We start from the raw sequence: 57,671 nt of genomic DNA, 5'->3' as shown, positions 1-57,671 counted from the left end.
ATACTTTCATGGGGTCTTGCGCCATGCCCGCCGAGACCTTTAATTTTAATTTCAAATTTATCAACAGCTGCCATTTGAAACCCTGGGCCAACGCCAACCTTTCCTAGTGGGATCTCTGAAGCCAGGTGTGCACCAAATATATAATCCACGTCATCCAGAATTCCTTCTTCAATCATAAACTTAGCCCCGCCCGGTGGCCGTTCCTCTGCCGGTTGGAAAACAAAAATGACATTACCGTTTAATTTATCCCGATGTTCACTCAATACTGCGGCTGTTCCAAGTAATGCCGACGTATGGCCATCATGACCGCAAGCATGCATGATACCTGGCTTTGTCGATTTATACGGAACATCTTTTTCGTCATTGATTGGAAGCGCATCAAAATCTGCTCGGAGTGCAATTGTCTTCCCGGTTCTATCACCTTGTAAAATCCCGATGAGACCATTTTTTCCCCCGATTTGTGTTTTTACTTCGATGCCGAGTAAATTCAGTTGCTCTTCAATGTATTTCGCCGTATACACTTCCTCAAACGAGAGTTCCGGATTCATATGCATATGCCTTCTCCAGTCCCTCATTTGTTCGAAATTGCCCTCGATTTCATTGAAGATAGTTCTCAATTTTTCACTTTGTTTTGTAGCCAAAGTAACTCCCCCTTTAATCATTAGTTTAATCAGCTGAATTGTTACAGTAAATTATGTATATGTTCAAAAAATGGTGTTACGACACAACGATAGTTTACCAGTTTAATCCTAGTTGTCAAATGGGATTAATTAAGTTTGCATTTTATTTTAGCATAGAGATTTATTTTTAAAAAGGACTTTGCTTAAAAATAAAAAGCCAATCAGCAAAACATCCCTCTGATTGGCTCTTGTTGTGTCTATCAATTTACAATGTTTATTGCTTCGCCTTCCAAAAACTTCTCTAAATTATCTGCAGCGATATTTAATAATCGTCCTCGTGCCTCCAAGCTTGCCCAGGCGATATGCGGGGTGATAATACAATTTTTCGCTTGCAGTAATGGATTATCAGCACTAATCGGTTCTTTTGAAACAACATCAAGCCCTGCCCCGCCGACTTTTCCGTCATTTAAAGCATCCGCTAAGTCCCGCTCATTAATCAAGCCGCCTCTTGCCGTATTAATAAGGAGGACATTGTCTTTCATTTTGCCGATTGTTTCTTTATTAATGAAGCCTTTATTCTCTTCTGTTAATGGACTATGCAGCATGATGGCATCCGCCTCTTTATACAGTTCATCAAGTGTTGCGTAGCGAATAGTCTCTGTATGCGGAACTTTTTCCTTCGTCCGATTGTAAGCAAGGATCTTCATTCCGAACGCTTCTGCTATCCGGGACGTTACTTGACCAATTCTTCCGTACCCAATAATCCCCATTGTCTTCCCGGAAAGCTCAATGATCGGATGCTTCCAAAAGCAAAAATCCTCTTGATTTGTCCAATCGCCCCTTTTCACTGCATCACTATGTTCTCCCGTATAGTGACAGAGTTCAAGTAGGAGTGCAAAGGCTGCTTGAGCAACTGTATCGGTTCCATAGTCCGGAATATTCGTCACCGTGATATTTCTTTCCTTTGCTGCTTCCACATCAACAACATTAAATCCTGTCGCAAGCACCCCGATATATTTTAACTTCGGGAGTTCAGCAAGAATCTCCTTTGTCAGCGGTGTTTTATTCGTTAAAATAATTTCCGCATCTTTCGCTCTTTCGATGATGAGAGGTGCTTCGTCTACAGAGAAGGTGGTTCGATCGTATATTTTAAAATCTGCTAGTCTTTCAAGCGGTGCCCAGTCGAGATCTCCCGGATTTAATGTATAACCGTCTAAAATTACTGCTTTTGGCATATGTATTCCCCCTCATTTCTATCTTATGAAAGATTATAGGGGGAATTGTCAGTAAAAACAAGCCAGACTATCATACCTTGAGCGACCGACTCTCCTCCATTAACTGACTGATTTCCGCTAACTTTCCTTCATGGAGAAGCTGAACAATCTTACTGCCGACGATCACCCCGTCACTATGTTCGCCAAGCGCCCTTGCTTGTTCACCAGTTGATACACCAAACCCTGCGAGTACCGGAGTATTTGTATACGTCTTTAATTTTTGTAAAAATGTTGATACATACGCATCATGCTCTGTTCGCGCGCCCGTTGTCCCCGTAACAGCAACTGCGTAAAGGAATCCTTCCGTCCGCTCAGCAAGTTCCTGCAAACGCTCTGTCGGACTCGTCATCGCAGCAAGCCTTATAAAGGCGATGTGCCCTTTACTTAAAGCTTCTGCAATAAGACTCTCCTCCTCCATCGGCAAATCGGGAATAATCACCCCATCAACGCCTGCTTCCGCACATTTACGAGCAAAGTCCTCGATACCAAAGGTGATAATCGGATTAATATACGTCATGATAACAACAGGTATCGCCCGCTCTAATTTTGTCTTCTCTAAGACATCTAAAACTTTTGCAAGTGTTGTCCCGTTATCTAAAGCTCTGCTACCAGCCGCTTGAATTGTCGGACCATCCGCCACAGGGTCGGAAAAAGGAATGCCAAGTTCAATAACAGCGGCACCATTTTCCTCGAAAAATTTGATTCTTTCCGGCAAAATATCCAGCCCGCCATCACCAGCCGTAATGAATGGTGAGAAAATCTTTTCCTCTGCCGAAAGTTTTTCTTGCAATGCCTTTTCTAATTTTACCTTGCCCATTTATTTCTCCTCCTTCACATTCATATTTCCTTCTTGTCTAAGGTCCTTATCTCCTCGGCCTGAAAGGCAGACAACAATCGTTTCATCTTTAGACATTTGTCCTGCAACCTTCATTGCATGGGCTACTGCATGCGAACTTTCTAAAGCAGGTATGATCCCTTCTCTCCGTGATAAAAGTTCGAAAGCCTCCAGTGCCTCTTTATCCGTAACGGACGTATAATTTACTCGGTCGATACTCTGTAAATAGCTATGTTCCGGTCCAACGCCTGGATAATCCAGTCCTGCAGAAATCGAAAAAGCTTCTTCTATTTGTCCATTTTCATCTTGTAAAAGATGAGTCAATGTCCCGTGTAATACCCCAACTTTCCCTTTTGTTAAAGTTGCTGCATGTTTATTCGTTTCCAGGCCGCTTCCTCCAGCTTCGACACCGATTAAAGTAACATCCTTCTCCTCAACAAAGGGATAAAACATTCCCATCGCATTACTGCCGCCACCGACACAGGCAATAATCTTTTCCGGGAGCTCTCCATCTTGTTCTACGATTTGCCTTTTCGTCTCCTCACCGATCACCGCTTGAAAATCTCTCACAAGCATCGGGAATGGATGCGGACCGACGACGGAACCGATAATATAATGGGTATCTTCCACATAATTCACCCAGTAACGGAGTGCTTCATTCACCGCATCTTTCAGTGTCCCACTCCCGCCTTCCACACTTCTAACCTCAGCACCAAGCAGCTCCATCCGCTGGACATTCAGTGCTTGACGGCGGATATCTTCTTCCCCCATAAAGACAATGCAATCAAGACCAAGCAGCGCACAAACTGTTGCAGTTGCTACCCCGTGCTGACCAGCACCGGTTTCCGCGACCACTTTCCGTTTCCCCATTCTTACGGTAAGCAGCGCCTGCCCAATCGTGTTATTAATCTTATGTGCGCCGGTATGGTTCAGATCTTCCCGCTTTAAATATATTTTCGCTCCACCCGCTTTTTCTGTTAGTCGTTCCGCGAAATATAATGGGGTTTCTCTTCCAACATATTGCTTTAGATAGTAGTTCAGCTCTTCTAGAAAATGCTTATCTTGCTTTGCCTCTTCATACGCTTTTTCAAGTTCAAGAACTGCCGGCATTAATAATTCCGGGACGTATCTTCCACCAAAATTGCCAAATTTTCCACTTTGATCTGGTACGGTATATACACTCATTTTTTATTAGCCTCCCTATGTTTTGCCTGATTGATAAATGCTTTCATTTTTTCCGGATCCTTTTTTCCTTCCGTCTCGACTCCGCTTGAGACGTCAACAGCGAAGGGATTCACTGCCGCCACTGCTTCCTGCACGTTGTCTGGATGGAGCCCTCCTGCAAGCAGCAACTTTTCCCGGTCAATACCTGTTTCTTGCAGCAAGCTCCAGTCAAATGTCTTGCCGCTCCCGCCACGGTTGACGCTCGGTGTATCAATTAGAAAATAATCACATGGATAAGTGTGTACATTTTCTAACCTTTCTTTTTCAGCGGGGAATGCTTTAATGACCTTTCTAGAAAGAGAACTTGCTACACGAGGCGGTTCTTCCCCGTGCAGTTGAATAAAATCAAGGCCTACTTTGCTTGCAATCCGTTCCATCACAGCCGGTGCTTCATTAACAAAGACACCGACTGTTTGGACAGATGCAGGAAGGCGGCTGGCAATCGCTGCTGCCGCATCTGGCGAAATCTCCCGCTTGCTTTCCGTAAAAACAAATCCGATTAAATCCACTCCCGCTTCAGCTGCTGCTTGTGCTGCTTCCTCCGTTGTAACACCGCAAATTTTAACGAGCATGCAGCTTTTTCCTTTCTTCCAGCGGCACCTGCAGATCCGTAAATGTCCTTTGTAGATCTTCCGCAAGCATTAATGTTTCACCGACTAAAATTGCTTCCGCCCCAACGTCTCTCACCCGCTTCACATCTTCTTTTTCCCGCATTCCGCTTTCGCTGATAAGCAATGTGTCACGATCCATAACAAGAGATGCCAGTTTTTCCGTTGTTGCTAAGTCGACTTCAAATGTTTTCAAGTTTCGGTTGTTTATTCCGATTATTTCAGGTTCAAGTTTTAATGCCCGTTTCATTTCTTCCTCGTCATGCACTTCAACGAGCACTTCCAGCTCAAGGGATGTTGCATAATCGTATAATTTTTTTAAATCCGTATCTGAGAGAGCTGCAACAATTAATAGAATGATAGTTGCTCCGGCAGCTTTCGCATGATCGATCTGTAGCGTGTCGATCATAAAATCCTTACATAAGACAGGGACGTCGACTGCTTCACGGACCGCCCGCAAGTCTTCTAATGATCCATTAAAAAACTTTTCGTCGGTCAGCACGGAGATGGCTGCCGCACCATTTTTCTCATACATTTTCGCTTGCTCGATCGGGTCAACTTCAAGGTCAATTGCTCCTTTCGACGGGGAAGCACGCTTAATTTCCGCGATGATATTCATACTTTCTGAAGCAGCAGCACGCTCTTTAAAGGAGGGATTTGTTTTACCTACCGGCTCCATTAATTTCTTGTGAATCAGTTCTGTCAGTTCAATTCTTTTTTGCTTTAAAATGTTATCTAAAATAGTCATTTCAATACACCTCACTAGGAATTTTTTCACTAAAACTAACTAATCGTTCAAGTCGTTCTAAGGCTCTGCCGGATAAGATGCTTTCTCGTGCTAATTCAATCCCCGTCTGGATCGAATCTGTTTTTCTACTTGTATAAATACCAATTCCTGCATTAAGCAGCACTGTATCAAAGTAAGCACTGGGCTCACCCTTTAGAACAGACAAAAGAATTTCGGCATTACGCTTGGAGTCGCCTCCGCGAATTGCTTCGTTCGGGTAAACTGGCAATCCGACTTCTTCTGGGTGCAAGCTCATTGGTGTTAACTTACCATCTTCTACAACAATCAAGTTGTTTGCACCAGCTAATGAAGCTTCATCGAGTGAACCTGCCCCAGTCACGACGACCGCTCTCTTCCGGCCTAACTTATTCAGTGATTCCGCAACCTTTTCAAGCAAATCTTTCCGGTAAACACCAACAAGCTGTGTTTCAAGCTGAATTGGATTTGTCAGCGGGCCAATGACATTGAAAATCGTCGGTACACCAAGATGCTGGCGGACAATGGAAAAAGGCTTCAGCACCTCATGGACGTGAGGAGCGAATAGAAATGCAATATTATTCTCAGTGAGCATTTCCTGTACATGTTCTTTTGAAAAAGAGAGGGAAACACCTAAATGCTCAAGCACGTCTGCGCTACCCGTTTTACTGGAAATACTCCGGTTGCCGTGCTTCGCAATTTTAATCCCTGCCCCTGCCATGACAAAGGCGGCGGTTGTACTGATATTGAAACTGTTTGACCTATCTCCGCCGGTCCCACAATTGTCGATAACATTTAACGTATTTTCCGTCTGGAATGATGATTTTTCCCGAATCACCTCCGCAAGTCCAGTAATCTCATCAGCCGTTTCACCTTTTGCTTGGAGTGCAATAAGAAATGCGGCAATTTCAGATTCGGTCACGTCGCTTGTAAAACAATAACTTGCTGCTGCTTTCATTTCTTCCCGGCTTAAATTTTCCTTATTGATCAATTTTTGTAGGTATGTTTTCATTTGTTCGTTCCCCTTTCTTTCCGAATGTTTGGTTAATTGAATGTGTAGGCGGCTTCTACTAGTGACCGCGCTTTATGCAACGTTTCTTCGTATTCCGTCTTCGCTACCGAATCACGGACGATTCCTGCTCCAGCTTGGAGATATGCGATTTTTTCCTTGATAATCAATGTGCGGATTGTAAGTGCGATATTCAAATCTCGGTTGAAACTGATATAACCAACTCCACCGCCATATGGTCCACGCATTTTTTCTTCAAGTTCATTAATAATCTCCATCGCACGTTGTTTTGGCATGCCAGAAACCGTTCCAGCTGGCAGCAAAGAAATTAAAGCATCAATACTTGAAACACTTTCCTGCAACTCACCATTTAGTTCGGAGACGATATGCATCACATGCTGGTATTTTTCAATGACCATGTCGGTTGTAAGTTCGATTGTCCGTTGATTACACACCTTTGCAAGATCTTCTTTACTGAGATCAACAAGCATCCGATGTTCGGAAAGTTCTTTTTCGTCTTCAAGTAGGTCTGTCTCAAGCTTGGCATCTTCAGCTTGCGTCGCGCCTCTCGGTCTTGTGCCAGCAATCGGGTTCGTAATCACCTCGTTACCGGTTACTTGCAACAAGCTTTCCGGTGAAGCACCAAGCAAAATATAGTCGGAAAAATCGATATGAAACATATACGGTGACGGATTCGACCTTCGTAAATTTTCATAAAAGGCAAAATGGAAATCCGGATTCCGGCTAATATCCGCCTGCATTCGCTGCGACAGTACGACTTGTAAAACTTCTCCTCGGTTGATGTATTCTTTCGCCTGTAACAATTTCTCTTTAAAGCTAGCTTCCGTTTCCTGCGGTTCAAAATCTACATTTGGAAAAGCTGTATTTCTTTCTTCTTGATTATGGTGGAGCATTTTTTTTAAAGACTTAAGTTCCTCTTCCAGGTTCACGTCTTGGTTTTGCTCCGGGTTGATTGCAATCAAATATAAGCAATCCTTCGTATGATCGAATGCGATAATATTTCTAAAAAGCATGAAATGAACATCTGGCATCTCTAACTCATCTTCACTAGGAAGCGGAATTCCTTCCAAGTTACAAATGAAGTCATATCCAACATAACCGACCGCTCCGCCGAAGAATGGAATCGGCAAATGTATTTCCATATCGGGCAGCTGTTTTTGCAAATAGTCCAGAGCCTGTTCATGGAATTGTCTTATCGCATTTGTTTTAATATCAACCACCGTCGTTTTTCCTTGTTTGCCAATTACTTCTTCGTACGGATTGATTCCCAGATACGTGAATTTTCCTTTTTGCTCGTGGTAACTCGTACTCTCAAGCAAAAACTTTTTTGGCGTTTTTACGTTTTTGTAAATTTCCAAGGCGGATATTCCAGCCGCCGGTATTTTTTCATATCGATACGTCAAGCTCATTTGTCTTTCACTCCTTTTTTTAAATTCAAAGGCGCAAGCGCCTGTCTAGCAACGTACAAACTGTGCCTCCCAGGATGGGGTGAACTTAATCGAACTTCCATTCTTCTCTTTGAGATAAAGGAAACACGGCGAACGTAGAGAGCCGATGTTTACTTTCACTACTTGGGTATAAGGGCGACTAAGCCTTACAAAGACCAAACGGCTAAGTCTTCTTTATCGATTGAAGGAGTGTAAAGTTTGGGACTGCGCACTGCTCGCCCCACCAAAAGATCTGCTAGTTGCTGGGCGCTGGAACCAAACATGGCTATTGCTAGCAACTATAATGGATCACAACTTCTTCATTTTAAAGTTTCCGTATAAATAAAAAAGTCCTCTATAAACACAACTTGTATGTTTATAGAGGACGTATGGGACCGCGGTGCCACCTCACTTGGAAAAGAACATTCTTTTCATCTCTTTTGGATACGGAAGGCTTATATTTCACCTCTTCGATACCCTATCCGTGTAACGGCGGAAATCCGTGCTTTCCTACTCAAGCAACAATTGCTTTTTCAGAAAACCTCTCGTAAGTCCATTCAACAGTCCGGGCGCGCTGGAATCTCACCATCACCAGCTCTCTGGAACGCTTGAAGCGACTGTTTACTACTCTTACTTTGCGATTTTTTATTTTTTAGTTTTTGACTATCCTTTATACGAAAACAAAAAAGCCCCTCATCCGAAAAAGGACGAGGGACCGTGGTACCACCTTTATTAGCTGTAAAAGCTCACTCAATATGTCGGGCAATATATGCCTAACATTTGTCTCAGATAACGATGAGACGTATTCGCCAAAGCCTACTTCAGTATCTGGTTCGGTTTGGGACTCAGAAGTCCATTCATTTATCAGATGCACACTGGTTCACACCAACCACCAGCTCTCTTCAGTGTCTGCATAAATTACTACTCTTCATCAACGCCGATTAATTAAATTATTAAAGATAAGATTAAGATAATTCCGAGAAGAAGTCAAGGGTTTTTTGAAATTATTTTATTTTTTTTGAAGCTTTTCCATTCGCTTCAACATACACAAAGTAATGTGATCGTTCCATCTTGATTATTTTGTAAGTTTGCAACACACTAGCTTTATATCTTTTTATGATAAAGTGTAAGTTCATTCAGCAGGGGTATTACAGACCGTTAATGCGTGATAAAATATAGAAGATGCTTTGTAAGTATGTGATTCGACAATTTGGATAGAATAGATGCTATGATACTGGTATAAGGTGCTCTCGGCTTAGTCCTAATAGATTGGAGTGAGAGTTTGGCTTTTTTACGAAGATTGATTGTTTTACTCGTAGTTGTAGGATTGTTTTGGTATTTTTATGGAGATAGTTTTAAAGAGTCAGGAGTAAGCGGTGTTTTCCAAGATATTCAATCTGATATTTATCGAATCAGCGAACATCCTGTTGTCAGTAATACGGTCAGCTGGATTGATCAGGAGATCCGATTCCTTTCTGGTAAAGTTTCAGAATCCTTGCGAGATCAAGATACATCCTCCCCTTTGAAACAACCTGATTTATCAGCTCCTTCCGATCATTTATTTTCCATTCATAATATTGAACTTGGGGATACACGCGCTGATGTGGAAGCCCAGATTGGTGAACCTGAAAGAGCAACACGAAATGAATACGGTGTGGATTGGGTTACCTATCATAACAATTACCAGCATTTCATGATGGTAGCTTATGATGATCATGACCTGGTCAGTGGTTTGTATACCAATCAGGACTTACTTACATCAAGCAATGGAATTACATTCGAAAGCACGAGAGATGAGGTACTTTCCGTTTTACCTAAACCCCTTGAAACGATCAGAAAAGGGTTGCTAAACTACGAGATTCAGAACAATGGTGAGTTCCATACTTTCGATATTGATGAAAGTTATACGACAATATTTTATGATGTGCATCAGGAAAATAAAGTGACTGCCATCCTGATGATAGATAAACAATTGGAAAAACAGAAGAAAAATTACTTTGGAATGCCGAGCGATGAATTAAGAGAGGGATTCGAATATCAGTTATTCGATCTTACCAATGCTTCCCGGGTAAAGCATGGACTTTCCCTTCTCGCTTGGGAGGATTCGGCTCTCGAAACGGTTCGCGCTCATAGCCAAGATATGGCCGCAAATAATTATTTCAGCCATACAAACTTGGAAGGCATGTCCCCGTTTGACCGGTTGACAGAGGATGCGATTGCCTACAGAAGAGCTGGAGAAAATCTCGCTGCCGGTCAACAAAGTAGTATCTTCGCCCATGAAGGATTAATGAATTCACTCGGCCACCGTGAAAATAAATTACAGAACAGCTACCAAACACTTGCAGTCGGCGTCGCTTTTAACGAGGATTCACATCCTTTTTATACGGAAAATTATATAGCTAAGAACTAAGGCGTAAGCGCTCGGTTAGCAACGTACAAACCGTTCCTCCCAGGATGGAGGTAGTTCGATGTTGTCCCATACGTGAGCGAACTTAATCGAACTTCTACTCTTCTCTTTGAAATAAAGGAAACTCAGGCGACGATAGTAAGTTGATGTTGACTTTCACTACTTGGGTATAAGGGCGACTAAGCCTCACAAAGACCGAACGGCCGAGTCTACTTTATCGATTGGAGGAGTGTGAAGTTTGATAGTTGCTGGGCGCAGAACGGACGTGGCTAGTGTTCGTAACTTTAGTTATCAACATAAATTTTATATATTCACTTATATGCAACTAAACGGGGCGTTCATTATTCACTTGCTAATGCCCTTTTCTCCTGATGTTAATCATTCTAGTTATATTCAAGATAGTATGATAGGATAAAATTTAAAATAAAAGAGTTTTCACTAATTTTAATGAATTTCATAATACATATTTAATGCTTCACCATCACCATATGTAGTTGAGTTGGTTCGTTCTCAACTACATATGGTGATGGAATAGCCGACTTTGGTAATTATGAAACTCATTCATTTATCAAAAAATGGAACGTTATAGTGATAAGCGATTGAAAGGAGTACTTGCTTATGAAACATCCAGCGATTCAAATCATTTTCCGCATCCTATTTCTAGCTTTCGTTACCGTAATTGGGTTGTTTTTACTTTATCATTTTCTTAGGCTCACCTACCCTTTTCTCATCGCTGCTTTACTTGCCTTTCTCATTAACCCGATTGTCAATAGCATCGAAAGATATTTACGTTTTCCAAGACCACTTGCCGTATTAGCCGGTATTCTTTTTCTTATTGGAATTATTGGGAGCATCGTGACTGTCCTTGTCAAAAAAACAATTGATGGATTCTTATATTTGTCGGATTATATCCCGGATCAAATTGAATTGATTTCCATAAATATCCAACTATATTTCAATGAAGTCATTTTGCCATTATGGGACCAGGGGATTGGCTTTGTGGACACACTCGATTCTTCTCAGAAGCAAGCCCTTCAAGAAGGTATTCAGATTATTGGAAGTAATGTCGCTGCCCTGCTTGGCAGAATAGGCCAAGCGGTTGCAAATGGACTCTCCACCTTTATCGGTGCACTTCCGATTACTTTTACGGTTATTATCTTTTCTATTTTGGCGATCTATTTCATCAGCAAAGATTCCCATAAATATGCGAGGCTTTACAAAGAAAAGCTGCCACTTATTTTTCGGAAAAAGACTTGGAATGTACTGCATGACCTAAGACGAAAAATATTTGGTTTTTTAAAATCGCAAATCATTCTTATGATTCTCACCGCTCTCGTCAGTTTCATTGGTTTATTAATATTACAAGTAGAGCAATCACTTACGATTGCTGTGATTCTTGGATTTATCGATTTATTACCATACTTCGGTCCGGGATTCATTTTGATTCCTTGGAGTATTTATAACTTCTTCACCGGAGATATATTTATGGGAATCGGCCTACTAATTCTATATGGTTCCACTGTAACCGTCCGGCAAATTGCAGAACCGAAAGTATTATCATCCAGTATGAAATTAAATCCGCTTGCGATACTCGTATCTCTATTTGCGGGGTTACAATTGTTTGGCTTAATCGGACTTATTATCGGACCAATTAGTCTTGTACTCGTGATTTCCTTGTATGATGCAAAAGTATTTGATGGGTTATGGGAATTTATTAAAGGAGAAGCTCCAACTCTATGATAAAATGAAACTTCATTCAGTGAGGGATTCTTTACTTCCCCACTGAATGTTAGTTGAACAGAATCAGGCATTTACGGACTTGTTTATCCCGCACCTTCACATTTTGGGTTTCCCTCCTGTTTAAGGGTGGGGGTATTACAGACCGTTAATGCGTGAGAAAAAACCCGCTTTTGTCGATATTTCCCGGGAAATATCAACAAAAGCGGATAACTTGCGTACTCCTTCACAAACTCTGTGGACTAGTCGACACCAACCCATGACTGAAGTCACGAAGCTTCTCGACCAGAACCTAAACTAATTATAATTATCTAGTACAGCAGGCAATATTATTTCATCATGCCTCAACAATTGCATGATGAGTGTCAGCCTTCACAACGCCTTAACAAGTCCTCCATCCACAACTAGACTCTGGCCTGTCACATAAGTGTTCGTCCCAGACGCCAGGAAAACAACCATATTTGCAAATTCTTCTGGCTCTCCGTATCTCCCAATAGGAATGGAGCTTTCCGCTTTGTTCCGGATTTGTTCATAACTCGTATTTTGCTTATCTGCTTGAATCTCATCCAATTCTTGTACGCGATCAGTTGCAATTCGTCCAGGTCCAACCGTATTGATAAGAATATTATCTTCCGCAACTTCTTGAGATAGACTCTTCGATAACCCAACAATCCCTGCACGGAACGTATTCGATAAAATCAAATTATCCAATGTCTGTTTAATGGACGAGGAAGCAATATTGACAATCCTTCCCGCTCCCGATTCCTTCATGGAAGGTAATACCTCACGCGTAAGACGAATGAAGCTTAACAAATTCAATTCAAAAGCCGCCTGCCAGTCATGATCTGAGAATTTATCAAATGTACCTGCAGGCGGGCCGCCAGCATTATTAATCAGTACATCCACTTTTCCATTCCTCTCAATAGCTGTTTCGACAAATCGTTTAATTTGAGATGCATCGGTGATATCACATGTTTCATAACGAACATTTTCATTACCTGATTTCTGCTTGATCTCGGCTACGGTCTGTTTCAGTTCTTCTTCATTCCGACTTGAAAGCAGGACATGCGCCCCTTCTTCTGCAAATTTTAATGCAATCGCTTTACCCAATCCTTTACTGCTTGCTGCAACAATGACGGACTTCCCTTTTAATTTCAGATCCATTCTTTCTCCTCCTTTAATGTATTTGATTAACAGTTAACTCGCATTTTTCAAAAACTGACTTCAATAACAGCATAACATAAGTTTTGTCAGAGGAAATCGATCAGCTATTAAACAAAACCACCATTGATTAGGCGCCTAATCCATGGTGGTTTTGTTTAATCAATTTAATGAAATTCATTCAATTACTATTTTCTTTTTGTCCCGTTGTAACCCAGCCTCTTCGAATAGAGAAAAATACAATAAGAATAGATATTCCAACCGTTATCGTGACGAACAACCACGGGCGTCCATGCAGAATAAACATCGGTGAGAAGGTAATGAGCATAATTTCAACCGGTGCGATTGGTATATATGCTAAACCATATTCATCGAGCGTCTTACTCTCCATCTTCGGATCGACAATCCGCAGTAAAGCAATTGCCATCGCTACTGCACCAGTAATCCAGCCCCACGTAAAGATACCTTTTTCAAACCAATTTTCCTGGAAATAATTTTTAGAAACCACTTTATAGAAAAAGTAAGAAAAAAGGATACCGAATATAATCAGGATTGAAAATGGTACAATGTTCTCTGCTACAACTGTTAAGTTTATCGATGCGATTCCAAAAGCTACCAAGATATCTGTCGCACTGCCGCTTACTTTTCCTACAACGTTTTTGTCAATATAATGATCCACTCCAGCTTTTTGAATCATAATATTTAAAAATAGACCGACTAAGAACGCTAGAGAAAACGCTGGAATCGTAAGTTGCGGAAAGAGTCGCTCACCGAATTGACTTAAAAAATAACCCCCGGTTGCTACAAGCAACACGAGCGCCAGGTGAAAGACAAGGGGATCGATGGAAATACTGGAAACCGTATCATTCCCCATGGAAGTTCTTTTCTCTTTTGGCAATAGACCAGTCCGATATTCTGTAGGCAGTTCCTCAAAGCGGCTTATATAATTCGCTTCCCCCTTATTTGCCGCAGAACGGATTAAGAGCAGGCCTACTCCGATAGCAACAATTGCACCAATCGTTGCAGATGTCATTGCAAGTGAAGTAGCCTCTTCCCAGCCTTGCTGGGCGAAAGCATCACCAAGAGCAGCAGCAGTACCATGTCCGCCAACAAAACCAGCAGCTAACAGTAAACCAAATCCATCATGCACATTAAAGGTAGGGACGAGGAAAATTAAGGCGAACATTAAACCAATTCCCCACATCAATAACATAATAATCTGCGAGTACGACCAAAAACCGCCAACTTTATCCATGACTTTCTGCCAGTTAAATTTCTCTGATGATAATGGGATGGAAGCGAATACGATAGCAATCAGTACACTCGGGTATGTTCCAATAAAATCAGAAAACGGGATGATCTGAAAACCATTCGACCCCAATATCAAGCCCAAAATTCCGGCAATAATACTTGCCGGCATAAACGAACGTTGCAGGAATATTAACCTTGCACGTAAAACCATTCCTACTAACAGTAACAACGATAATAGTCCTAAATCCGTCAGGACATCCCATAAAGTAAACTCCATATATGTAACTCCCTTCTCGTGATGTAAGATAATATGGGTTAAAAAGAGGCACATGTAAACCATGTGTATTTTAAAAAAGTTTAAACGAAGGCAATCTAGCATAAGTTAACAAAATGAGGAAAACACGACTCGACTATTATAGCATAGTTTATCCAATCCTGTCTGTCACAACACGATTTTGGCAATATTTTGTCAAAGTTATAGAACATAAAAATCTCTTGTGTTTTTATAAAGTTGTTGGTAAACCGCTGTTTTATCGATTTGTTTTAAGCTTGCAATCATCTTAACTGATTCATGCATCATTTTTGGGTGGGTCTGTCTATTTTCGAATGGTCCGGAGAAAGGCCAAGGTCCGTCTGTTTCCACCATCAATTGTTCAAGCGGATATTGCATGACGATATGCTGAATTTTAGGCTTATAAACGATGTCTGGCGTTACGGAAATAAAGTAGCCATTCGAAAGCATTCTTTCTATCATTTTATCCTCTCCTTTAAACCAATGAAAATGTGCTTTAACAATAGAGTGTTTCTCAAGTAAGGAACATACAATAGGCGCATCTTCATAAACAGCATGGAGTATGATTGGTTTCCGCGTTCGCTTTGCAAGCATGATAAAATGCTCGAGCAGGTCGATATATTTTTCTTGTTCAAGATTTGTCTCCTGTCTTAAGTAATATGGCAGTCCAACCTCACCAATTGCGATCATTTCATGTTCATTTGCTAATATAAATTCCGTTAGCTGTGCGATTTCCTTTTCTGAAGGAAGCGTTTGTTCTGGATGAAAACCGAATGCTGGATGAATAAAATTATATGTATTAGACAAAGCGAGATTAGATTTTGCTGATTCAAGATTTTCCGAAACGGTGATAAGACAATCAATCTGAAACTTGTCCATTGACTTGATTATTTGCTTTTGTTCTTCAGGGGTATAGAGGTCAAAATGGATATGGGAGTCAATCAGTTTGGTATGCATGTTTCGAACACTCCTTTCTGAAAGAGAGTTGCAAAATGAAGTGGAAAAATTAAATCTTTCCACTTCTTTTTGTGTACTCCCTGCATTAGAATTTCATTGCGCTCTATAAATATATGCATCTTTTTATATTGATTATTGATCGCACGTCAGGTAAATCGTATTCCTTCTATACTTTTCCGACCTGTTTGAACTGCTGTACCGATATCTTTTATTAAGTTATCCGACGGGCCAACTACTGATAAATTATCGAGCGTGATATCAAATCGCGTGTTGTCTTTTTTTAATCTTATTTAACACGTCATAAATCGCTTCATAAGCTTTCAGCGGCTCATGCTCCTCCAACTTCCTCTGACGCGAATAAAAGGCGCCAACTATCCCTCTCTTCATCAAAGAGCCATAATGCTGAATGGACTGGAAAGTTAGATTGATCTAGCACAAGAATTAGCATATGACCTTTTTGAAGATCACTATCTACCAGTATTCTTTTATCCATTGAAATACCCCTAGTATACATTAATATATTTGAGAGTGGCAATGCACGGTATATACTTATTATGTTTTCATTGCAGAACATAAGCAAGTTAGTGAAGTTTAATAATGATGGGTAGAAAAGCTCTGGAAAACTTTAAATAGCTTAGGTGAAATGAAGATTTCGAAGCGTATGGAAAGAAGAAAGGGTTAATTAGAAGAAAAATAAGAGAAGCCGGAGAAACAAACTCTCCAACCTCTCTTCTCATGACTTGAAACTATCTATACTTCACGGCCACGTTTTTTAGGGTCGTATAGTTATCCAGCGCAGCCCAGCCTTTTTCTCTGCCGAAGCCGCTCTTTTTATAGCCGCCAAATGGCATCTGAACACCACCGCCAGCACCGTAGTTGTTGATGAATACCTGACCGGAATCGATTCTGCTTGCTAAATAATGGGCCCGGTTAATATCCTTCGTCCAAACACCGGCAACTAACCCATATTCCGTACTGTTGGCTAATTCCAACGCCTCTTCTGTGTCTTTAAACGTAAATACGGTAAGCACTGGACCAAATACTTCCTCTTGGGCAATTCTGCTATTTGTGCTCACTCCATCGACAATCGTTGGCTCGATATAAAATCCGCCCTCGTAGCCCTCAACCGTCACTGGATTGCCGCCAAAGAGAATCTCTCCCTCTTCCCGTGCAATATTGATCATACCCATCACGCGGTCAAATTGTCTTTCATTTAAAATCGGACCAATATCTTTATCCTCGATACCAGCACCAATTGACAATTTCCCGAACTGTTCCAATACTTTTTCCAAAAATTCTTCTTTAAACGATTCCTCAACGAGCAATCGTGCTCCTGCAGAACAGGTCTGGCCCGCATTTTGAACTATCGAGCGGACAACACCGGCAACCGTCGCTTCAACATCACAATCGGCAAACACGATATTCGGTGACTTCCCACCAAGCTCTAATGTGGCGGGGACGACATTCGCCATTGCGGCCTGACCAACGGAAATTCCAGTTGCAACCGAGCCAGTGAATGTTACCTGGTTTATAAGTGGGTGACCTGCTAAAGCTGCCCCCGCTTCATAACCGTAACCTGTCACATGGTTGAACACACCTCTAGGCAAATCCAACTCAGCAAAAAATTCGCTGAGACGGAGCGCCGTGAGTGGTGTATCCTCCGCACTTTTCACAACAACTGTATTCCCAGTCGCGATTGCCGCAGCAACACTTCGGGAAATAATCTGCAGCGGGTAATTCCACGGAATGATATGAGCAGTTACCCCGACCGGTTCGCGTACGACATAATCAAGCAACCCGTCTTGAATCGGAATTGTATCTCCCATTACTTTGTCAGCCGCTCCGCCATAAAAACGGAAATAGCGAATTGCTGCATCCACATCGGCATACCCTTGGGAAAGCGGCTTTCCAACATCTGTCGTTTCAAGCTCAGCTAATTCATCCCTATTCGCCTGTAGCTTCTCGGCAATAGCAAATAAAATATCTCCCCGGTCAAAGGCGGAATACGTTCGCCATTCCTCCGAGCGAAAAGCAGCTGTGGCAGCTTGAACAGCCCGGTCCACGTCTTCCTTTGTGCCTCGCGGTATCTCCCCGATTTTCTCACTGCTTGCAGGATTCAGCACATCAATTATTGCACTATCTGCACTTTTCACCCATTCTCCATTGATATACATCTCATATGTTTTCAAGCGAACTCTCCCCTTTTTGTTGTAAGTTAAATATTTCTTCCTCCGTCAACATGTAAAACAGCCCCGGTAATCATTTCAGCTGAATCAGACAGTAAATACTTCACCGATTTAGCAATATCTGCTGGCTGCAGCAATCTTCCAAGCGGTACACTACTTTCAAATACTTCCTTTTTCGTATCATCGACACTGCCGCCTTCAGCAGTGAATTCACCAAGCATCGATGTATCAGCTGGTCCTGGATGGAGTACATTCGCAGTCACATGGTGCGGCGCAAGCTCAAGTGCTAATGCTTTCGTAAAGGACTCTACAGCTCCCTTTGAAGCGACATAAGCCTGCAGACCAGGCCGTGGCCGCGTCACGGAAACAGAACCGATATTAACGATTTTTCCACTTCCTTGCCCCTTCATATATTTGGCAGCTTCCCGGCAAGTTAAAAAGATACTTGTCATATTCACATCGATAATTTTTCGGTATTCAGATAAGCTGCACTCCTCTATCGGTGTCGCACTCTGCGCAATCCCATGAACATTCGCAAGTCCATCAACAGAACCGAACTTACGCTTTGCCTCTTCAAAAATATGCTGTACAGCAGCTTCGTCTAACAAGTCTCCTGCAACCGCTTGAAAGCGAGGGTTGTCTTCCAGTTCAGATAAGGCTGCAACATTCAAATCACATCCGATGACATTCGCCCCTTCTTCGAGCAAGGATTCTACCGTCGCTTTTCCCATACCACCACCAGCACCTGTTACGATGATTGTTTTAGTTTTAAATGTCATTCAAGCCCTCCTGCTTCCAGTTTATCTATGATTGCATTACCGACAGCTTGCGTTGAGGCATTTCCGCCAATATCTGGAGTCAATACTTTTTTCTCTACTAAAACTTCTTCGATTGCTCGCAGAACTGCATCATGGAGATCCTTTCTTCCCAAATGCTCAAGCATTAAAGCGGCTGACCAGATTTGTGCGATTGGATTTGCGATGCCTTTCCCTGCAATATCCGGCGCTGAACCATGGACCGCTTCAAACATCGAAGGAAATTCACCCGACGGATTAATATTTCCAGATGGCGCAAGTCCGAGGCCACCGACAATTGCTGAGCCAAGATCAGATAAAATATCCCCAAAAAGGTTCGAAGCTAATACGACATCAAAAGTTTCCGGACGCTGGACAAAATAAGCAGCAAGCGCGTCGATATAATATCTTTCATAAGCGATATCTTTATTTTCTGCCGCCACCTCCTCAACAATCCGGTCCCAAAACGTCATTGTATGGAGCATAACATTCGATTTCGTTGCATTCGTCACCTTTTTCCTGCCATTTGCACGAGCATAATCATACGCAAATCTAGCAATCTGCTCGACGCCCTGCCGCGTCATCACCATATTTTGCAGAGCCATTTCCCGAGTTTCCCCATGAAACATTGCACCGCCAGAGTCCGTATATTCCCCTTCACTGTTCTCCCGGACAATAACGAAATCGATCGGCACTTCTTTTTTCAATGTACTTTCCAAACCACGCAGCAATTTAATCGGCCGGAAGTTAATAAACTGCTGGAAGTTTTTCCGAATTGGAAGAATCAATTCCCAAATCGATACGGGATCCGGTACGCGAGGATCTCCGATAGCACCGAATAAAATGGCATCGAATTCTTTCAGCTGTTCGAGTCCATCCTCAGGCATCATTTTCCCGTGCTCTAAATAATACTCGCTATTCCAATTGAATCTCTTCGTTTCAAAACGGAAACTAGAATCCATTTCCGCTAGCTGTTCTAATACTTTTACTGCTTCTCCTGTCACCTCAGGACCGATTCCGTCTCCAGGTAGCACCGCAATCTTGTATTCTTTCATCTCCATCATCCTCTTTTACCAAATCTATTTTAACTGCTGTTCATGTATTTTTGTTACGTGAATATCCGGCTTCCTGCCTTGGTTCCACTTCCCATCGAGCGCTCGTTCAATCTGGGCACCGAGCTGGAGCAATAGTCCATCCTGCCCTTGCTTGGCAAGTGCATGCATTCCAAATGGCAAACCATTCGGGAGTTTAGCCATCGGCAGAGAAATTCCCGGAATTCCACAAATATTTGCAATCGACGTATAGGAAAAAATACTCCAGAGATTGTGGAACCAGTCATAAACGGATGGATTATCACTCATCGTTAAATATTCTGTCGTTCCAACGAGTGGTGTCGGAAGCGCCATCGTTGGCGTAAGAATGATGTCCCACTCCTCAAAGTATGCAGCTGTTGTTCGCGATAGCTCATTAAAATGCGCTTGCATTTTTGCCCGTTCGCTATATGTTGCATGCCTGCCCTCTTCCCACACCCGGATGCACACCGGTTCCACTAAATGAGCAGGAGGCGTTTCTAAGTTTTGCCCTTCTAAAATTTCAGTAATTGTTTGGGAAAAATTCATAATGTACGCTTTCGTTTGTGCCTCGTATGCAAGATGAAAATCAATGTCTGGCACTGTCCATTCAACGTCATGTCCTAAGTTTTCTAAGAATTTTGCTGTCTTTTCGAGTTCAGCAACAATCTCCGGTGTCGCTTGATAGTCGCCCCATTCGTGGGAAACCGCTATCCGTAATTTACCTGGATCTTTTTTGATTAATTTGGTATAAGGCTCGTCCGGATACCAAAACGGCATGAATTCACCTGGAGCTCCACCTCGTGTATGTTCGACAAAAGCTGCCATATCACGAATCGTACGAGTCTGTCCTCCCTGACTCGACACAACACTCATTAAATCCGAACCATTCGGAGCTAAAGAAAAAATTCCGCGGGATGGCTTAAGTCCAATATTTCCATTCACTCCTGCCGGAATCCGAATCGAGCCGCCACCATCTGTTGCATGAGCAATCGGAACAATTCCAGCAGCGACAGATGCAGCCGAACCAGCGGAGGAACCACATGTCGTATACCTAAGATTCCACGGGTTCCTTGTCACATAGAGATCCGGATTTTCCGCAGAACTGCATAAACCAAATTCCGGAGTCGTTGTCCTTCCCATAATATTCAAACCTGCTCCGCGAAACTTCGTCGTAAGAAAACTATCTATCTCTGGACGATTGCCCTGCATGAGTAAAGAGCCCATCTCCTGAAGCCTGCCTTTTATTGTCGGTCCCAAGTCTTTCATTAAAAATGGCACACCCGCAAACACACCATCCGGATTCATTCCGTCTTGCAGCGGGTCTTCCACGACGTCTTCAAACACTTCAATAACAGCACTGATTTCAGAATTCAATGCCTCAATCCCTTTTTTCGCTTGATGTGCAACTTCCTCGGGGGCAGCTTCTTTTTTCCGTATCAACTCGGCCAATCCAGTCGCATCAAGCGCTGCCCATTCTTCCCAGCTCATCAATTCTTTCACAAGCCTTCACTCCCCTCTTCATTATCTCTAAGTTGCAAATCCCATCTCTTTCGGGGATCCAATCTATTCATAAGAGGCATGCCTGATTTAAACCTGAGCATGGCCTACCTATGCTCCTTTGTTCATATTTTGCGTTGGAAACTCGTACGCTTTTTCTTTAAAGATCAAACTGAAGACAACAAACACAATCAAGGATAGGAAAACCGGTACGGTAACCGTATGGACACCAAATAAATCCCCATATGCCTGGTTATAATAATGAATCGCAATATACGAACCAATTCCTGTAATCATCGATGCGATCGCTCCAGTCTTGTTCGCATATTTCCAATAAAGCCCCATAATGAGCGGCCACATGAAGGCCGATTCCAAACCGCCAAATGCAAAGAGATTTAGATAAATGAGTAATTCCGGCGGACTGATTGCAAGGACAAATGCAACAATTCCAATGACGGCTGTAACACCCATACTTACATTTTTGATTTGTCGGTCCGTTGCTTTTGGTTTCATATAGTTGATATACACGTCTTTTACAACGGATGAACTAACGAGTAATAGAAGCGAGTCTACCGTTGACATGATTGCTGCAAGTGGTGCAGATAAAATGATACCAGCGAGCCATGGTGGCAGCACTTCTAACGCAATGAGCGGAATCACTTGATCGGCCACTTCAACGCCAGGTAGGACTGGCCTGGCAAATACTCCAATCAGATGCATCCCAAGCATAAGTGTCCCTACAACAACTGTTCCAATGATAATAGCACGGTGCATCGCCTTCGAATCACGATAAGACATCGCACGAACTGCAATTTGCGGAAGAGCAACAACTCCGACTCCAACAAGAATCCAATAAGACGACACATAAGCGGCCGTCAACGAACCGTCATGACCGAACGGAGTAATCAAGTTTGGGTTGATCGCTGTTAAGTCAGCAAATATATTCGATAACCCGCCTCCAGCAATAATCACAGCGGCTAGAAGGAATAATGTACCAACGACCATAATGATTCCCTGCACCGCATCGGTGACAACAACTGCCCGGAAACCACCGATTGTAACATACACCAAAACTGAAACGGTGAAAATGAATAAGGAACCAATATAACTAATCCCGGTCAAGGATTGAATAAGATAGGCTCCCCCAACCCATTGGGCTGCCATCGCGGAGAATAAGAATACGATAATACTAAAAGCTGCAAGCAGAACAACCGCTTTACTCTGATATCTTTCTTTTAAAAAGTCAATCAACGTAACCGCATTATAGCGCCTTGCAACAATCGCAAATTTTTTCCCAAGGATAAGCAATACGAAATATCCGGTCGCAAGCTGAGACATGGCAAGCAGGACCCAGCCGAACCCAATCGTATAGGCAGCACCCGGACCGCCAAGGAAACTGGAGGCACTTCCATATGTAGCAACCATTGTCATGGCAAGAAGCAACCCACCGAATTCCCTGCTTCCAAGAAAGTAATCATTTAAAAATCCTTCAGCTTCTGACATCTTTCTGCTTGACCACATACCAATAATAAAAATCGTAATAAGAAAAATTAATAAAGGGGTAACAACCGTCCAATTCATCCTTTCGTCACCTCATCTTTCTCTGTTTCTTCTTCATCCACTAACGAAATATCTTTCAAGAAAAATTTAACGACTAGAGCAACAAGGACAAACATCACTAGTGTTCCTAAAATCAAACTATAAAAAATCCATGCAGGAAACCCCATGACATATGTATACTCCTCCGGCGGCTTCGAGCCAAGTCCATAAGCAAAGCCGAACCACCAGACAAAGTTGAACAAGGCAAGCCCACACCCTATGAGCGCCTCCCTATTCGCGATGGCAAAGCGCCATTCCTGTTTTCTCTCTTTCTGTTCCATCCCAACACTCCTCTCCGAATTAATTGTGAACAATTTTTGTTTAGAAAACTTGGCATTCGCCAAGCCTTTACGGCGAATTCCTTAGTTGCACTTATGCAGTAAGAAAGGATTTATACTTTCTTACTGCCAAAAGCGACAACTATAGTTCTATTATACTTATAATAATAACTATTTCCAGTATACTAATTGTTCAGACTTAATGCTTGACATGACAGAAATTTTCTGAATAAAAAAGAAGCAGGATGTTTGGATTACTGTCCCACTTCTAATTTTAAATCAACTCCCCATATATAAGGGAAATGATTGCTTTTTTATTGTCATTTGAGTTCAATTACTTAGTTCCTGCTTCTAACGAAATATTTTACTCGCCTTCTGTTGCATCTTTACCAAGATAAGCTTGCAGATTCCATAGCTGGAAGTCAAGGTTGCTCTTATATTCAATTAGCATATCCTCTGTAACCGTATCTCCCTCATTTCCTGCAAGTTCAATCCCTTTTACCGTATAATCACGAATCGCACGGTAATCATTTACAAGATCTTCCACCATCTTATCCGCATGAATTTCTTTCGTATAAACCTTCTCCTCAATAAATGCATGTTCGCTAAATTCCTGGAGCGTGGAATATGGTCGTTCACCGAGTTGAAGCAGCCGCTCTGCAAATGAGTCAAAATAGCCAGTCGCCTCATTGTACAACTCTTCAAATTTCGCATGCAACGTGAAGAAATGTGGTCCTTTCACATGCCAATGGTATTGATGAAGTTTTACATACAATACTCCAAGATTTGCTACAAGATGGTTTACGGTAATCACTGCTGTTTCTTCTTGATGTCTGTGTGAATGTGCACGTTCAATTGCCATACTATCTCTCCTTTTTATTCATGCTCCATGTCCATATTAACTATTCCCTCTTTAGCCTCTTTAGAAACATGAAAATTTATTTAAGAAAGCGCGTTGCCTTAATTCGGGATTACTGAGGGATCAAAAATCCCCTTATCCTTCTCCCACTTCCCAGATCACAGGCTTTTCGACACTAATGCTCGTTTCACTATTTCATTCGTTTCCGTAATTGAAATAATTCACTTCCTCACCACTTGTATACACCAAGCCTCAAATAACGGTTCCCAGCTCAATTGTAACATAATCCCTATCAAGGAATTCCCTCTTATAACAGCAATATTGGATTCCCTTTTTCATCATTTGTTTATACAGCTTCTGCCATCACTCCATCTGGTACTCCCGGTCTATTCCGCCTTTTCTCCCTGCGAACACAAGGATCTTGCGCGCCACGAGCCGTTCCAGAAATATACAAACAGGAGGAAATATTTTAAAATTTCCGCTTGTAAACCTGTCAGCTGGAGCATCATGATAACCTACGAGATAATGACAGATTTCGCTCGCTAAGAATTCTTTTCTGGTCAAATCTTCCAAATAGATTAGAATCCCAGCTTGTAAAGAGGGAGCCAGTTCCAAACTTCCCTCAATATAATCACTTTCCAGCATGTCTGTTCTACGTTTTGCCACTTCACGTTTTTTCCGTTTTTGCTGCATCGCAATCTCCTGACGTTCTTTTTCCAGACGCAGCTTCTCCTGCTCTCGGATAAATTGCCCGATTATCGTTCGTAACCGGCCGATTTGCCTATCGAGTAAAGGCACATCATAATCGAAGTGAAGCTGAATATCTTTCGGAACTTCCACTTCTTTCGGAATTACTTCAATTTGTTCGTCAACAAGTGACCAATGATCAGCGATTTTTATTAAAATTTCATCGCGTTCGTAATCGATCGTTTCAATACCTTTTATAATTTCTTTCACAAGCTGCGGCGAGATTCCTACATGTTCCTCAAAGTGAGTAATGCCAAACTTCTTCAATTCACTCGTTTCCGTGTTGAGAACGATATATTGATACCTTAAGGCCCGGCCACACTCACAGAACAGCTGTGGATTCTTATTCCAATCCGGGCCGGCATCCATATAATCCACCAGTTCCCATTCACTCGCAACTTTTTCGACCTCTGCTTCTGCAACACTTCCCGCTTTTCCTTTTGCAAGTACATTTGCAAATATTGTTTTTCTGCCCCGTTTCAAATGCGCATCGATAAAGTCTTTTTGTCTTTTATCCAGACTCTTTGTAATTGCATCACGTTCCTGCTGCGATAAATGATGGGCACGAATCATATTCCACATCCCCCTCCATTTAAGAATTGCCCGTCATACTCCTTTTTCATAAGGCTTAAGATATGACAGGCATTCATTATTACTCGATTACATCGATTATTCTTTTGCGGTTTTTGGAAATTGTTGTAGGACTTGTACCATAAATTTCGGCAAGTTCTTTTTGTGACTGGTTCGCTTGTCCAAGTACTTTTTGCTGGAGAACATAATCGAGGGCAGCTGCAAAACTCTCCGGCTTTCTGAATGTCGGATTTTCTTTATCCGTAAATGTCTTCCAGATTTTGAGTCCTTTCGTTATATGCTCTTCAGCCACTTCTCTTTCCTGCATTTGGCCTTCAAATATCGTGGCAACTTCCCCGTATAACGGGTTATCCCAAGTTTCTTCGTTAGAGTCCAAACTGGTATCTGACTCAGTATCTGAATCGGCAGTTTTCTCCATCGTTAATGCCATTGCTAAAACAGCGGGATATTCTCTTGTAAATGCTTCATCATTCAAAGCTTTCATCTCATCGATAAAGCCTTCATCCGCTCCGACTAACTCAAACATTGCTAGCAGGAATTCGTGCTTTTGCACAAACGGAAGCAGCATCCCGATTACAAAATCCCCTTCGTTCACACTACTCATTTCATATGCTCTCACCGTTGTTTCATCATTTGATCGGACATCACGTATATGAAACTTCTCATCTGTAATGGAAACAACCTCGTAAATGGATGGGGTAACTTCCTTCCATGCCATAAATGCCTGGTCCACTCGTGTGTCTTTCGCTTTATTTCGTTGAGTTTGATAGTAGATATCAAACACGGTCTCATCTTGTTCAATCGGTTCATGAATCATCGCCCAGGCAGTCAAACCTAGTCTATATAAATTCATTCGCCCCTCATCTTCAAGCGTAGCGAACTTCGGATGCTGTGAAATTATCTCTTCCAGTTCTACACGGTAGTTCTGCACCGCAAAACGATATAGTCCTTTATGAAGCTGGTCTAGTTGATTGTTAAACCTGGCTGGATCAATTGCCACGGCACGAGAAGCACCATGGCATCTCTTATATTTTTTCCCGCTCCCGCAAGGACACGGTTCATTTCTTCCAATCTTCCTCATTCATTGTCACCTCTAGTAAAGCTATAAAGCTTAGTTATCTCTTTATTATGGGCAATAATGATAAATAATTCAAGATTACTAGTAATTTAGAGTAAAAAAGTCATTATTTTTCCCAAAACTGGAAACAACGATACCCAATATGCGTCAAGGACACTGTCACAAATTTATCGAAAAAGATAAGCAGTTCACGCTTGACATCATCATTTAAATTGAAATATAGCCTTGTATCTCAATTCGTTACATGTTAAGGTTATATACGTTATTATTTTTTGTGATGCAGAACACAATAATTGTAACTTCTATGTGAAAATATGCACAGAATTGGAGATGATAGGTATGAGATCTGTTACTGCTACAGATCACAAAGTAGAGGAGAATAAAAGTGATGATTATTCATTAGGAAAAGTCCCTCGCGAGAAAAGAAATATGGGTTGGTTAAGCATTACCAATATCACTTTTGGTATTGCAACAGCAATTTTTTACTTCCAGATGGGAAGTGTAATGGCACTGCAATTTGGTGCAATCAACGCAATTATTTCTGCCGTATATGCGACAGTCGTAGCCGGGATATTAGGTACATTTATCGCTTACTTATCTGCAAAGTCAGGCATGAATGTGAATCTATTATCAAGAGGCGGCGGATTTGGATACATCGGTGCGTCATTAACCTCATTTATTTACGCCACAAACTTTATTATGTACTGTGCGTTAGAAGGCATGATTTTAGTCACTGCCGTCCACGAATTTTTTCCAGTAATCCCCGAGTGGGTATTAATTATCTTCTTTGGTTCTATTGTGATTCCACTTAACTGGTTCGGAATCAAGCAATTGGACAAATTGCAAAAGTGGTCCCTGCCACTATTCTTCCTGTTTCTAATTGCTGCAATTGTAATGACTGCATTAACTCCTTCAGCCTATGAAGGAAGCTTCTGGACGTATATGCCTGAAGGTGTTCAAATCGGCGGAACAGCGCTGCTTCTATGTATCGGAATGCAACATGGTATTATGGGGCTGACACCATTATTAGCGTCAGACTATGCCCGTTTCTTAAAACCGAAAGATACGAAAGTCGGTATCTTTGCAATTGGATTCATTCCTCAGATTTTCTGTTTCGGTGTAATGGGCGGTTTAGGTATTTGGTTTGGTGTTCGTCTAGGTGAACCGAATCCCGGTGTCTATATCGTAATGCTGCTAGGTATCGGTGGGGCCTTATTTACGATGTTGACCCAAATTAGAATTAATGTAACGAATATCTATAGTGGTTCACTATCCTTATCGAACTTCTTTGAAAACATATTCAACTTTAAGCCCGGCCGACGTTTCTGGGTTGTTGTAACAGGAGTAGCCTCCATCATCTTAATGCTCGGAGGAATTGTCGATCACCTTGAAACCGTCATGACATTCCAAGGTGTCTTCCTATTAACATGGGCAGCAATTTTAGTGACGGATGCCATTATTGTGAAACGCATGCTTAAAATTGGTCCAGGCTATTACGAGGCTAAACAGCGGTATCTTTATAGATGGAACCCGGTTGGCGTTGTCTCGCTTGTAGTGGCGAGCGGTTTAGGTACAATTGCCGCGCTCGGCGCTTTCGGTACTTTCTTACAAAGTACTGCTGCTTTCTTTGCCGCGATTCTAGCTTCCATTCTGACAGTTGTTATCGCTGTTATGACAGATGGTAAATATTATCTGAAAGCAGAAGACAGAAATGTGGATCAAGAAGATTTTATTGCTTAGTTTTAAACCTTTTTTACAGCCAAAAACAGAAAGATGCCTCCATACATTGGGGCATCTTTTTCTTATGCTTCTTTATATTCAATTAAAGACTAACACTTTTTTCTGAAACACTCTTCATTTCACCATTCATTATTCGCTGCAGGATTTCTTCCTCCAACAACGCAAGCTTCGGATCAGATAATTGTCGTGGCCGAGGATTTGCAATAGTGATATCAAGACCAATATTCCCATCCTCTATCAGAATAATCCGATCCGCCAAACGGACTGCTTCCCTCACATCGTGTGTTACAAGCAACGTCGTAAAACCCAAGTTACTCCAAATGGTTTCAATTAAATTCTGCATTTCTAATCGTGTAAAAGCATCAAGTGCACTCAACGGTTCATCCAACAATAATAATGACGGTTCATGAATCAATGCTCGTGCTAAAGCTACCCGCTGCTGTTGACCTCCAGATAAGGTAGATGGCCATTCATCCTTAAAATCTATTAAACCTACTGCTTCTAGCACGCGTTCTGCCTTTTCAGCCTCCTTACCTTCTAGTCCGAGACTAACATTATCTATCACCTTTTTCCAAGGTAAAAGTCTTGAATCCTGGTACATCATAGTAATATTTACGGTTGATTCATCAAGTGGAGAATGATTGTATAATAACTCTCCCTCCGACAACTTATCTAGTCCTGCTATAATACGTAATAATGTACTTTTCCCACTCCCGCTTTTTCCTATAACAGCAATGAATTGTCCTTTTTCAATGGATAGTTGAATCTCCTTTAAAACCTTATTTTTACCGAACGATTTACTAGCATGCAGCAGATCGATTTGAACAGCGTGAGGACTCAACTGCTTTACATCATCATTTTCCGTTATAACTTCGCTAGCCAATTTATCCACCTCATTTATTTTAAAATACATCTATCTGCTCATCTATAGCTTTCATTCCATTTAAGCAAACGCTTTTCGCCAAATCTTGCTGTTAAATCAGCCAACTTTCCGAGCAATGCATAAATAATTATACTCAGGATGATAATATCTGTTTGCATGAATTCTCTAGCATTCGTTGCTAGGTAACCAATCCCCACTTGGGTTGGGATGGTTTCTGCTATAATCAGCGTCAACCACATGACACCAAGTGCATATCTTATTCCAACAAAAATGGATGGAAGCGCCCCAGGTAGAAGGATATTTTTGAATAGCTTCCAGCCTTTAAGCTTATACATTTTCCCCATTTCAACCAATCCAGGGTTGACATTTCGAATGCCGTGGAATGTGTTCACATAAATCGGGAATAATACACCTAGCACGACAAGGAAAACCTTTGAACTTTCACCAATACCGAACCAAACAATCACTAAAGGAAGAAGTGCTAAATGCGGAACATTCCTGATCATTTGAATTGTCGTGTCTGTATAACGGTAAGCTTTATTAGAAAGTCCATTTAAAATTCCGAAAATAAAACCAATCGCACCGCCGATAATCATTCCTAGACCCGCGCGACCAAGGCTCGCCATAATATGATTAAATAGTTCTCCACTAATCGTTAATTCCCATGCACTTACTATCACACTTAACGGCGAAGGGAATAACGTTTCCGAAACAACCCCAGAACTAGCAATTACTTGCCAGCCTATTAATAGGATACTCGGAATAATCCAAGGTTGTAATTCGTCATACCACGTTTCTTTCATTTGAATCTTCCTCCGCCCTATTTATTCTCCGCCTACTGGCATTACTTCTGAAACATCAATTTCTTCAGGAATCAATCCGATATCATAGTATACATCTGCCTGTTTTTGCTGGGTATCAATAATCTCCTGGGTAATTGGCGTTGCACCAAACGTGCGACGGGCAATTTGCTTCCCAATAATTTCCTCACTAATTCCTAAACTATCTGATAGAAGTTCAACAACTTCTTCATTATTTTCATTCGCCCACTGATCTGCTTTATCAATTGTTTCTAGAATAAGGTCAAGGAGTTCTGGGTTCCCTTCCGCAAAAGTTGTGCTCGCGAAATAGAATGTACGGTTCGGATATTCATAATCTTCCCCTGCCGTTAAGGAAATCGTATCCAGTTCCCCCTCTGCGGAAGCCAGATAAGGGTCGTAGGATGCCAGTGCATCAACCTGACCTGTTTCAAAAATAGTCCTTCCTTGTCCTGCATCTTCTGGGAAAACCCACTCTACATCATCATTTGTTAATCCAGCTTTTTCAAGTGCTAGAACAGTCAAGTATCGATGATTTCCGCTTTCTAATGCCGCTATTTTTTTCCCTTTCAAATCTGCAACAGATTCAATCCCCGATTCTTTTAATACGAGCAAACCAACACCTTCTGGGTTAGGAGCATCTGCACCAACATACACAATTGGTTTGCCTGTAGCTTGAGCAATAATCCCCGGTCCGTCAGCTGCATGCCCATAATCAATTGCACCAGCATAAATCCCCTCCATTAACGTACCGCCATGGGTGAACATCTCCCATTGAACCTCATAATCCTCTTCAGCCAACGCTTCCTCAAGAAATCCAGTTTCTTTTAAAAGATGCAACGTGTTCCCTTTTTGAAACCCAACTTTTATAACATTTTCACTTTTATTACTAGATGTATCAGATGCTTCTGTCCCACATCCTACCAAAAATAGCACCGTAGAAATTAATATAATACCCAGCTTCAAAATAAACGTATTTCTCATCGTTTTCAATCTCCTCATTCTTTATTAGATAAAGCGATATAATGCATTCTTCACTTCAAATTGTTCTTTTTCCCTTGCGCCTGTAATATCCACGAGAAACGGCTTCTCTCCTCTTTCCGCTAACGTTTCTGCAACAAGTCCATCTGCAATTGGACTATAAAACGCAATGTCTCCTCCGGTCAGTTTTAACTTTTGTCCTTTCGCGTTCAAGGATTCGTCAACAAAGCTTTCTCCCTTTTCCAAATCCAAATAATTCGACCATTTTTCAACTGTCGTATCTAACTTTTGAACAGCAAAACCGATAGAAGATAATTGAAGATCACCTTTCGGGTGCGGGGCTATCGTTTTCTGTTCCACTAAATCAGCTTTTCGTTCATCATCCGAATCATCCCACTGAATAAAAAAAGGCAGTTCCAATTCTTCATTCTCTCGTCCTGCAAATAATAGTTTCCAGCTTACGACACTGCCGTCTGGCCTTTGTCTACTGAGAGGAAAGGGACCGAATACTTCTAGACCAAGCGATTTAAAGCGCTCTGCCTCCATTTCAAGATCAAGAGAACGAAGTGCAATTCTTGATAGTCCAATTGCATAATTATCTTTTTTGAACGTATCTCTTAAACTATATTTTTCAGCAGACTCTTCTGCTAAGCTCTTATCTACCAAACCAATAAGCTCTAAATAACTTAAATCAAAATAGCTAAGCGTGTTATATGTCCCCCCGTGCTCATGCCTTCCTCCATTTACCACATGCAAACCATGCTGTTTTAAACTTTCCCTCGCCTCTTCAGGACTTCCGACAAAATGTACTAAATGATCAAATTTAAAAGTCATCTGTTTCTACCTCCGCCTAAACGATTTCAATATTTTATGATTATTAATATCTTAATGTGATTATTCCTATTTGTCAACTTGGTTTAATTCCAATTAGAAAAAGATGCCCGGCTCAAGGCATCTTTTCCGAAACAAGCGCTTTGTCCCCACATCCCAGCACAACAAAAAAGATGCGTCCATCCTGGATGCATCTTTTTTGTTTCTTATTTTACTGTTCCACTAACTTTTCTACACGCTTTACAACATTTTCTACAGTAAAACCATACGCTTCCATAATTCGTTCTCCATCTCCTGAGGCACCAAATGTATCGATGGCTAGAATATCCCCCTCATCACCTGCATAACGATCCCAGCCAAGCGGAGAAGCCATTTCAATAGCTAGACGCTCTTTAACATCAGGAAGCAGCACGCTGTCCTTATAAGCCTTGTCTTGCGCCTCAAAACGATCCCAGGATGGCATGCTGACGACACGGACATCAATCCCCTTCTCTTTCAAAGAAGCCTGTGCCTGCACCGCTAATTGCACTTCAGAGCCTGTTGCGAGAATTAAAGCGTCCGGTGTTTCCTTTTCCGCTTCACTTACAACATAAGCTCCCCTTCTTACACCGTCATATGCTTTTTCTTTCGTACCTTCTAACGTAGGAAGGTTCTGACGGGTAAGCACGAGCGCAGTCGGCTCATCCTTTGATTCTACCGCCAGACGCCAAGCTGCCTGCGTTTCATTCGCATCAGCCGGACGAATCACCGATAAGCCTGGCATTGCCCGGAACGACGCTAATTGCTCAACAGGCTCATGCGTCGGGCCATCCTCCCCTACAGCAATTGAATCATGTGTCCAAACATACGTCACAGGTGTTTTCATTAGTGCTGCTAAACGAACAGCTGGACGTAAATAATCACTGAAGACAAAGAATGTACCGCCAAATACCTTCAAGCCTCCATGCAACGCCATCCCATTTAGCGCTGCTGCCATCGCAAATTCACGTACTCCAAACCAAATGTTTCTTCCAGCATAATTTGCTTTTGTAAAATCACCTGCTCCATCAATCATCGTTTTATTCGAGCTTGCAAGGTCTGCACTACCGCCAATAAAATTCGGTACAGTTTGAGCAATCGCGTTCAACACTTCTCCTGAGGAAGCACGTGTTGCTAGCGTTGAGCCGACTTCATAGGTTGGCAAGTTTTTATCCCATTCAACTGGCAGCTCATCATTAATTGCTAGCTGTAACTGTCTGCCTTCTTCTGGATAAACCGCTTTATACTTTTCAATTAACGCTTCCCATTCTTTCTCAGCCTGCGTACCTTTACGCACGATCTTTTCGTTAAAGTCTTCATATACATCCTCCGGGACGAAAAACGCTTCATGCTCCCAGTTATAATTTTCCTTTACGAGCTTCACTTCTTCCTCACCGAGTGGTGCACCGTGGGAATCAGAAGAACCTCCTTTATTCGGTGAACCGTAACCGATTACGGTTTTCACTTCAATTAATGTCGGCTGCTCTTGATTTTTCTTCGCCTCTGTCAACGCTTTACGCAGTTCACCTATATCATTACCATCCTCGACACGAAGAACTTGCCAGCCATAGGAACGGAACCGCCCCTCAACATTTTCAGAGAATGATCTGTCCAAATCTCCATCCAAAGAAATATCATTGGAATCATATAGAACGACTAATTTTCCTAAACCGAGATGTCCGGCAAGGGAGGCTGCTTCATGTGAAATCCCTTCCATTAAATCGCCATCTCCAACAAGGGCAAATGTATGATGGTCAACAACAGAGAATTCCTCTTTATTATACGTAGCTGCTAAATGCGCTTCAGCCATTGCCATCCCTACTGCAGAGGCAATTCCTTGCCCAAGTGGACCAGTCGTCATTTCAACCCCATCTGTGTCCCGTACCTCCGGGTGACCCGGTGTATTCGATCCCCACTGGCGGAAATTCTTCAAATCACCCATCGTCACCTGATAGCCAGATAAATGTAGTAAACTATACAGAAGCATTGACCCGTGTCCTGCCGAAAGTACAAATCTGTCCCGATTAAACCATTTAGAATGCTTCGGATTATGCGTCATAAAATCCGTCCAAAGGGTATAAGCCATCGGCGCCGCCCCCATCGGAAGCCCAGGATGTCCAGAATTCGCTTTTTCAATGGCATCAATAGCGAGTGTGCGTACCGTATTGATTGATAATTGTTCTACAGAAACAGTTGAAGTAGTCATGTGTCATCATCCCTTTCAAATATAGCTCGTAAACTTATTTTGGAACAGTTTCCCAATCAGCTAAAAACTGCTCAATTCCATTATCCGTTAATGGATGCTTCCATAATTTCGGTAATAGGGATCCTGGAATCGTCGCAATATCTGCTCCGGCAATTGCCGCTTTTTCCAGATGATTAATCGTCCGGATACTTGCTGTGATGATTTTCGTTTCAAAACCATAATTATGAAGGGTCGTTTTCAAGTTCTGAATCAATTCCAGTCCATCTTCCCCGATGTCATCAATTCTTCCTACAAATGGGCTGACATACGTTGCACCTGCTTTTGCCGCCATTAATCCTTGGGATACGGAAAAAATCAGCGTAACATTCGTTTTGATTCCTTCTTTAGAAAGGATATTCACGGCTTCTAATCCAGCTTCCGTCATCGGAATTTTCACAACGACATTCGATGCCCATGTTGCGATATCACGCGCTTCTCCAACCATTTCTTCCACGGTAAGTCCGATTACTTCCGCACTGACCGGGCCATCCACAAGTGCACAAATCTCTTTAATTGTTTCTTTAAAATCTCTATTTTCTTTTGCTATAATGGAAGGGTTTGTTGTAACACCGTCCACTAATCCCAATCGATTAATTCGTTTGATTTCTTCAACATTTGCTGTATCTAAATAGAAATCCATCTAAAAAACCTCCTAACATTTTATTGTGCTAAACGAGCGCTTTCACTGGGTAAACACTCTTCACATATCTCACTTGTTTTTCCCTGCCATTTACGAGAATAGAAGAAATGTGGTAGTTGCCATCGATTGTTTCAATTCCATCAATGATAATATTATCTGTGATTCCAGTAGCCGCGAGCAGACAATCATCGGTGCGCACTAAATCATCCTGCGTTAAAACGCTTTCGAAATTATTGATACCCATTTCTACGCATCTAGCAATCTCTTCTTCATTACGCGGTAAGAGTTTTGCTTGCATTTCTCCACCCATACAACGCATCGCAACCGCTCCTAAGACTCCTTCAGGTGCACCGCCAATTCCAAGGAACATGTCTACACCTAAACTTTCAATACAAGTGGCAATCGCATAAATGACGTCCCCATCATGGAATAAACGTACTTTCGCACCTGTTTCTCGAATTCGTTCAATATATTCTTCATGTCTCGGCCGGTCTTGGATAAGAATATTTAAATCTGTCACTTCTTTTCCTAGCGCCTTTGCGACATTTTTAATATTCTCTTCAATTGGTGCGTCTAAATCGATATGCCCTTTCGCCTTTGGTCCAACTGCCATCTTCTTCATATACATGTCAGGAGCGTGAAGCAATGCCCCTTTTTCAGCAGCCGCGATTACAGTGATTGCATTTCCTTGTCCATTTACAGTTGGTGTTGTTCCTTCAATTGGATCTACTGCAATATCGACTTCGTGACTGCCACCTTTTCCTAACTCTTCACCGATATAAAGCATCGGAGCTTCGTCGATTTCGCCTTCACCAATTACAATCTTGCTGTGCATTTTCATTTTATTCAAGGTTTCCCGCATCGCATTTGTTGCAGCGCCGTCAGCTGCAATTTTGTCGCCACTGCCTACCCACGGCAAAGCAGCGACTGCAGCTGATTCGGTCACTTTTAAAAAGTCCAATAATAATGATTGCATGCTTATTCTCCTCGATTCGCATGTTTAGTTAACTGCACAATTACTTCCAGCTACTGCTTCCTTAAAGTTTTCCCCTACGAATGCTGCTTCTTTTTCGATAATCTTATCTACCTTTTGTTTGGAACCTTCCGCCCACGCTACATTCAAGTAAGCTTCAACAACTTTCTTCGCAACTTCCGGTCCAATAATTTGTGATCCCATTGTAAGGATTTGCGCGTTATTACTTAACTGTGCTCGTTCTGCAGAATAAACATCATGCGCGAGTCCTGCACGGATTCCTGGATATTTATTTGCTGCAATACATACTCCAATACCAGTTCCGCAAATTAAAATACCTCTCTCGGCCTTTTCTTCACTGATTGCTTCCGCCACTTGGAAAGCCACGTCCGGGTAGTCTACTGCATCTTCTGAGTAACATCCAAAGTCGATTACCTCGTGTTCTGTATCTGCTAGAAATTCTTTAATTGTTTCTTTTAACTGAAATGCGTTGTGATCACTGCCGATTGCGATTTTCATTTTTACATTCCTCCATACTCATGTACTTCTTATTATTTACTTTCATTTTAATATAAAAATTATTGTTTTTCAAGTTATTTGCTTTTATTATTTACTCTTTACTTTCGTTTGCTTTCATTTTTGGTAATTTTTGATAAAAAAGAACCAGAAATAATATCTCTGGTTCTATTTTTTATTTTATGTTAATTAGTTATTAAATAGCTTGTTCTGTTTTAGCTTGAACAAAGTTTAAAAAAGTAGCTAAAATCATATAGGCAGAAGTTGCACCTGGATCTTGGGCACCAACTGAGCGATCCCCTAGACGACTGGAACGACCTCTTTTAGAAACGAGTTCTTTCGTTGATTCCATACCAACTTTAGCAGCTGCGACAGCATCAGTAAATGCAGACAGAAACTCTCCAGATTCTGTAAATTTCGTTTCCAATTCATTCGCAAATGGATCAAGCGTATCTACCATTGTTTTATCTCCCACTTCAGCTTGACCGCGCTCTTTAATTCCTCTTGCAAAAGCAATCCAGAATTCCGCTAAATCCTTATCTTCAAGAACTGTTTTTCCTTTAACTGCTTTAGCGCCTCTCATGAATCCTGTTGCATATAGTGGACCTACAGAAGAACCTACAGCACTTAAGAATGTTTTTCCTACCGTAATACTTACTTTCGCACAATCTTCTTCGTCTACAAGCTCATTATCAAGTTTCTCATTTACAGCTTGCCAACCGATAGACATCGTCACACCATGATCCCCATCACCGATTTTACGGTCAAGTTCACAAAGATAGTCCTTTTGTTCTTCTACCATACTAACAATCTCTTTATAATAAGCTTTTAATTCTTTAGCTGTTAATTGCATTTTGAAAACTCCTTCACCTTATTTTTGAACAAACATTGGGCAATTTACTGGATGATCAATTGTTTTAATCAATTCATCATCTAATTTCATTAATGTAACAGACGCTCCACCCATTTCAAGGGATGTAATATAATCTCCAACATAAGAACGGTAAATCTCAATACCTAATTCACTTAGCATTTGTTCTACCTTCCGAAACATTGTATATAGTTCCATTCTAGCTGTGGACCCAAGTCCATTGACAAGAACCGCAACTTTATCACCACTCTTAATTTCAATATCTGCTAAAATGTCATTAACTAAGCGTTCTGTAACCTCATCAGCCGATTGAAGTGGTCCTTTTTCAATTCCCGGCTCTCCATGGTGTCCTAACCCAATTTCCATTTCGTCATCACCAATTTCAAAGCTAGGTTCACCAGTTTGCGGTAACGAACACGGAGTAAGGCCTACACCCATAGAGCGGGTATTTTCATTTGCTTTCTTAGCAACCCGGACAACGTCTTCCAAGTTATAACCGAAGTCAGCAGCTGCTCCAGTCGCTTTAAAAATGAAGAATTCACCAGCAATTCCACGACGTTTCTCTTTTTCTTCTTTAGGAGCTGAGGCTACATCATCTGTCGCTAAAGCCATACCAACTTCAATGTCCTCTTCTAAGTCTGCCATTTCCGCAGCCATGCCGAAGTTCATCACGTCACCAGCATAGTTTCCATATAGATAGACAACTCCGGCTCCTTTATCAATTGCTTTCGTTACTTCCAAGATTGGATCCGGCGAAGGTGAAGCAAAAATGTTACCAACCGCTACACCATCAGCCATTCCTTCTCCAACATAACCTAAGAATCCAGGCTCATGTCCAGAACCGCCACCGATTAAAACCCCAACTTTTCCTTCTCGTGTTTCCTTCGCGGTTACTAATGCTCTATCATTTTCTGGTAACTGTTTGATCAAGTCGGGATGCGCCTTGACATATCCTTCTATCATTTCTTCAACCACATATCTAGAATCATTCATTAATTTTTTCACCTTGATGCACTCCTTGCTCATTATTTACTCAATCAACTAACTACTCAATTATATCAGAGAATAAAGCGTTTTCCGTTAAAAATACCAAACCTTCAATAGGTATTCATTTGTTTATTACTTTAATGAATTTCATAATACGTATTTATTGCATCACCATCACCATATATAGTTGAGTTGGTTCGTTCCCAACTACATATGGTGATGGGAAAGCCGACTTTGGTAATTATCAAATTCATTCACTTTTTAATTTTTAAGTTTCCCCCCACTGTTGTGGGGGTAATTCAATTATATTGTCGAATGTACTCCCGCTTTTACTTTTTCTTCTTTCCCTTCTTCGTTTGGAAGTTTCAAGAATCTTGTTAAAACAGCGGCGATGAAGTATAGACCAGCTAAAATCCATACTAATCCTTGAGGGCCAACCATATCAAAGAATAATGCTACAAGTGCAGGACCAACGAATACACATAGACCTGCTCCAAGGTTTAGAATCGACATCGCGGCACCTTTGTCTCCGTCACCAACTAATGATGGTGTTAATGCAGATAGTGGCACGAAACCAGCGATACATGCACCCCATAGCATTCCAACAATCGCTACAAGCGTTACGTTACCGGCAAATATTTGTGGTGTATAGAATAACATGAGAGTGAAGACCCCACAACCAACGGCACCGAACCATGTGACTGTATTTCTCCAACCTAACTTGTCACCCAGATAACCAAAGATTAAGTTGAATACGATATTTGAAATAAAGATAGTACCCCAAATATTTAACCAAACCGTCGTCGCGATTCCATGATCTGCTAAATATAACGGCAAGAATAATGGAAATGCGTATTGTGATGATTGGTTGATGACACGAACTACACCTGCAATCGCAACTTTTGGCTCTCTTTTTAAGATTGTAATTCCGTTTAGCAGCTCTTTAACCTTAGATGCTGCTCCACTCACTTCTTCTTTTTCCGGCATTTCAAATTTATCCCGATTAACTACAGTTGCAAAGAATGCTCCAATTAACACCCAAATAATCGCACTCCATAATGTGGTGATATGGCCAAATACTTGAATTGACCAACTAGAGTAGAATGCACCGAGTACACTTAATCCTCCTGTAAATACAAACCAGAACCAGCCTACTGCTCGCCCTAATTGATGCGGTGGTGTCCTGTACGTAATCCAGACCAGGAATGCATAAGCAAATAATGGATAGCCAAATCCTCTCATCGCATAAGTTGGAATCATTAATCCATAATTTAATGTAGTAATAGCAAGCCCAACAAACAACACATGTCCAATAATATAAGAAGCTACCCCTAACATCATCGTTTTCCTTGGTCCAATCGCCTCAACCAGTACACCTGAAAACCAAGCACCTATTGCAATCGTTATACCGTAAGCCGTTGTAAGTGTTGCCGTTTGCTGGACGGTAAGCCCTTGTTCTACAAGATACGGACTGAGCCATGCCAGTTCTAACCCATCTCCCATCATGAAGATAAGTACACCGAAATAACCCCATGCTAAGTGCGCCGGCATTCCCATTCTATCTAGCAAAGTTCCTTTTTGCCCTAAATCCGTCATCTTTGTACGCCATCCCTTCTCCCTTGAATTTTAAGGTTTTAAAATAATTTTTAATGATTTATCGCCTTTTGCCATTAGTTCAAAGCCTTCTTCAAAGTTTTCTAAGCTCAACTCATGTGTAACTACACCTTCAGTTGGGAAGTCACCGTTCGCAATACCTTCAATAACAAGCGGATAGCAATAAGGACCTAAGTGTGAACCTAAAACATCAAGCTCTTTACGGTCTCCAATAATACTCCAGTCCACCGTTACCGGCTCTGCAAATACACTAAACTCTACAAAGCGCCCGAGTTTTCTAATTGCGTGAAGTCCTTGCTCTACGGATGATGGATGACCGGTTGCTTCAATATAAACGTCACAGCCATACCCTTCCGTCATATCTTGAATTTCTTTAACAACATCAACCTCGCCTGGATTTAGTACAACATCTGCACCGAATTTCTTCGCTAATTCTAGACGGTCCTCTTTCATATCCAATACAACAAGTTTGCTAGGACCTGACTTTTTAAGTGCACCAATCATTCCCAGACCAAGTGTACCTGCACCAGACAACACAACAACATCCCCGAGTTGCACTTGTGCACGTTGTACAGCATGAAGACTACATGCATACGGTTCAATCAGAATAGCTTTTTCTAAAGGAAGATCTTCAGGAACTTTATAGTTAATCGCTTCCTTTGTAAATTTCATGTACTCCGCCATACCACCGTTCACATTGTTTTGGAAGCCATAAAGATCATGTTTCTGGCACATCCAATATTCTCCTCTATTACAGAAGCGGCAGTCCCAGCAAGGAACAATCTGTTCGGAGATTACTCGGTCACCAATTTCAAAATCAGTTACTGCATCACCTTTCGCTACAATTCTTCCTATAAATTCATGTCCCGGTACCATCGGCGCTTTAATATAAGCCGGCTGGGTTTCGTCCCCCCAAAAGCTCGGTGCACCTTCAAACGCTTTCACGTCACCTGCACAAATTCCACAAGCTTCTAACTTAACAATAATTTCTTCATCATTTTCTAAAGTCGGAGTTTCTATTTCTTCATATCGATAATCTTTTGGAGCATATGCCACGACAGCCTTCATCGTCTCTGGTACTTCTTGGTTTTGTACCTTGCTATTCTCTACTGTATTTGTCATTTTCCATTCTCCTTTGATAGATTAATATTTTTATAAAAAAGCGATTCAATCAATGAAAAATAAAAGGTAACTTTCATTCATTTAATTGGAATCGGTTACATCTCACTTTATATATTATCATTGATTTTCGTTTTGTCAATATTATTATTGAAGATTTTCGTAGTCTTTCGTTATATAAAACTAAAGCTCATTCCCGACAACAAAAGAAAGTTCGTTTCCACGTTGATTATTTCCACTTTTTCGTCTAACATAAGAGATAATATAAAGTATAAGGATGTTATAGAGATGAAAATGTTCGCAAGTGAAAGAAGAGATAAAATTTTGCAGCTCTTGCAGGATAAGGGAAGGGTAACCGTCAAAGAGCTTGCATCGAATTTAGATGTATCGGAAGCTACATTGAGAACAGATTTAACCAAAATGGAATTAGGCGGGTTTCTTCAAAGAACTCACGGTGGGGCAATTTTAAACGATAGCCCTGATAACGATCGAAGCTTCTCTGTTCGTGAAAAGAAAAACATTCAAGAAAAAATGAAAATAGCTGATAAGGCTTTTGATTTAATTGAGGATCAACAATGTATATTACTTGATGCCAGTTCGACTGCATTGGCGTTAGCTCGTAAAATAAATGAAAGTTCCATGCGTTTAACTGTTGTAACAAGTGGGATACAATCTGCTCTTGAACTAAAAGATAATCCTGCCATTACAGTTATTCTCGTTGGCGGTGTTGTTACAAATGGTTCAACTTCTATTGAAGGCAAGCTCGGTGTTAGTATCCTGGATCATGTAAATATTGATATCATGTTTACTTCTGCAAGTGGATATACCGTTGAAAATGGGCTAACCGACTTCAACTTATATGAAGTGGAATTAAAAAGGGAAATGGTAAAGCGTTCCAAAAAGATAGTTGCTATTATCGACTACTCTAAGATAGGAAAAACGTCAAGTTCTGTATTTGCTACTACAGATGAAATTGATGTACTAATATCTGAAAAGCAGATTAGCACGAGTATTGCGAAGAACCTACAAGATAACAACATTACAGTTATGTAATTGTTGTTCATTTTTCTTATCTTTTAGTAATCGCTTACTTAATGAAAAAAAAAAATGAGGAATGAGGGATTAGAATGGGTTTTCAGGGATTTGATAAGAATTTTAATATTACAGATAAAGTTGCTGTAATAACAGGCGGGGCTAGCGGCATCGGTAAAGCTATCGCAGAATTATATGTGGAAAAAGGTGCTAAAGTAGCCATTCTTGACTTGAAAGAAGGAGTAAATGAGGCAGCCAAGGAAATATGTGATCAGGATGCAATCGGTGTAACATGTGATATTACGAATGATGAAAGTATGGATCAAGCGGTTTCGAAAGTAAGAGAGATATTTGGTAAGATTGATATTCTCGTAAACTGTGCTGGCGTGGCACTACTAGACGATGCGGAAAATATTTCTGATAGTTTCTGGCAAAAAACGATTGACTTGAATTTAACAGGGTCATTCAAGATGTGTCAGAAGGTCGGTAATGTCATGATCGATCAAGGTAATGGTGGGAAGATAGTCAACTTAGCTTCCCAGGCAGCAATTATTGCTCTCGATAATCATGTTGCTTACGGGGCAAGTAAAGCGGGAATTGTAGGAATGACGAAGGTACTTGCTTTGGAATGGGCACAATTCGGCATTAATGTGAACGCAATCTCCCCTACTGTGATTTTAACTGAACTTGGTCAAAAAGCATGGGCTGGCGAAAAAGGAGAAAAGGCGAAAAAAGAAATACCACTTGGACGATTCGGTTACCCGGAAGAAGTCGCAGCAATCGCTCTATTCCTTGCAAGTGATGCAACAAACCTAATAACAGGTGAAAACATAGTTATTGACGGTGGGAATACAATCAAATAAAAAGGAGCTTTGAGGGTCAGAGTGTCAGAGTCCACAATCCCGTTTTTTCAATGGACAGATGCTCTGATCTTCAAGTCTCAACACTATCATAGCTTTCAATAATATCACCAAAGTTCTAATTTCCTCTTTCCTAAAGCAAATTACTATTCATCCTCCCACTTATGAAAGCCCTTGCATTAATGGTTAATTTTTTATATAATAAAACTAAGTGATATTCTTCACAAATAGTAAATACACAAAAAGGAGGACATAATATGAACAATCCTAATTCTAAAATTGTTTGTCTGTACCAAACACAAGGCACCATTACACGAGAAAATATTCGTTCGAAGTTTTTGGACTACCAAATAGCAGACATAAACATTCATCCTGATATCCTATTACCTACAACAGGTTACCATCCAATTTCGATAAAAATTTTGGGAGTTTGGTATGAAGCAGTTGCTTCCATTGTAACAACACCAGCAGAGGGAAACGGTAAAAAAGTGAAAGTATATATTCGTCATTTTGAAGAGCAACTCCAAGCTTGTAATGTTTTACTTTCCTGGAATCATTATGTTACTCCTTCAACAAAGCAAAAACGACAAAGTGAATCGTTGCCCACAGCTATGTGTTAAATATCTTGAACCTGTCCACTGTAACATTCTAGTACTTCGCTCCGTTTCCCTACTTCCTAGGCAAACAAGTGATAGTTTGCCTATATACACGTTACTTCACATTTTACGTATACTTAGCCAATACTTCGGCTGCCTGGCACATGAAAGAATGATATAATTGCCGCTTCATAGTAACCACTGTTCATAAATCTCGAACCTAACTTCTATCACTTCACTTTTTTCTCATTTCCAAAATGCAAAAAATAAGGATCAAAAGATCCTCATTTTTTAATGCTAGTGTTGCTTAATATCCAAACCCATCCGCATTTTTATAAAACTATTCATTTCTAGACCGTTCATTCAATGCTTCATCATCTTTCAATTTCCACAGCTTACCTGGCCAAAACGAAAATCTGCCAAGAACAGAAGTAATCGCTGGTACAAGCAGTGGTCTGACAATAAACGTATCAAGTAAAATTCCAATCGCTGTAATCGTACCGAAGTGCACGAGAACATCAAACGGCATCGTTGCGAGTACCGCAAAGGTTCCGGCAAGAATTAGTCCTGCTGAACTAATGACACCGCCTGTAACTGCAACACTTCTAGATATCGCATTTTTTAATGGCATCGTTTTTCTATAATCCCATAAGCTTGATACGAGGAAAATATTATAGTCGATTCCTAAAGCAACAAGGAACACAAACGAATATAGTGGAATAAGCCCCTGGATTGCGGACACATCAAAGATATAATGCAACACAATCCAACCAAGTCCAAGTGCGGATGCATATGAGATAATGACCGTAAATAATAAATAGGCCATTGCAACGAACGAACGCAAGAAAATTACAAGCATGACAGCAAGAATTAACAGCAACACCGGCATAATAACCGACTGATCCCGGCTCGTCGCCTGATCGGTATCATAAAGAGTTGCCGTTTCTCCACCGACCCATACTCGATCATCGGCACCTCCTAATGCACCCGCAGCGATTTCTTTAATTTCAGGTATGCTCTCCACGGCTTCCGCTGAATACGGATCGATAGAAAGCGTAATTTTCCACTTCTTAATTTCACTGTTTTCAGCACCCTCTACCATGTCAGAAACAACTTCCACATACGGATGGTCCTCTAATTCTTCTTTTAAGTATCCAATCTCTTCCCCATCCGCATCGACAATTACTTCAATTGGTGCAATCTCACCTGGTGGATAATGGTCGGAGATAATTGTGAAACCTTCTTTTGACGGCATATCATCTGGGAAGGAATCAAGCAAAGCATATGTGTATTGAATTTTTGGCACAAATGCAGCTAATCCACCGAGAACGACGAGTGTGATGAGAATGACCGTCCACGGGCGATTGGTAACAACTTCGCCAATTTTTTTACCGAATCGATTCGTTTCTCTCGGCCGTCTTAATTTCTTCCCTTTTTTCTCTTCTAACTCTTGAATCATTTCTTCCGGCCGTGGTACGAATGGAATAAAGGCAAAGCGCCCAATCAATGCCAAGATTGCTGGCAGGACACTAAGCGCCGCAATCCCCATTAGGAAAATGGATAAACTAAACGGAATCGCGAACCGGTGATAAGAAGCATAAACTCCCAGTGCAAGCGATAATAGACCAATCACAGTCGATGATGAACTCATCATAATCGCTCCGCCGACACCGCTCATCGCATTTTTTAATGCTGTATATTTATCTCTTTCATAGCGTAATTCATCACGATAGCGTGAAATCAGGAATAAACAATAATCCGTCCCCGCTCCAAATAAAAGAACCGTCATAATGGAAATCGCTTGGGCATCGACTTCAATCCAGCCCTTACTCGCTAAAAATCCGAGCAATGGACTAATAACACCATAAGCAATCCCTACCGCCACAAGGGGTACAAGCGCAAGAATCGGTGAACGATATAAAATAATAAGAAGAGCAAATACAATAACTACCGTCCCGAGCAGTAGCGTGAAGTCTGCATTACTGAATAAGGAAACTGTGTCGGTTTGAATTCCTACAGGACCAGAAAAACGTACGTGAAGACCTGATTCATCCAGCTCTTTTTGTGTGATTCTCTCACTCGCGGAATCTTCAATCAGAAGGCGTAAATCTTCTAATATCGTGTTATATTCGTCTGTCGTCGTCCCTTTCTCGAAAAAGACCGGCGTAGTTAGTGCCTCTCCGTCTTCCGAAGCACTTCCAAGTAATGCTTCAACAGGAACCTCCGAAAATGGCGGAATCATTTTCTGTTTTGCTAACGGTTCAGCGTCCAATTCCTTATAAAGACCCTGAATCATTTTCATATCTTCCATTTCAAGGCCACCATCACGGTACCAAACAAGCAATAATGGTGTACCCGAGTCATCAGCAAATTCTTGTTCCACGATTTCCATTGCTTGAACGGACATCATATCATCGGGCAGCAGCTGCTGATCTGTCGTTTCCTCATCATTTACTTGCGGCCAAATCAATGAAAATACACCAATAAGTAAAATCCAAATAAATAAAGTGAGCCAACGCGTCTTTGAACCAGCAACGAGGCCACTCCAGCTTTTAAGGAAATTCTTCACGATTTCAAATCCCTTCACTCAAAAAGTAAAATCCTTTTTAATTATATATACTGGATCGTTAATTAATCAAGTTGTAGCTATTATGTTATACTATTATCACGAAAATAAGCTGGAGTTGGATGAATAATGGAAAAGAAACAACACCGTTCAATAGGACGGCCGCGTAAAGAACAAGGTGCGGCCTCAACAAAAGATATCATTTTACATACGGCAACAACGTTATTTTTGGAAAATGGATTTCCTTCCGTTTCCATGGACGATGTAGCGGAAAGCTGTAATGTTACAAAAGCGACCGTTTACTATTATTTTAAAACGAAAACAGACTTGTTCACCGCTGCAATGGTGCAATTAATGAACGTTATCAAAGAGAAATCGACCACTATTTTAGCAACGGATGAACCGTTTAAAATGAAATTATTTCATTTTGCGAAAGGTCATCTGCAAGCAACAATTAATATCGATATTAATGTATTTATGAGAGAAGCAAAGCTTGCCTTATCAAAGGAGCAGCTTGAGCAGATGGAATGGGCGGAAAAAGCACTATATAAAGAACTTGAAACAGCCCTTTCACATGCCATGGAGCAAGGAGAAATCCCTGAAACGAATACACGGCTCGCAACTTTGATCTTTGTCAATTTATTAACCGTAAGAAATTCGATGGATGAGGATTTTAAACGTTCTATTTCTTCCGTAGATGATTTAGCAAAGGAAATTGTAGATTTTTACTGGAGTGGGATTTCTGGTGGCGCATAAGCGTTCAGAATGATTTTCCGACCGGATGAAACTTATAATAGAGCTCAAGGGCACAAACACTTGAGCTCTATTACTTGCATTTTTAAAATTACTTACGCAAAATTTGTATCGTCGTCTGATCTGTCGTCTTCTCTGGATCATCTTCTCGCGGCACTTCTTCTTCATAATAATAAGCAATTGTGTTGCCATCTCCGCTCACACGGACGCCTTTCAGATCAAATTCCTCATCAAGTTCAATCGTATAGTACAGCGATGTTTCACCGGTTTCGATATCATAAACCTGCAATTCATTTTCCGCCACTAACAGAATTCTACCATCTGTAATGGAAATAGCGTTGTCTGCATTACCAATCTCTGTTTGTTCAAGAGTATCCCGATCTGTGATGTAGAATCTATTATTCACTTCCGATTCATCACCGATATACTTTTGTGTAATAACATACTGACTATCCACGGTAGGTGTAATCACGTATTCCATGTCTTCCTCAAGGGACACTGCATCGACTTCTTCTGTTTCTGTATTATAATGTACAATACCTTCCGAGTAACCGACATAAATTGACTTCGTATCACGGGTTAAACCAAGATGTCCACTGCGGATATTATCAATCTCGGGGATGAGCGCATACGTGCCTTCTGAAATATTATGCTCCTCTACTTCATCGGTTTCGTAATTCCATAGATGGAAAATAATTTCGCCGTCTGTATAATTTTTCTGAGAAAGTATCGTTTTTTGTTCGTCACTTACCCGTTGAGGATTGACCACGATAAATTCCTCGATTTCCTCCGGTTTTAAATACTTCTCTGATTCACTAGTTAGCGGATTATATACGTAAACCGTTTGCGGACTGCCTGCTTGATCGTGGTCGACTACACTACCATATATGTTCCCTTCTGCATTTACATACGAATGCTGGTTAAATTTCTCCATATCCAGCTCCTCGACCTCACCGTCAGCCCAGACTTTCATCCGGTTCGCGTCCCCAATCATCCCAGAGTCAATTTCTGCCCATTGAACTACCTCACCGTCATCGCTTAAGTGAAGCAGACCTGCAAGAAGATCTCCATCGACAATGATGGAATCAACTTCTGAAAACTCCCCTGAATTAGATGCGCTTTCGTCCGTCGAATCATTTGTTTCAGATGTATTTTCTTCTGATTCGTTCGTAGCCGTGTCATCTTTTTCTGTACCTGCTTCTGAATCATCTGCGCTGCAGGCGACAGTGATTAATAGAAACATGGAAGCTGCGAATAATAGTAATAATTTTTTCATGAATGCTTTCCTCCCTGATATACAATTTTCTAGTAAAAAAGATGTTGTGTGTTTTATTACGGATAGATTTTAGAAAAGTTTCTATAGAACAGGGATTTTGTGGAAATTGATTATTTACAATCAGACCTTATTTCACTCCATAAACGGAACGATGGGTACAAATTCTTATGGAATCTTAATCTCTCTACAAATCAGCTCGGCACAATATCTCCATACTCCCTTCGCAATTTACTTAGCTTCTGCAAGTTCTCCATCGATTTTTCCTCCAATCGCTGGCCTACAAGCATAACGAGCATTTCGACAACAGTTGTAGCGGCTACCATCGAATGAAATTCCCATGTATCACCCCGATAAGCATAAAGTACGTAATCAGCGAGACGATTCATTTCGCCTACCAGCTGGTCTGTAAACAGAATCGTTTTAATACCGAGTCGGTTTGCATAATCGAGAATTGCTTTCGATTCCGGCAGTAATTTTACATACTGGAAAATAATGATGACATCCTTCTCGTCAAAGTGAATCATCGACTCAAAAATATCTGCTCCACTCCTTGCTGTTCGCTCAACAAGGATGCCAAATCGCTTCAACCGATGGGAGAGCAGCGTACCAAGACCCTCAGAAGATGACGGCGCATGAATGATTACGCGTTTTGCATGAATCACTTCTGTTACAGCCTGCAACAGATCTTTCCGATTCAGATGGGTATGTGTTTGAAAAAGATATTCATAGTTTTGTTCAATCATCCGGTCAAGTGTATCACCACCGCCAATATCGAGAATCGAATTTCGTAGCTTATTCTCTGGTGTTGTTTCAATCCGCTTTTTCACATATTCCTTAAATTGTTTAAAGTTTTCAAAGCCAGCTAATGGGAAAAAGCGTGATATTGTAGCTGTACTCACGCCAGCTTCTTCAGCAAGTTCATCAATCGACAGATACGCAACTTTTATCCCTCTTTTTTCAATGACTTCCATTACTTGCTGCTGTTTCGTTGGCAACTGTGTTTTATCAACGTTTAAAAATAAAGCCATATCCGTCACCAGCCTTTCTCCATTTTCTTCTATTATAATCCGATTCATCGATGGACTGTGTAAATTTATTTTCATATTGGAAATAACCTTACTTTATTTCACCTCCTTTTAACCAAGTCATCATACTCATTTAATGATGGAAAGTTATGATGAAGATAGTAAAAATTTAAAGGAGGAAACAATCGTGTCAAACAAATTACCGAATAGGGATGCGTATACCGAGTCGCAGAAAATGATGATTTTCATCCTGGCAATGTCACTATATGGGCTTGCAAGTTTATTTACAGAATTATTGCCAGAGTTCCAATTAGGTCCAATTGATATATCCATCTCGTATCTAGCTTTTATCCCACTCATACTCGTTATTTTATTCCATCCATTATACGCAGCAATTGGGGCATCCGTTGGCGATATAATTTTCGGGAAATTATTGCTTGGGGACTTTAGCGGAATTGGGGAAGTAGAAGGATTTATAGAGTTTTCTTTAGCGATGTATGTTGCAGGTTTACTTGTAAGAGATCCAACGAACAAAAGGCAGATTGGCGCTGCCGCGATTATTGGTGTAGGTATAGACCAAATGCTGAGCTCAATAGTCGATATCGGAAAAGTATGGCTCGGAGTAGAAGAATTAGAAGCTGTTGCTGGTCTGCCTGAAAGTATTCTTGCAATTGAAGCATTTAGCTTTGTGAATGAAATGGTTATCTCTGGAGTATTGTTTGGTTTAATTCCAACACTTTATCTCCTGCCAAAACTTTATGGTAAAATCGAGCCCCTCATGGGCATGAAGCCACGGAATCCAAATATCAAAGCTTCGATGACTGAATATATTTCCGTCCGCTTTCTAATTGTAGCAATCTTCTTAGCTTTTGTCGGACTGGTTGCTGAATACATGGCCGAAATGGATATCAATTTCGCAGTCTGGGAACCTGATTTCTTAGACCAATTCGGGGATGGATTTATATGGCTTCCAATTTCTGCCGCGGCGATTATCGTCATCTTAATTATTACGATTACTGTAAAAATGGGAAGAAAGAAGGTTGAAAAGGATAAATGGTCAGCTTAAATCAATCAATTATTGAAATTAAAGATGTTCACTATCAATATCCAGGAGCGCCGGATCCAGTATTAAACGGAGCAAGCCTGACTATCAACAAAGGCGATTTTCTCGCCATTATTGGTGGAAATGGCAGTGGAAAGTCAACGATATGTAAAACGATAAACGGTTTAATTCCTCATTATTTTTCTGGTGATTACGAGGGAGAGGTGATTGTAAACGGGTTATCTGTTAAAGAGCAGCCTGTCTCGATTCTTAGTCATCATGTCGGTTATGTTTATCAGGATTTTCAAAATCAATTAATGAAGTTAACCGTTCTAGAAGACGTTGGATTTGCACCACTCAATTTCGGCTATCCCGATTATGAAGACAAAGCGATGTGGGCATTAGAACTGCTCGGCATCGAACACTTGAAGGACAAAACGGTCTGGGAACTTAGCGGCGGGCAGCAACATTTAACCGCACTTGCAGGCGCTTTGGCTTTAAATCCTGAAGTGTTAATCATAGATGAACCAGTTGCACAGCTTGACCCCCAACATGCAACCTTAATCTATGATAAATTGAAGTATTTAAATGAAGAGCTTGGAAAAACAATTATTGTCATTGAGCATCATACAGAATTCATTGCGAATTATTGTAAACATGTTGCTCTTATTGAAAAAGGAAAAGTAAAATGGCATACCAATGTGAAGCAGGGGTTGTTAAATATAACCGAGCTTGAAGAAGTGCATATCTACCCGCCTCAAGTAACACAGGCAGCCTTGCAAATCGCTCATTTTTCCGATGCAGACGAATTGCCAATTACAGTAGAGGAAGCGAAGGATTATTTCAATGGCTACTACTTTCATCCAGGAACGAACAGCCATCAAGCGAATTTACATGCAAGCCATTCAGCCATTTTATCAATAAAAGATGTCCAATACGAAGTTAAAACACTACAAAAGGAAAGACGAACGGTTTTGGATATTGATGCGCTGACTTTCTTTGAGGGGGAAAGAGTTGCAATTGTCGGGAACAATGGTGCTGGTAAAACAACATTAATGAAAAGTCTAGCCGGCATTATTAAGCCACGTATAGGTGAAATCATTGTTGATAACATAGATGTAAAGCGGGCACCTGTTGAAAAGCTTTCGAGTCACATTTCCTACATTTATCAAAATCCTGAGGAAATGTTTATTCAAGATACCATTTACAATGATGTAACCTATTTCGGCAGTGTGCGCAATTTGGAACAGAACGAACGTTATGAACAGATTGCCGATCAATTAGATATGCGTGACCTCTTTCCAAAAGACGGCAGACTGCTCAGTGGTGGACAACAAAGAAGATCGTCTGTAGCAATTGGCTTAGCGATGATGCCAACCGTCATGATGCTCGATGAACCTACTGCAAGCTTAGATGTCGGGAATCGGAAACAACTAATTCGTATTCTTCACTCCATTCGCGACAGAGTAAAGACAGTATTAATTGCCACACACGATATGCAGCTCGTATCCGAATGGGCAACGAGAGTTATCGTAATGGAACATGGCATTGTCGTATTTGACGGGACACCCCGAGCACTCTTTGAACGGGTTGAGATTTGGAAAAGCGCTGGGCTAAAGCTGCCGCAAATTACGGAATTAAGTCTGGGACTAAACATACACCCAGCACTATCGGTAGAAGAATTTGTCGCAAGGGTAAAGGAGGTGCAATTAAATGGAGCTAACGGATAAAATCAAAAATGTTCTTAATGTCCAAACGATTAAACTCGAATTAATCAAAACCGCCTTCGGGAAACCTGATGTATATTTGGCAAATATCGACCCTAGAGTACTAATGTTTTGGTATTTAACAGTCAGCATCTTACCATGGTTTACGTTTAATAATACCATTCTGCTTTTCATTATCGCTTATACAGCTGTCTTAGCTGTCGTTTCCAGGGTAAGCCCGTTAATCCTGACATTACTTGGGATTGGTATTGTCACGGAGCTCTTTACAATTGTCATTGTATCATTGGTTTTTGGCGGAGGAACATTCGAAGCGATTCTACCATTGCTCACATTTTCAATGAAACTTTTCATTATGTCGATTGCAAGTGTCTCGGTCTTTGCCAGCATGAGTCCAGAACGCTTAAGTGATGGGCTGCTCTCTTTAAAAGTACCGGCTCAATTTAGTTTCGCCGTTTCCTATGGTTACAGAATGCTGCCTATTTTATTGGATGAGTATCACCAAATTTTCCAATCCTTTCGTTTACGGGGAAAAACGCCGGAAAATCATGGCTTCCTCAAATGGCGTATTGTTTACTATTACATATTAGTGGTGATTAAATCATTCTACCCATTAATGCTAAATATCGCTAAACGAACAAGACTTACAGTAGAAGCATTAGAAGTACGCGGCTTCTCTTATTCATTGCACAATCCAGAGGCAAAAAGAGTAAAATTATCTTATTTAAAAGTCAGAACTAAAGACTATCTATTCATCCTTACGCAACTTGGAATTTTACTAATCATTTGGTGGTTTGGAAATACATTTCCTTCTTAAAGGATTTCCAGCCGAAAGGAGACATTTCATGCTGATCGATTTTCATACACACGCAAACTTAGCAAAAAAAATAACATCTTCCCTTGAGGATATTACAACGAAAATACAGGAGGCAAAAGCGAGTGGACTTACTGCCCTTGCCATTACGGAGCATTTTAACTCAAAAAACATCATCCAATTATACGAAACACTATATAATGCATTTCCTTATACAGAAAACTATTACCACATCAATGGCTTGAAGGTATTTTGCGGATTGGAAGTTGACGTGAAAGAAACCGGACATTTTCTTGTCATCGGGGATCGAGACGATATATTGACGATTGCCCGCTATTTATTGCCTTATCAGGATCAAGAAAACTTTATTGCAGTTAATGACTTAATTGCATTGCTTGCCAACTTTAATGTGCTTAAAATCGGTGGTCATCCTTTACGCGAATCAACTCCATGGACACAGCATCCTATTACCGTCCTTTCACAATTCGATGCCTTTGATTTAAATGGGAAAGATTTATATACGTACGGCAGTGACATGGAAGAACGCGTCCGTTCATTCGCTATGCAATATCATGTCCCTGTTGTAGGTGGCAGTGATACCCATCACCACATGCAATACGGGGCGATCTATAATGCTTTTCCTGAATGCAGTACAATTGACGAACTTAGAACCGCTATCCAGCAAGGGAATTATGAAGTGAAAATATCTCCTTGTCTGAATGTCAAAGTGAAGGCTGCGACTGAAATAAAGAAAATGATTAAAGAAAGAATTACCGTGTAAAAACCCAGCAGAATAATCCTCCTTCCCTTTGGATGATTATTCTGCTTTCTTAAAAACATCATACGTAGGATTATCTTAATTCCATTATCTGCTCCGCTGGAAGACCTGTGACATTTCGGATAAACTCGATATCCATATCCGCTTCTAAAAGACGTTTAGCAGTATTCAATTTTTCTTCAAATTGCCCTTCTTCTCTTCCTTTTTCTCTCCCCTCTATTCTTCCTTCTCTTTTACCTTCTTTTTTACCTTCTTTTCTACCTTCTTTTCTACCTTCTTCTCTCCCTTCTGCCCTGCCTTCCTTTCTTCCTTCCTCTCTTCCTTCCTCCAACCCTCTCTCTACCGCTTTTTTCTCTGCTTCCCGAAGCCTTAACTCAGCTTCACGCTGAGCAGCCTCTTCATCAAAGATACGTTTTAATCGTGACTCATAAGCAAAATATTCTTCTGGACTCATGCTAAGCTCTTCCCAACTTCCAAAAGCTTTCTTTAATGATTCATCTTTCATTGCTATTTCCTCCAGTTCATGAAAAATATCCTCATAGATTTGTTCATTACGTCGATCAATCATGCCGAGCATTAACAACCAGCGAGCTAAAACATCATTCCACGGGTCTAACTTTCCTTCCTTCCAAGCCTTGATTAGTTTTGTCATCTCGATAAAATGAAACTCCATCACATCTGTTAATTTAAATTTCTCTTCATCTTCATACAGGTGGTAGGTTGTATGAAATTTCTCGGTATCGTTAAATAAATTGAAATTTAAGATATTTATGGAGATAACAGTTTGTAGTTCTTTATAACTCATTGACTTGCGCAACGGGCTGCGGTACACCCCCGCCCAATAATAGATCGAACGTTTTACCATATCATACTTGTTCGTAAACTGTATCTCGACATGAATCTGTTCTTTATCTTCTGTTGTAACGAGCAAATCAAGTCTTGACTGTTTATCATCAACAAATTCCCCACCCGCTTCGATGTTTAAAAATGTGATGTCCTTGATTGGATTACGACCTGTTTTTTGTAAAATTGCATTCAAGAATACAATCATGATTTCCTTATTCTTTTCATTTCCAAAAAGCTGTTTGAAGGCAAAATCAACCTTTAAATCCATGAGACGGTCAATTGGGAGTTGTTTTAGTAATGTTGTTTTCGATCGTTTCCTCGCTTGTTTTTCGTAGTTGCTCGATTCTTCCATAATAATCGACGTGGCTGCATACAGGGGAGTATTTTCGTTCTGTAATGCTGTTAAATGCATTTTAACACATCCTTTGAGTTTTTTGTGGGACTGGACGTGATGTTTGTTTGATTATATTATAACGCATTCACATGAACAGAACAAGTGTTTCTATTTTAAATAAATAAAAAATCCGGCTGCCATAGTCTCAATCATTACGACAGCCGGAATTAACCAATTTGTTCATTTCATCGTGATCAATAAACTACATCCCCTTCATCGCTTCAATCAGTTCTCCCGCTTGCTCCCATAAAAGAATGTGCTCCAGAACATAATCATTCGCTTCCATCCTGAACATTTGCCACTATGTTCGTGTCGTATGATCGAATTGTTTTTTCACCCGTTAAAAAAATCGCATAGGGGTTCTCGTTCACCGCATGTTTCAATATTGTTTTTGCCGTGAATCCATCTCGGAAATAATGCAACAGCACTTCATTAAAAGCAAAATTAGTAGATGCATCATTCTTGTATTGCCTAAGCAATCTCTTAGCTAAATTATAAATTTCCACTTCGAGATATAATCGCAACAAATGATATCTGATTCCCTCATTCAATTTGGAAAATTTCACGCTGAATAATATACTCAATCGCCCCAGCATAGGAACCTAACTTTGTAAAGTTAGGCTGTTCGATTTCTGTATACCCTCAACTGGAACAAGCCAAAGTATTCCATAATCGGCATAATATACTTTAAAACTTCTTTTTGTACTCACATTTCAGTCCAATATACTCAATCTTAAGCCAGAGGAGTAGGCATCTCTTGCCCAACTATAGGATTAACCAGACGTGGAACCTATCCTTCTGTTCTCCCTCTTTAGCCCTTCAACAACTCCAATATGTTCTGTGGATTATTATAAACATGGGCAAGCGCATGTTGGTTTGCTTGCAGTAGTATGCCAGCTTTAGCCATATCCATTATTTCTTTTGCCATATCAGCATCTCCGATCTGCGATTCATTTTGCACCATATTTTCGGCTGTTTGCCGGACATTATTAAGCGTATGGTTTAGTCTGTTCGTATAGGATCCAATCCGGGAACGTTCACTATTTACTATCCCTAGCGCTTCATCAAGTCTCTCCAAAGCCTTTTCCGCACGAGCTGAATCATCAATCATGATTGTATTTATCCGTAACAGTTTTGCAGAAGTTCTTACCTTATCTACTGTGACATTATTTCCGCTATTTGCTCCTATCTGGAATGTCCTGCCAGCTTAGTGATAGATCGATACCTTTGTCAGCCATCCTCTAATGCGGCCCAATGTAGCTTCATAATAATGGTGTTAGTATTTTCCCCTGAAAAGTACCATGTTTCTATGTCGGTATTGACTTTTGTAAAACAAGATAATACCATCATTAGTAATAACGTGATTATCTTTAATCACGTACATTTCGTAAGCAATTGCTTTTCCATTTTTCAACCATATTTCATACAATAGTTTTCCTAAACTTTCTTCGATTACGATTCCGGCAAGCCATTCTATATCGTTTTGTTCCACGCACAAATAGGATTGTAAGAGTAACGAATTTGGTAATCGCTCAGATGTTCAATAGGTATAAAACGAATCATCTATGTCCTTATGAGCAAAACTATGTGCTTTGTAACTTACACCTTCTATTGGGACATTAGTCTGAAATGGCCTCTGCATTCTGTCGATAAACCATCTTTCATCTACTGCCCAATTGCTTCTATTATCAGATGTAGCCTTTTTCTTTGAGTGAAACAAAGCTATCATCTCCCATCACAAGGTAGTCTAGTAATTCAATTCCCATCGTATTTCCAGCTTCCTTCAATCTACGTGTAACATGGATATCCTCTTGACTTGGCTCACTGTCCTGATGGATGCGGGTGGGCTACAACGATGCTAGCAGCATTTGAAAGCATTGCTAATTTCATTATTTCCCGTGGATGAAGAATACTAGCGTTCAGTGAACCGATGTGTGCTGTGGAAATCACTGTTGGTTCGTTCTTCGTATTTAACCCAGCTACCACAAACCATTCACGATCCACACCTTCTAAATATTCCTTGAACAATTGATACGCATCTTCAGGACTGGTAATTTGTCGATTCTTGTACAACATACTCTTTTCCTTTACCATTTTCAGACTAACAATGTCTACTCTTTTTGCAGGCTTGCTATTTTCTTCTTCCTCTTTCACATACAACTATTCAAGCTGTTCTCCATTCACTTCATACTTCTTCATTTTCTTTTCCTCCCCAAATTAAAATAAGCACTAATTCCAGCAATAGGAATTAGTGCTATAATATTGATTCAGGTTTATAATATATATTTAGTAATTAGTAAACACCTTGTGGTTGTTGGTTGGCTTGCTTCGCCGCTATGTCTTTCGATCATAGAATAGACTATATTTTCACCCCTACCATGGTACCATGCATAAGGGGCTGGGCACTTCGAATGATGAACGTTTCATCACCCTACGAATCTCATTGTCATAGCTTCTGCCTTAGACAGTTAGAAACTCCATCTTGAAATACTTAGAGTTCTATCTTTAATAATACTCTATATAATGGCTGCCCCGAAGGATGATTATGCCTGATTAAAATAGAAGCAGCATTAGATAGAATAGCTGGTTTCATCACTTCCCTTGGATGAACGTGGCTTGCATTTAAACTGCCAATATGACAGATGTTAATGGCTGTCGGTTGATTTTTCGTATCTAAGCAAATGACAATAAAATACTCCCGATCAACTTCACCAAGGAATTGCTTCAACAAATCATAACCATCTTCTGGACTACTGACAGAACGATTCTTGTATAACATGCTCGATTCCTTCACTAATCTTAGACTAACAATGTCCACACGCTTTGCAGGTGTTCGTTTCCCTTCCATCTCCTTGACTAGCAACAATTCGAGTTGTTCTACATTTGTTTGATTCATTATCCTTCTCTTAATTAAATCCGATTGTTCTAATATCCTCAGTTTGTCCATTAATTTCTTCATTTGGAAACCTCATGATAGATCCAATAAATTCCCACCTTATTAACACATTACTAGTTACTCTTTCTTCTGTTTGTAAGTTTTGTGGAATTGCATTTCCTAATTCATCCCTTACTGAAATTCTAATATAATCAGGATTTTCTAACCAAATACCAAAATTGTCTATATCTACTAATTTTGCTAACAACCAATCATTTGGGTGATAAATGCCAGTGACATGACCAACTAATTCTTCTGGGAAGTTAATAAACCTAATCTGTATATTTTGATTTATTGCATCTTGAAGCGCCAAAATATCCCTCCATTATTCTTACTTTTCTACTACAAAAAGAGGCTGGGACATAACTAGCCAAAAATAATAAAAAAAGAATCCAAGTCATTAAAATGCGGCTTGGATTCTTTTTTGATAGAAATTTATCATCGTTATTTATTTTTTTGGAGTTTTTGGCGGTGAACTTCCTCAAGTTCACCGCCATTAATGCAAA

51 protein-coding genes, 3 pseudogenes and 2 other annotated features (1 of these 56 running past the window's edge) are annotated in these 57,671 nt (G+C 40.8%); of the genes and pseudogenes, 11 read left to right on the top strand and 43 right to left on the bottom strand.

What is annotated here, in order from left to right; genetic code table 11:
- The 8 genes from LZD48_RS15755 to LZD48_RS15720 all read right to left on the bottom strand — a co-directional run.
- Window positions 1–575 carry the 5' portion of a M20 metallopeptidase family protein gene (locus LZD48_RS15755; protein ID WP_235763697.1) on the bottom strand. Its footprint begins 568 nt before the window's first position, so the window shows 575 of its 1,143 coding nt (coding positions 1–575); it begins with the start codon at window positions 573–575; its stop codon lies beyond the left edge, outside the window.
- A 305-nt stretch (window positions 576–880) separates the two neighbouring features.
- Window positions 881–1,855 carry a D-2-hydroxyacid dehydrogenase gene (locus tag LZD48_RS15750; protein ID WP_235763683.1) on the bottom strand — a complete coding sequence of 325 codons (975 nt, stop codon included), beginning with the start codon at window positions 1,853–1,855 and terminating at the stop codon, window positions 881–883.
- A gap of 70 nt (window positions 1,856–1,925) precedes the next feature.
- Window positions 1,926–2,711 carry a tryptophan synthase subunit alpha gene (gene trpA, locus LZD48_RS15745; RefSeq protein WP_235763682.1) on the bottom strand — a complete coding sequence of 262 codons (786 nt, stop codon included), beginning with the start codon at window positions 2,709–2,711 and terminating at the stop codon, window positions 1,926–1,928.
- Window positions 2,712–3,914 carry a tryptophan synthase subunit beta gene (gene trpB / locus LZD48_RS15740; protein WP_235763681.1) on the bottom strand — a complete coding sequence of 401 codons (1,203 nt, stop codon included), beginning with the start codon at window positions 3,912–3,914 and terminating at the stop codon, window positions 2,712–2,714.
- Entirely contained in the window at window positions 3,911–4,525 is a 615-nt protein-coding gene (locus tag LZD48_RS15735; RefSeq protein ID WP_235763680.1) for a phosphoribosylanthranilate isomerase, read from the bottom strand. The genes trpB and LZD48_RS15735 overlap by 4 nt, the downstream gene beginning before the upstream one ends.
- Window positions 4,515–5,309 carry an indole-3-glycerol phosphate synthase TrpC gene (gene trpC / locus LZD48_RS15730; RefSeq protein WP_235763679.1) on the bottom strand — a complete coding sequence of 265 codons (795 nt, stop codon included), beginning with the start codon at window positions 5,307–5,309 and terminating at the stop codon, window positions 4,515–4,517. The genes LZD48_RS15735 and trpC overlap by 11 nt, the downstream gene beginning before the upstream one ends.
- Before the next feature lies 1 nt (window position 5,310).
- Complete coding sequence (gene trpD, locus LZD48_RS15725) at window positions 5,311–6,336, bottom strand: anthranilate phosphoribosyltransferase (protein ID WP_235763678.1); 1,026 nt, start codon at window positions 6,334–6,336, stop codon at window positions 5,311–5,313.
- A 32-nt stretch (window positions 6,337–6,368) separates the two neighbouring features.
- Window positions 6,369–7,763, bottom strand: coding sequence for an anthranilate synthase component I family protein (locus tag LZD48_RS15720; RefSeq protein ID WP_235763677.1), 1,395 nt, complete (start codon window positions 7,761–7,763; stop codon window positions 6,369–6,371).
- Between the two features lie 396 nt (window positions 7,764–8,159).
- Window positions 8,160–8,428, bottom strand: a binding site (T-box leader).
- A 53-nt stretch (window positions 8,429–8,481) separates the two neighbouring features.
- Window positions 8,482–8,725: a binding site (T-box leader), on the bottom strand.
- A gap of 338 nt (window positions 8,726–9,063) precedes the next feature.
- Between LZD48_RS15720 and LZD48_RS15715 the strand changes: the two genes are divergently transcribed.
- Both LZD48_RS15715 and ytvI read left to right on the top strand, forming a co-directional pair.
- Window positions 9,064–10,191, top strand: coding sequence for a CAP domain-containing protein (locus LZD48_RS15715; RefSeq protein ID WP_235763676.1), 1,128 nt, complete (start codon window positions 9,064–9,066; stop codon window positions 10,189–10,191).
- Window positions 10,192–10,806: 615 nt separating this feature from the next.
- Window positions 10,807–11,928 carry a sporulation integral membrane protein YtvI gene (ytvI, locus tag LZD48_RS15710; protein ID WP_235763675.1) on the top strand — a complete coding sequence of 374 codons (1,122 nt, stop codon included), beginning with the start codon at window positions 10,807–10,809 and terminating at the stop codon, window positions 11,926–11,928.
- Between the two features lie 369 nt (window positions 11,929–12,297).
- Here ytvI and LZD48_RS15705 read toward each other — a convergent pair whose 3' ends face one another.
- The 13 genes from LZD48_RS15705 to LZD48_RS15645 all read right to left on the bottom strand — a co-directional run bounded on the left by LZD48_RS15705 (window position 12,298) and on the right by LZD48_RS15645 (window position 26,291).
- Window positions 12,298–13,089: an SDR family oxidoreductase gene (locus LZD48_RS15705; RefSeq protein ID WP_235763674.1), complete on the bottom strand. Its 792-nt coding sequence runs from the start codon at window positions 13,087–13,089 to the stop codon at window positions 12,298–12,300.
- 178 nt (window positions 13,090–13,267) lie between these two features.
- Window positions 13,268–14,614, bottom strand: a complete 1,347-nt coding sequence (locus LZD48_RS15700) for a sodium/glutamate symporter (protein ID WP_235763673.1) — start codon at window positions 14,612–14,614, stop codon at window positions 13,268–13,270.
- A gap of 198 nt (window positions 14,615–14,812) precedes the next feature.
- Window positions 14,813–15,586 (bottom strand): TatD family hydrolase, encoded by a 774-nt coding sequence (locus LZD48_RS15695; RefSeq protein WP_235763672.1) that lies wholly within the window; start codon window positions 15,584–15,586, stop codon window positions 14,813–14,815.
- A gap of 328 nt (window positions 15,587–15,914) precedes the next feature.
- On the bottom strand, window positions 15,915–16,079 hold the full coding sequence (locus tag LZD48_RS15690) for a hypothetical protein (protein WP_235763671.1): 165 nt from the start codon (window positions 16,077–16,079) through the stop codon (window positions 15,915–15,917).
- 253 nt (window positions 16,080–16,332) lie between these two features.
- The gene (locus LZD48_RS15685) at window positions 16,333–17,775 is read right to left on the bottom strand and encodes an aldehyde dehydrogenase family protein (protein ID WP_235763670.1); all 1,443 of its coding nucleotides are present in this window, start codon (window positions 17,773–17,775) and stop codon (window positions 16,333–16,335) included.
- Window positions 17,776–17,801: 26 nt separating this feature from the next.
- Entirely contained in the window at window positions 17,802–18,551 is a 750-nt protein-coding gene (locus tag LZD48_RS15680) for an SDR family NAD(P)-dependent oxidoreductase (RefSeq protein ID WP_235763669.1), read from the bottom strand.
- Window positions 18,548–19,621, bottom strand: a complete 1,074-nt coding sequence (locus LZD48_RS15675) for a tartrate dehydrogenase (protein WP_235763668.1) — start codon at window positions 19,619–19,621, stop codon at window positions 18,548–18,550. The genes LZD48_RS15680 and LZD48_RS15675 overlap by 4 nt, the downstream gene beginning before the upstream one ends.
- 24 nt (window positions 19,622–19,645) lie before the next feature.
- Window positions 19,646–21,139: an amidase gene (locus LZD48_RS15670; protein ID WP_235763667.1), complete on the bottom strand. Its 1,494-nt coding sequence runs from the start codon at window positions 21,137–21,139 to the stop codon at window positions 19,646–19,648.
- 108 nt (window positions 21,140–21,247) lie between these two features.
- Window positions 21,248–22,717: a sodium/pantothenate symporter gene (gene panF, locus LZD48_RS15665; protein WP_235763666.1), complete on the bottom strand. Its 1,470-nt coding sequence runs from the start codon at window positions 22,715–22,717 to the stop codon at window positions 21,248–21,250.
- The gene (locus LZD48_RS15660; protein ID WP_235763665.1) at window positions 22,714–23,016 is read right to left on the bottom strand and encodes a YhdT family protein; all 303 of its coding nucleotides are present in this window, start codon (window positions 23,014–23,016) and stop codon (window positions 22,714–22,716) included. Before LZD48_RS15660 ends, panF begins: the two co-directional genes overlap by 4 nt.
- A gap of 361 nt (window positions 23,017–23,377) precedes the next feature.
- The gene (locus LZD48_RS15655) at window positions 23,378–23,875 is read right to left on the bottom strand and encodes a Dps family protein (protein ID WP_235763664.1); all 498 of its coding nucleotides are present in this window, start codon (window positions 23,873–23,875) and stop codon (window positions 23,378–23,380) included.
- 360 nt (window positions 23,876–24,235) lie between these two features.
- Entirely contained in the window at window positions 24,236–25,201 is a 966-nt protein-coding gene (locus tag LZD48_RS15650; protein WP_235763663.1) for a DUF3895 domain-containing protein, read from the bottom strand.
- Between the two features lie 70 nt (window positions 25,202–25,271).
- Complete coding sequence (locus tag LZD48_RS15645) at window positions 25,272–26,291, bottom strand: YecA family protein (RefSeq protein ID WP_235763662.1); 1,020 nt, start codon at window positions 26,289–26,291, stop codon at window positions 25,272–25,274.
- 336 nt (window positions 26,292–26,627) lie between these two features.
- Here LZD48_RS15645 and LZD48_RS15640 point away from each other — a divergent pair, with 336 nt between their 5' ends.
- Window positions 26,628–28,028: a purine-cytosine permease family protein gene (locus LZD48_RS15640; protein WP_235763661.1), complete on the top strand. Its 1,401-nt coding sequence runs from the start codon at window positions 26,628–26,630 to the stop codon at window positions 28,026–28,028.
- Between the two features lie 82 nt (window positions 28,029–28,110).
- On the opposite strand, the gene LZD48_RS15635 is transcribed toward LZD48_RS15640, so the two are convergent.
- The 12 genes from LZD48_RS15635 to LZD48_RS15580 all read right to left on the bottom strand — a co-directional run bounded on the left by LZD48_RS15635 (window position 28,111) and on the right by LZD48_RS15580 (window position 40,527).
- Window positions 28,111–28,911 carry an ATP-binding cassette domain-containing protein gene (locus LZD48_RS15635; protein ID WP_438822772.1) on the bottom strand — a complete coding sequence of 267 codons (801 nt, stop codon included), beginning with the start codon at window positions 28,909–28,911 and terminating at the stop codon, window positions 28,111–28,113.
- Between the two features lie 38 nt (window positions 28,912–28,949).
- Complete coding sequence (locus tag LZD48_RS15630) at window positions 28,950–29,714, bottom strand: ABC transporter permease subunit (protein ID WP_235763660.1); 765 nt, start codon at window positions 29,712–29,714, stop codon at window positions 28,950–28,952.
- A gap of 21 nt (window positions 29,715–29,735) precedes the next feature.
- A complete protein-coding gene (locus LZD48_RS15625; RefSeq protein WP_235763659.1) occupies window positions 29,736–30,713 on the bottom strand; it encodes an aliphatic sulfonate ABC transporter substrate-binding protein in 978 nt (325 codons plus the stop codon).
- 24 nt (window positions 30,714–30,737) lie between these two features.
- Entirely contained in the window at window positions 30,738–31,544 is an 807-nt protein-coding gene (locus LZD48_RS15620; protein ID WP_235763658.1) for a VOC family protein, read from the bottom strand.
- A 208-nt stretch (window positions 31,545–31,752) separates the two neighbouring features.
- Entirely contained in the window at window positions 31,753–33,765 is a 2,013-nt protein-coding gene (gene tkt / locus LZD48_RS15615; protein ID WP_235763657.1) for a transketolase, read from the bottom strand.
- A gap of 34 nt (window positions 33,766–33,799) precedes the next feature.
- Window positions 33,800–34,444, bottom strand: a complete 645-nt coding sequence (gene fsa, locus LZD48_RS15610) for a fructose-6-phosphate aldolase (protein ID WP_235763656.1) — start codon at window positions 34,442–34,444, stop codon at window positions 33,800–33,802.
- A 28-nt stretch (window positions 34,445–34,472) separates the two neighbouring features.
- The gene (glpX, locus tag LZD48_RS15605) at window positions 34,473–35,420 is read right to left on the bottom strand and encodes a class II fructose-bisphosphatase (RefSeq protein ID WP_235763655.1); all 948 of its coding nucleotides are present in this window, start codon (window positions 35,418–35,420) and stop codon (window positions 34,473–34,475) included.
- A gap of 24 nt (window positions 35,421–35,444) precedes the next feature.
- Window positions 35,445–35,936 carry a ribose 5-phosphate isomerase B gene (gene rpiB / locus LZD48_RS15600; RefSeq protein ID WP_235763654.1) on the bottom strand — a complete coding sequence of 164 codons (492 nt, stop codon included), beginning with the start codon at window positions 35,934–35,936 and terminating at the stop codon, window positions 35,445–35,447.
- Between the two features lie 193 nt (window positions 35,937–36,129).
- On the bottom strand, window positions 36,130–36,786 hold the full coding sequence (gene dhaL, locus LZD48_RS15595; protein WP_235763653.1) for a dihydroxyacetone kinase subunit DhaL: 657 nt from the start codon (window positions 36,784–36,786) through the stop codon (window positions 36,130–36,132).
- A gap of 18 nt (window positions 36,787–36,804) precedes the next feature.
- Window positions 36,805–37,809 carry a dihydroxyacetone kinase subunit DhaK gene (locus LZD48_RS15590; RefSeq protein ID WP_235763652.1) on the bottom strand — a complete coding sequence of 335 codons (1,005 nt, stop codon included), beginning with the start codon at window positions 37,807–37,809 and terminating at the stop codon, window positions 36,805–36,807.
- Window positions 37,810–38,094: 285 nt separating this feature from the next.
- Window positions 38,095–39,387, bottom strand: coding sequence for an MFS transporter (locus LZD48_RS15585; protein ID WP_235763651.1), 1,293 nt, complete (start codon window positions 39,385–39,387; stop codon window positions 38,095–38,097).
- Between the two features lie 30 nt (window positions 39,388–39,417).
- Window positions 39,418–40,527, bottom strand: a complete 1,110-nt coding sequence (locus LZD48_RS15580; RefSeq protein WP_235763650.1) for an MDR/zinc-dependent alcohol dehydrogenase-like family protein — start codon at window positions 40,525–40,527, stop codon at window positions 39,418–39,420.
- A gap of 285 nt (window positions 40,528–40,812) precedes the next feature.
- Here LZD48_RS15580 and LZD48_RS15575 point away from each other — a divergent pair, with 285 nt between their 5' ends.
- The 3 genes from LZD48_RS15575 to LZD48_RS15565 all read left to right on the top strand — a co-directional run bounded on the left by LZD48_RS15575 (window position 40,813) and on the right by LZD48_RS15565 (window position 43,036).
- Window positions 40,813–41,577 carry a DeoR/GlpR family DNA-binding transcription regulator gene (locus tag LZD48_RS15575; protein WP_235763649.1) on the top strand — a complete coding sequence of 255 codons (765 nt, stop codon included), beginning with the start codon at window positions 40,813–40,815 and terminating at the stop codon, window positions 41,575–41,577.
- Window positions 41,578–41,651: 74 nt separating this feature from the next.
- Window positions 41,652–42,419, top strand: a complete 768-nt coding sequence (locus tag LZD48_RS15570) for an SDR family oxidoreductase (protein ID WP_235763648.1) — start codon at window positions 41,652–41,654, stop codon at window positions 42,417–42,419.
- 254 nt (window positions 42,420–42,673) lie between these two features.
- Window positions 42,674–43,036: a riboflavin kinase gene (locus tag LZD48_RS15565; protein ID WP_235763647.1), complete on the top strand. Its 363-nt coding sequence runs from the start codon at window positions 42,674–42,676 to the stop codon at window positions 43,034–43,036.
- Between the two features lie 316 nt (window positions 43,037–43,352).
- Here LZD48_RS15565 and LZD48_RS15560 read toward each other — a convergent pair whose 3' ends face one another.
- The gene (locus LZD48_RS15560) at window positions 43,353–45,584 is read right to left on the bottom strand and encodes an MMPL family transporter (RefSeq protein WP_235763695.1); all 2,232 of its coding nucleotides are present in this window, start codon (window positions 45,582–45,584) and stop codon (window positions 43,353–43,355) included.
- 123 nt (window positions 45,585–45,707) lie between these two features.
- Here LZD48_RS15560 and LZD48_RS15555 point away from each other — a divergent pair, with 123 nt between their 5' ends.
- Window positions 45,708–46,334, top strand: coding sequence for a TetR/AcrR family transcriptional regulator (locus tag LZD48_RS15555; RefSeq protein WP_235763646.1), 627 nt, complete (start codon window positions 45,708–45,710; stop codon window positions 46,332–46,334).
- 88 nt (window positions 46,335–46,422) lie between these two features.
- Here LZD48_RS15555 and LZD48_RS15550 read toward each other — a convergent pair whose 3' ends face one another.
- Both LZD48_RS15550 and LZD48_RS15545 read right to left on the bottom strand, forming a co-directional pair.
- Window positions 46,423–47,607 carry a hypothetical protein gene (locus tag LZD48_RS15550; RefSeq protein ID WP_235763645.1) on the bottom strand — a complete coding sequence of 395 codons (1,185 nt, stop codon included), beginning with the start codon at window positions 47,605–47,607 and terminating at the stop codon, window positions 46,423–46,425.
- Window positions 47,608–47,798: 191 nt separating this feature from the next.
- Window positions 47,799–48,710, bottom strand: a complete 912-nt coding sequence (locus LZD48_RS15545; protein WP_235763644.1) for a MurR/RpiR family transcriptional regulator — start codon at window positions 48,708–48,710, stop codon at window positions 47,799–47,801.
- A 109-nt stretch (window positions 48,711–48,819) separates the two neighbouring features.
- On the opposite strand from LZD48_RS15545, the gene LZD48_RS15540 reads away from it, so the two are divergent.
- The 4 genes from LZD48_RS15540 to LZD48_RS15525 are packed head-to-tail and all read left to right on the top strand — an operon-like array spanning window position 48,820 to window position 52,993.
- Window positions 48,820–49,698, top strand: coding sequence for a DUF8171 family membrane protein (locus LZD48_RS15540; RefSeq protein WP_235763643.1), 879 nt, complete (start codon window positions 48,820–48,822; stop codon window positions 49,696–49,698).
- Window positions 49,686–51,404, top strand: a complete 1,719-nt coding sequence (locus LZD48_RS15535; protein ID WP_235763642.1) for an ABC transporter ATP-binding protein — start codon at window positions 49,686–49,688, stop codon at window positions 51,402–51,404. Before LZD48_RS15540 ends, LZD48_RS15535 begins: the two co-directional genes overlap by 13 nt.
- Window positions 51,388–52,215 carry an energy-coupling factor transporter transmembrane component T family protein gene (locus LZD48_RS15530; protein WP_235763641.1) on the top strand — a complete coding sequence of 276 codons (828 nt, stop codon included), beginning with the start codon at window positions 51,388–51,390 and terminating at the stop codon, window positions 52,213–52,215. Before LZD48_RS15535 ends, LZD48_RS15530 begins: the two co-directional genes overlap by 17 nt.
- 28 nt (window positions 52,216–52,243) lie before the next feature.
- Complete coding sequence (locus LZD48_RS15525; RefSeq protein WP_235763640.1) at window positions 52,244–52,993, top strand: PHP domain-containing protein; 750 nt, start codon at window positions 52,244–52,246, stop codon at window positions 52,991–52,993.
- A gap of 70 nt (window positions 52,994–53,063) precedes the next feature.
- On the opposite strand, the gene LZD48_RS15520 is transcribed toward LZD48_RS15525, so the two are convergent.
- The 7 genes and pseudogenes from LZD48_RS15520 to LZD48_RS15490 form a co-directional block, all read right to left on the bottom strand.
- Window positions 53,064–54,248 carry an Rpn family recombination-promoting nuclease/putative transposase gene (locus LZD48_RS15520; protein WP_235763639.1) on the bottom strand — a complete coding sequence of 395 codons (1,185 nt, stop codon included), beginning with the start codon at window positions 54,246–54,248 and terminating at the stop codon, window positions 53,064–53,066.
- Window positions 54,249–54,502: 254 nt separating this feature from the next.
- Window positions 54,503–54,757, bottom strand: coding sequence for a hypothetical protein (locus LZD48_RS15515; RefSeq protein ID WP_235763638.1), 255 nt, complete (start codon window positions 54,755–54,757; stop codon window positions 54,503–54,505).
- 284 nt (window positions 54,758–55,041) lie between these two features.
- A complete protein-coding gene (locus LZD48_RS15510) occupies window positions 55,042–55,341 on the bottom strand; it encodes a flagellin (protein ID WP_235763637.1) in 300 nt (99 codons plus the stop codon).
- Window positions 55,342–55,918: 577 nt separating this feature from the next.
- Window positions 55,919–56,306 (bottom strand): annotated as a pseudogene (locus LZD48_RS15505) (JAB domain-containing protein).
- A 448-nt stretch (window positions 56,307–56,754) separates the two neighbouring features.
- Window positions 56,755–57,126: pseudogene (locus tag LZD48_RS15500) on the bottom strand (JAB domain-containing protein); the annotation flags it as partial.
- A 10-nt stretch (window positions 57,127–57,136) separates the two neighbouring features.
- Window positions 57,137–57,478 (bottom strand): hypothetical protein, encoded by a 342-nt coding sequence (locus tag LZD48_RS15495; protein WP_235763636.1) that lies wholly within the window; start codon window positions 57,476–57,478, stop codon window positions 57,137–57,139.
- Window positions 57,438–57,671: pseudogene (locus tag LZD48_RS15490) on the bottom strand (hypothetical protein); the annotation flags it as partial. The gene LZD48_RS15495 and the pseudogene LZD48_RS15490, both read right to left, overlap by 41 nt.

Origin of the sequence: Oceanobacillus alkalisoli, from assembly GCF_021556485.1 — a bacterium.
Lineage (GTDB): Bacteria > Bacillota > Bacilli > Bacillales > Amphibacillaceae > Oceanobacillus > Oceanobacillus alkalisoli.
The sequence above is the reverse complement of the archived record's forward strand: the minus strand, read 5'-3'. Positions and strand labels throughout refer to the sequence as shown.

Coding starts and splice junctions, on each gene's coding strand:
- LZD48_RS15750 (WP_235763683.1), bottom strand. CDS start 1,855: ATGCCAAAAGCAGTAATTTTAGACGGTTATACATTAAATCCGGGAGAT.
- trpA (WP_235763682.1), bottom strand. CDS start 2,711: ATGGGCAAGGTAAAATTAGAAAAGGCATTGCAAGAAAAACTTTCGGCA.
- trpB (WP_235763681.1), bottom strand. CDS start 3,914: ATGAGTGTATATACCGTACCAGATCAAAGTGGAAAATTTGGCAATTTT.
- LZD48_RS15735 (WP_235763680.1), bottom strand. CDS start 4,525: ATGCTCGTTAAAATTTGCGGTGTTACAACGGAGGAAGCAGCACAAGCA.
- trpC (WP_235763679.1), bottom strand. CDS start 5,309: ATGACTATTTTAGATAACATTTTAAAGCAAAAAAGAATTGAACTGACA.
- trpD (WP_235763678.1), bottom strand. CDS start 6,336: ATGAAAACATACCTACAAAAATTGATCAATAAGGAAAATTTAAGCCGG.
- LZD48_RS15720 (WP_235763677.1), bottom strand. CDS start 7,763: ATGAGCTTGACGTATCGATATGAAAAAATACCGGCGGCTGGAATATCC.
- ytvI (WP_235763675.1), top strand. CDS start 10,807: ATGAAACATCCAGCGATTCAAATCATTTTCCGCATCCTATTTCTAGCT.
- LZD48_RS15705 (WP_235763674.1), bottom strand. CDS start 13,089: ATGGATCTGAAATTAAAAGGGAAGTCCGTCATTGTTGCAGCAAGCAGT.
- LZD48_RS15700 (WP_235763673.1), bottom strand. CDS start 14,614: ATGGAGTTTACTTTATGGGATGTCCTGACGGATTTAGGACTATTATCG.
- LZD48_RS15695 (WP_235763672.1), bottom strand. CDS start 15,586: ATGCATACCAAACTGATTGACTCCCATATCCATTTTGACCTCTATACC.
- LZD48_RS15690 (WP_235763671.1), bottom strand. CDS start 16,079: ATGGATAAAAGAATACTGGTAGATAGTGATCTTCAAAAAGGTCATATG.
- LZD48_RS15680 (WP_235763669.1), bottom strand. CDS start 18,551: ATGACATTTAAAACTAAAACAATCATCGTAACAGGTGCTGGTGGTGGT.
- LZD48_RS15675 (WP_235763668.1), bottom strand. CDS start 19,621: ATGAAAGAATACAAGATTGCGGTGCTACCTGGAGACGGAATCGGTCCT.
- panF (WP_235763666.1), bottom strand. CDS start 22,717: ATGAATTGGACGGTTGTTACCCCTTTATTAATTTTTCTTATTACGATT.
- LZD48_RS15660 (WP_235763665.1), bottom strand. CDS start 23,016: ATGGAACAGAAAGAGAGAAAACAGGAATGGCGCTTTGCCATCGCGAAT.
- LZD48_RS15655 (WP_235763664.1), bottom strand. CDS start 23,875: ATGGCAATTGAACGTGCACATTCACACAGACATCAAGAAGAAACAGCA.
- LZD48_RS15650 (WP_235763663.1), bottom strand. CDS start 25,201: ATGTGGAATATGATTCGTGCCCATCATTTATCGCAGCAGGAACGTGAT.
- LZD48_RS15645 (WP_235763662.1), bottom strand. CDS start 26,291: ATGAGGAAGATTGGAAGAAATGAACCGTGTCCTTGCGGGAGCGGGAAA.
- LZD48_RS15640 (WP_235763661.1), top strand. CDS start 26,628: ATGAGATCTGTTACTGCTACAGATCACAAAGTAGAGGAGAATAAAAGT.
- LZD48_RS15630 (WP_235763660.1), bottom strand. CDS start 29,714: ATGAAAGAAACGTGGTATGACGAATTACAACCTTGGATTATTCCGAGT.
- LZD48_RS15625 (WP_235763659.1), bottom strand. CDS start 30,713: ATGAGAAATACGTTTATTTTGAAGCTGGGTATTATATTAATTTCTACG.
- LZD48_RS15620 (WP_235763658.1), bottom strand. CDS start 31,544: ATGACTTTTAAATTTGATCATTTAGTACATTTTGTCGGAAGTCCTGAA.
- tkt (WP_235763657.1), bottom strand. CDS start 33,765: ATGACTACTTCAACTGTTTCTGTAGAACAATTATCAATCAATACGGTA.
- fsa (WP_235763656.1), bottom strand. CDS start 34,444: ATGGATTTCTATTTAGATACAGCAAATGTTGAAGAAATCAAACGAATT.
- glpX (WP_235763655.1), bottom strand. CDS start 35,420: ATGCAATCATTATTATTGGACTTTTTAAAAGTGACCGAATCAGCTGCA.
- rpiB (WP_235763654.1), bottom strand. CDS start 35,936: ATGAAAATCGCAATCGGCAGTGATCACAACGCATTTCAGTTAAAAGAA.
- dhaL (WP_235763653.1), bottom strand. CDS start 36,786: ATGCAATTAACAGCTAAAGAATTAAAAGCTTATTATAAAGAGATTGTT.
- LZD48_RS15585 (WP_235763651.1), bottom strand. CDS start 39,387: ATGACGGATTTAGGGCAAAAAGGAACTTTGCTAGATAGAATGGGAATG.
- LZD48_RS15580 (WP_235763650.1), bottom strand. CDS start 40,527: ATGACAAATACAGTAGAGAATAGCAAGGTACAAAACCAAGAAGTACCA.
- LZD48_RS15575 (WP_235763649.1), top strand. CDS start 40,813: ATGAAAATGTTCGCAAGTGAAAGAAGAGATAAAATTTTGCAGCTCTTG.
- LZD48_RS15570 (WP_235763648.1), top strand. CDS start 41,652: ATGGGTTTTCAGGGATTTGATAAGAATTTTAATATTACAGATAAAGTT.
- LZD48_RS15565 (WP_235763647.1), top strand. CDS start 42,674: ATGAACAATCCTAATTCTAAAATTGTTTGTCTGTACCAAACACAAGGC.
- LZD48_RS15555 (WP_235763646.1), top strand. CDS start 45,708: ATGGAAAAGAAACAACACCGTTCAATAGGACGGCCGCGTAAAGAACAA.
- LZD48_RS15550 (WP_235763645.1), bottom strand. CDS start 47,607: ATGAAAAAATTATTACTATTATTCGCAGCTTCCATGTTTCTATTAATC.
- LZD48_RS15545 (WP_235763644.1), bottom strand. CDS start 48,710: ATGAAAATAAATTTACACAGTCCATCGATGAATCGGATTATAATAGAA.
- LZD48_RS15535 (WP_235763642.1), top strand. CDS start 49,686: ATGGTCAGCTTAAATCAATCAATTATTGAAATTAAAGATGTTCACTAT.
- LZD48_RS15530 (WP_235763641.1), top strand. CDS start 51,388: ATGGAGCTAACGGATAAAATCAAAAATGTTCTTAATGTCCAAACGATT.
- LZD48_RS15525 (WP_235763640.1), top strand. CDS start 52,244: ATGCTGATCGATTTTCATACACACGCAAACTTAGCAAAAAAAATAACA.
- LZD48_RS15520 (WP_235763639.1), bottom strand. CDS start 54,248: ATGCATTTAACAGCATTACAGAACGAAAATACTCCCCTGTATGCAGCC.
- LZD48_RS15510 (WP_235763637.1), bottom strand. CDS start 55,341: ATGATTGATGATTCAGCTCGTGCGGAAAAGGCTTTGGAGAGACTTGAT.